This window comes from Pseudomonas sp. GW821-FHT05H12 (assembly GCF_059419385.1).
Genome location: NZ_JBWKRS010000034.1, coordinates 1 through 55,417 on the forward strand (window position 1 = coordinate 1; position 55,417 = coordinate 55,417).

Annotated in this window: 54 protein-coding genes (1 of these 54 cut by a window edge); 34 read left to right on the plus strand and 20 right to left on the minus strand. The window is 60.7% G+C overall.

Annotated features, from left to right (window positions below; translation table 11 throughout):
• The first annotated feature begins 193 nt into the window (after positions 1-193).
• Positions 194-433 carry a DUF1161 domain-containing protein gene (locus AC07SU_RS24460; protein ID WP_176994609.1) on the plus strand — a complete coding sequence of 80 codons (240 nt, stop codon included), beginning with the start codon at positions 194-196 and terminating at the stop codon, positions 431-433.
• Here AC07SU_RS24460 and AC07SU_RS24465 read toward each other — a convergent pair whose 3' ends face one another.
• Positions 434-856: a PA0061/PA0062 family lipoprotein gene (locus tag AC07SU_RS24465; protein ID WP_176994610.1), complete on the minus strand. Its 423-nt coding sequence runs from the start codon at positions 854-856 to the stop codon at positions 434-436. It abuts the gene before it with no gap.
• 142 nt (positions 857-998) lie between these two features.
• On the opposite strand from AC07SU_RS24465, the gene AC07SU_RS24470 reads away from it, so the two are divergent.
• Complete coding sequence (locus AC07SU_RS24470; protein WP_494998478.1) at positions 999-2,042, plus strand: aminopeptidase; 1,044 nt, start codon at positions 999-1,001, stop codon at positions 2,040-2,042.
• A 95-nt stretch (positions 2,043-2,137) separates the two neighbouring features.
• On the opposite strand, the gene AC07SU_RS24475 is transcribed toward AC07SU_RS24470, so the two are convergent.
• Entirely contained in the window at positions 2,138-2,797 is a 660-nt protein-coding gene (locus AC07SU_RS24475) for an HAD family hydrolase (protein WP_494998479.1), read from the minus strand.
• A complete protein-coding gene (locus tag AC07SU_RS24480; protein ID WP_027608127.1) occupies positions 2,794-3,336 on the minus strand; it encodes a gamma carbonic anhydrase family protein in 543 nt (180 codons plus the stop codon). Before AC07SU_RS24480 ends, AC07SU_RS24475 begins: the two co-directional genes overlap by 4 nt.
• A 54-nt stretch (positions 3,337-3,390) precedes the next feature.
• Between AC07SU_RS24480 and prlC the strand changes: the two genes are divergently transcribed.
• The 3 genes from prlC (at position 3,391) to AC07SU_RS24495 (ending at position 7,892) form a co-directional block, all read left to right on the plus strand.
• Positions 3,391-5,490: an oligopeptidase A gene (prlC, locus tag AC07SU_RS24485; RefSeq protein ID WP_494998480.1), complete on the plus strand. Its 2,100-nt coding sequence runs from the start codon at positions 3,391-3,393 to the stop codon at positions 5,488-5,490.
• Positions 5,487-5,762 carry a YheV family putative zinc ribbon protein gene (locus AC07SU_RS24490; protein ID WP_010207776.1) on the plus strand — a complete coding sequence of 92 codons (276 nt, stop codon included), beginning with the start codon at positions 5,487-5,489 and terminating at the stop codon, positions 5,760-5,762. The genes prlC and AC07SU_RS24490 overlap by 4 nt, the downstream gene beginning before the upstream one ends.
• 126 nt (positions 5,763-5,888) lie before the next feature.
• The gene (locus tag AC07SU_RS24495; protein WP_494998481.1) at positions 5,889-7,892 is read left to right on the plus strand and encodes a M3 family metallopeptidase; all 2,004 of its coding nucleotides are present in this window, start codon (positions 5,889-5,891) and stop codon (positions 7,890-7,892) included.
• Positions 7,893-7,894: 2 nt separating this feature from the next.
• On the opposite strand, the gene AC07SU_RS24500 is transcribed toward AC07SU_RS24495, so the two are convergent.
• A complete protein-coding gene (locus tag AC07SU_RS24500; RefSeq protein ID WP_176994616.1) occupies positions 7,895-8,542 on the minus strand; it encodes a dual specificity protein phosphatase family protein in 648 nt (215 codons plus the stop codon).
• 274 nt (positions 8,543-8,816) lie between these two features.
• On the opposite strand from AC07SU_RS24500, the gene AC07SU_RS24505 reads away from it, so the two are divergent.
• The 6 genes from AC07SU_RS24505 (at position 8,817) to AC07SU_RS24530 (ending at position 16,399) form a co-directional block, all read left to right on the plus strand.
• Complete coding sequence (locus AC07SU_RS24505; protein ID WP_494998482.1) at positions 8,817-9,569, plus strand: gluconate 2-dehydrogenase subunit 3 family protein; 753 nt, start codon at positions 8,817-8,819, stop codon at positions 9,567-9,569.
• 2 nt (positions 9,570-9,571) lie between these two features.
• Entirely contained in the window at positions 9,572-11,356 is a 1,785-nt protein-coding gene (locus AC07SU_RS24510; protein WP_494998483.1) for a GMC family oxidoreductase, read from the plus strand.
• Between the two features lie 12 nt (positions 11,357-11,368).
• Positions 11,369-12,667, plus strand: a complete 1,299-nt coding sequence (locus tag AC07SU_RS24515) for a c-type cytochrome (RefSeq protein WP_494998484.1) — start codon at positions 11,369-11,371, stop codon at positions 12,665-12,667.
• An 81-nt stretch (positions 12,668-12,748) separates the two neighbouring features.
• Entirely contained in the window at positions 12,749-13,807 is a 1,059-nt protein-coding gene (locus tag AC07SU_RS24520; RefSeq protein WP_176994620.1) for a PA0069 family radical SAM protein, read from the plus strand.
• Between the two features lie 233 nt (positions 13,808-14,040).
• The gene (locus AC07SU_RS24525; RefSeq protein WP_176994621.1) at positions 14,041-14,772 is read left to right on the plus strand and encodes a carbonic anhydrase; all 732 of its coding nucleotides are present in this window, start codon (positions 14,041-14,043) and stop codon (positions 14,770-14,772) included.
• An 85-nt stretch (positions 14,773-14,857) separates the two neighbouring features.
• The gene (locus tag AC07SU_RS24530) at positions 14,858-16,399 is read left to right on the plus strand and encodes a SulP family inorganic anion transporter (protein WP_494998485.1); all 1,542 of its coding nucleotides are present in this window, start codon (positions 14,858-14,860) and stop codon (positions 16,397-16,399) included.
• 107 nt (positions 16,400-16,506) lie between these two features.
• Here AC07SU_RS24530 and AC07SU_RS24535 read toward each other — a convergent pair whose 3' ends face one another.
• On the minus strand, positions 16,507-17,154 hold the full coding sequence (locus AC07SU_RS24535) for a hypothetical protein (RefSeq protein WP_494998486.1): 648 nt from the start codon (positions 17,152-17,154) through the stop codon (positions 16,507-16,509).
• Positions 17,155-17,523: 369 nt separating this feature from the next.
• On the opposite strand from AC07SU_RS24535, the gene coxB reads away from it, so the two are divergent.
• The 4 genes from coxB (at position 17,524) to AC07SU_RS24555 (ending at position 21,913) form a co-directional block, all read left to right on the plus strand.
• Positions 17,524-18,651: a cytochrome c oxidase subunit II gene (gene coxB, locus AC07SU_RS24540; RefSeq protein ID WP_494998487.1), complete on the plus strand. Its 1,128-nt coding sequence runs from the start codon at positions 17,524-17,526 to the stop codon at positions 18,649-18,651.
• Between the two features lie 58 nt (positions 18,652-18,709).
• Positions 18,710-20,293 carry a cytochrome c oxidase subunit I gene (gene ctaD / locus AC07SU_RS24545; RefSeq protein ID WP_017137901.1) on the plus strand — a complete coding sequence of 528 codons (1,584 nt, stop codon included), beginning with the start codon at positions 18,710-18,712 and terminating at the stop codon, positions 20,291-20,293.
• A gap of 145 nt (positions 20,294-20,438) precedes the next feature.
• The gene (locus AC07SU_RS24550) at positions 20,439-20,990 is read left to right on the plus strand and encodes a cytochrome c oxidase assembly protein (RefSeq protein WP_176994625.1); all 552 of its coding nucleotides are present in this window, start codon (positions 20,439-20,441) and stop codon (positions 20,988-20,990) included.
• A gap of 35 nt (positions 20,991-21,025) precedes the next feature.
• Complete coding sequence (locus AC07SU_RS24555; RefSeq protein ID WP_176994626.1) at positions 21,026-21,913, plus strand: cytochrome c oxidase subunit 3; 888 nt, start codon at positions 21,026-21,028, stop codon at positions 21,911-21,913.
• A 6-nt stretch (positions 21,914-21,919) separates the two neighbouring features.
• Here the strand turns inward: AC07SU_RS24555 and AC07SU_RS24560 are convergent, their stop codons facing one another.
• On the minus strand, positions 21,920-22,123 hold the full coding sequence (locus AC07SU_RS24560; RefSeq protein WP_176994627.1) for a twin transmembrane helix small protein: 204 nt from the start codon (positions 22,121-22,123) through the stop codon (positions 21,920-21,922).
• A 44-nt stretch (positions 22,124-22,167) separates the two neighbouring features.
• On the opposite strand from AC07SU_RS24560, the gene AC07SU_RS24565 reads away from it, so the two are divergent.
• From AC07SU_RS24565 to AC07SU_RS24585, 5 genes are read left to right on the plus strand one after another with little or no spacing between them, the layout of a single operon-like run.
• A complete protein-coding gene (locus tag AC07SU_RS24565; RefSeq protein WP_494998488.1) occupies positions 22,168-22,932 on the plus strand; it encodes an SURF1 family protein in 765 nt (254 codons plus the stop codon).
• Complete coding sequence (locus AC07SU_RS24570; protein ID WP_494998489.1) at positions 22,898-23,491, plus strand: PA_0111/PP_0108 family redox-active disulfide protein; 594 nt, start codon at positions 22,898-22,900, stop codon at positions 23,489-23,491. The genes AC07SU_RS24565 and AC07SU_RS24570 overlap by 35 nt, the downstream gene beginning before the upstream one ends.
• A 10-nt stretch (positions 23,492-23,501) precedes the next feature.
• Complete coding sequence (locus AC07SU_RS24575) at positions 23,502-24,581, plus strand: COX15/CtaA family protein (RefSeq protein WP_176994630.1); 1,080 nt, start codon at positions 23,502-23,504, stop codon at positions 24,579-24,581.
• Positions 24,569-25,468 carry a heme o synthase gene (cyoE, locus tag AC07SU_RS24580; protein WP_494998490.1) on the plus strand — a complete coding sequence of 300 codons (900 nt, stop codon included), beginning with the start codon at positions 24,569-24,571 and terminating at the stop codon, positions 25,466-25,468. Before AC07SU_RS24575 ends, cyoE begins: the two co-directional genes overlap by 13 nt.
• Entirely contained in the window at positions 25,465-26,100 is a 636-nt protein-coding gene (locus AC07SU_RS24585) for an SCO family protein (protein WP_494998491.1), read from the plus strand. The genes cyoE and AC07SU_RS24585 overlap by 4 nt, the downstream gene beginning before the upstream one ends.
• A 288-nt stretch (positions 26,101-26,388) precedes the next feature.
• Here the strand turns inward: AC07SU_RS24585 and AC07SU_RS24590 are convergent, their stop codons facing one another.
• The 3 genes from AC07SU_RS24590 to AC07SU_RS24600 are packed head-to-tail and all read right to left on the minus strand — an operon-like array spanning position 26,389 to position 28,892.
• A complete protein-coding gene (locus AC07SU_RS24590) occupies positions 26,389-27,159 on the minus strand; it encodes a MetQ/NlpA family ABC transporter substrate-binding protein (protein ID WP_494998492.1) in 771 nt (256 codons plus the stop codon).
• Between the two features lie 51 nt (positions 27,160-27,210).
• Positions 27,211-27,885 (minus strand): methionine ABC transporter permease, encoded by a 675-nt coding sequence (locus AC07SU_RS24595; RefSeq protein ID WP_078739990.1) that lies wholly within the window; start codon positions 27,883-27,885, stop codon positions 27,211-27,213.
• Positions 27,885-28,892 carry a methionine ABC transporter ATP-binding protein gene (locus AC07SU_RS24600; RefSeq protein WP_494998493.1) on the minus strand — a complete coding sequence of 336 codons (1,008 nt, stop codon included), beginning with the start codon at positions 28,890-28,892 and terminating at the stop codon, positions 27,885-27,887. The genes AC07SU_RS24595 and AC07SU_RS24600 overlap by 1 nt, the downstream gene beginning before the upstream one ends.
• Before the next feature lie 229 nt (positions 28,893-29,121).
• On the opposite strand from AC07SU_RS24600, the gene katE reads away from it, so the two are divergent.
• Positions 29,122-31,251, plus strand: coding sequence for a catalase HPII (gene katE / locus AC07SU_RS24605; RefSeq protein WP_494998494.1), 2,130 nt, complete (start codon positions 29,122-29,124; stop codon positions 31,249-31,251).
• Positions 31,252-31,357: 106 nt separating this feature from the next.
• Here the strand turns inward: katE and AC07SU_RS24610 are convergent, their stop codons facing one another.
• Genes AC07SU_RS24610 through AC07SU_RS24625 form a run of 4 tightly spaced genes read right to left on the minus strand, consistent with a single transcriptional unit; the run spans position 31,358 to position 34,163 of the window.
• Positions 31,358-32,077 carry a PA5502 family lipoprotein gene (locus AC07SU_RS24610; protein WP_494998495.1) on the minus strand — a complete coding sequence of 240 codons (720 nt, stop codon included), beginning with the start codon at positions 32,075-32,077 and terminating at the stop codon, positions 31,358-31,360.
• Positions 32,078-32,114: 37 nt separating this feature from the next.
• Entirely contained in the window at positions 32,115-32,903 is a 789-nt protein-coding gene (znuB, locus tag AC07SU_RS24615) for a zinc ABC transporter permease subunit ZnuB (protein WP_176994637.1), read from the minus strand.
• Positions 32,896-33,681, minus strand: coding sequence for a zinc ABC transporter ATP-binding protein ZnuC (znuC, locus tag AC07SU_RS24620; RefSeq protein WP_176994638.1), 786 nt, complete (start codon positions 33,679-33,681; stop codon positions 32,896-32,898). The genes znuB and znuC overlap by 8 nt, the downstream gene beginning before the upstream one ends.
• Complete coding sequence (locus tag AC07SU_RS24625) at positions 33,681-34,163, minus strand: Fur family transcriptional regulator (protein ID WP_371319321.1); 483 nt, start codon at positions 34,161-34,163, stop codon at positions 33,681-33,683. Before AC07SU_RS24625 ends, znuC begins: the two co-directional genes overlap by 1 nt.
• 58 nt (positions 34,164-34,221) lie before the next feature.
• On the opposite strand from AC07SU_RS24625, the gene AC07SU_RS24630 reads away from it, so the two are divergent.
• Positions 34,222-35,151, plus strand: coding sequence for a zinc ABC transporter substrate-binding protein (locus tag AC07SU_RS24630; protein WP_494998496.1), 930 nt, complete (start codon positions 34,222-34,224; stop codon positions 35,149-35,151).
• A gap of 127 nt (positions 35,152-35,278) precedes the next feature.
• On the opposite strand, the gene AC07SU_RS24635 is transcribed toward AC07SU_RS24630, so the two are convergent.
• Positions 35,279-36,232 (minus strand): homoserine kinase, encoded by a 954-nt coding sequence (locus tag AC07SU_RS24635; RefSeq protein WP_494998497.1) that lies wholly within the window; start codon positions 36,230-36,232, stop codon positions 35,279-35,281.
• A 56-nt stretch (positions 36,233-36,288) separates the two neighbouring features.
• Positions 36,289-36,579 (minus strand): DUF2782 domain-containing protein, encoded by a 291-nt coding sequence (locus AC07SU_RS24640; protein WP_016969541.1) that lies wholly within the window; start codon positions 36,577-36,579, stop codon positions 36,289-36,291.
• A gap of 74 nt (positions 36,580-36,653) precedes the next feature.
• Here AC07SU_RS24640 and polA point away from each other — a divergent pair, with 74 nt between their 5' ends.
• The gene (gene polA, locus AC07SU_RS24645; protein ID WP_494998498.1) at positions 36,654-39,437 is read left to right on the plus strand and encodes a DNA polymerase I; all 2,784 of its coding nucleotides are present in this window, start codon (positions 36,654-36,656) and stop codon (positions 39,435-39,437) included.
• Positions 39,438-39,706: 269 nt separating this feature from the next.
• On the opposite strand, the gene yihA is transcribed toward polA, so the two are convergent.
• Positions 39,707-40,348 carry a ribosome biogenesis GTP-binding protein YihA/YsxC gene (gene yihA, locus AC07SU_RS24650; RefSeq protein WP_028618652.1) on the minus strand — a complete coding sequence of 214 codons (642 nt, stop codon included), beginning with the start codon at positions 40,346-40,348 and terminating at the stop codon, positions 39,707-39,709.
• Positions 40,349-40,540: 192 nt separating this feature from the next.
• Between yihA and AC07SU_RS24655 the strand changes: the two genes are divergently transcribed.
• The 6 genes from AC07SU_RS24655 to AC07SU_RS24680 all read left to right on the plus strand — a co-directional run bounded on the left by AC07SU_RS24655 (position 40,541) and on the right by AC07SU_RS24680 (position 46,117).
• Positions 40,541-40,843 carry a c-type cytochrome gene (locus AC07SU_RS24655; protein ID WP_176994642.1) on the plus strand — a complete coding sequence of 101 codons (303 nt, stop codon included), beginning with the start codon at positions 40,541-40,543 and terminating at the stop codon, positions 40,841-40,843.
• A gap of 35 nt (positions 40,844-40,878) precedes the next feature.
• Positions 40,879-41,484, plus strand: coding sequence for a c-type cytochrome (locus AC07SU_RS24660; RefSeq protein WP_176994643.1), 606 nt, complete (start codon positions 40,879-40,881; stop codon positions 41,482-41,484).
• A gap of 168 nt (positions 41,485-41,652) precedes the next feature.
• A complete protein-coding gene (gene dsbA, locus AC07SU_RS24665) occupies positions 41,653-42,288 on the plus strand; it encodes a thiol:disulfide interchange protein DsbA (protein ID WP_176994644.1) in 636 nt (211 codons plus the stop codon).
• Positions 42,289-42,295: 7 nt separating this feature from the next.
• A complete protein-coding gene (locus tag AC07SU_RS24670) occupies positions 42,296-43,177 on the plus strand; it encodes an endonuclease/exonuclease/phosphatase family protein (RefSeq protein ID WP_176994677.1) in 882 nt (293 codons plus the stop codon).
• Positions 43,174-45,252 carry a GGDEF domain-containing protein gene (locus AC07SU_RS24675; RefSeq protein WP_494998499.1) on the plus strand — a complete coding sequence of 693 codons (2,079 nt, stop codon included), beginning with the start codon at positions 43,174-43,176 and terminating at the stop codon, positions 45,250-45,252. The genes AC07SU_RS24670 and AC07SU_RS24675 overlap by 4 nt, the downstream gene beginning before the upstream one ends.
• Positions 45,253-45,340: 88 nt before the next feature.
• A complete protein-coding gene (locus AC07SU_RS24680) occupies positions 45,341-46,117 on the plus strand; it encodes an N-acetylmuramoyl-L-alanine amidase (protein ID WP_494998500.1) in 777 nt (258 codons plus the stop codon).
• A gap of 63 nt (positions 46,118-46,180) precedes the next feature.
• Here AC07SU_RS24680 and AC07SU_RS24685 read toward each other — a convergent pair whose 3' ends face one another.
• Together AC07SU_RS24685 and algB are read right to left on the minus strand one after the other, a co-directional pair.
• Positions 46,181-47,968, minus strand: a complete 1,788-nt coding sequence (locus AC07SU_RS24685; RefSeq protein ID WP_494998501.1) for a KinB sensor domain-containing domain — start codon at positions 47,966-47,968, stop codon at positions 46,181-46,183.
• Positions 47,969-47,978: 10 nt separating this feature from the next.
• Complete coding sequence (gene algB / locus AC07SU_RS24690; protein WP_078740007.1) at positions 47,979-49,325, minus strand: sigma-54-dependent response regulator transcription factor AlgB; 1,347 nt, start codon at positions 49,323-49,325, stop codon at positions 47,979-47,981.
• Positions 49,326-49,716: 391 nt separating this feature from the next.
• Between algB and AC07SU_RS24695 the strand changes: the two genes are divergently transcribed.
• The 5 genes from AC07SU_RS24695 to AC07SU_RS24715 all read left to right on the plus strand — a co-directional run bounded on the left by AC07SU_RS24695 (position 49,717) and on the right by AC07SU_RS24715 (position 54,087).
• A complete protein-coding gene (locus tag AC07SU_RS24695) occupies positions 49,717-50,001 on the plus strand; it encodes a hypothetical protein (protein WP_494998502.1) in 285 nt (94 codons plus the stop codon).
• Positions 50,002-50,076: 75 nt separating this feature from the next.
• Positions 50,077-50,241 (plus strand): DUF1328 domain-containing protein, encoded by a 165-nt coding sequence (locus tag AC07SU_RS24700; protein WP_003170804.1) that lies wholly within the window; start codon positions 50,077-50,079, stop codon positions 50,239-50,241.
• 2 nt (positions 50,242-50,243) lie between these two features.
• Positions 50,244-50,711: an inhibitor of vertebrate lysozyme family protein gene (locus tag AC07SU_RS24705; RefSeq protein ID WP_176994649.1), complete on the plus strand. Its 468-nt coding sequence runs from the start codon at positions 50,244-50,246 to the stop codon at positions 50,709-50,711.
• A 716-nt stretch (positions 50,712-51,427) separates the two neighbouring features.
• On the plus strand, positions 51,428-52,759 hold the full coding sequence (gltP, locus tag AC07SU_RS24710) for a glutamate/aspartate:proton symporter GltP (RefSeq protein ID WP_176994650.1): 1,332 nt from the start codon (positions 51,428-51,430) through the stop codon (positions 52,757-52,759).
• Between the two features lie 98 nt (positions 52,760-52,857).
• The gene (locus AC07SU_RS24715) at positions 52,858-54,087 is read left to right on the plus strand and encodes a nucleoside recognition domain-containing protein (RefSeq protein ID WP_178923898.1); all 1,230 of its coding nucleotides are present in this window, start codon (positions 52,858-52,860) and stop codon (positions 54,085-54,087) included.
• A gap of 103 nt (positions 54,088-54,190) precedes the next feature.
• Here the strand turns inward: AC07SU_RS24715 and AC07SU_RS24720 are convergent, their stop codons facing one another.
• Together AC07SU_RS24720 and AC07SU_RS24725 are read right to left on the minus strand one after the other, a co-directional pair.
• Positions 54,191-54,802 (minus strand): ABC-type transport auxiliary lipoprotein family protein, encoded by a 612-nt coding sequence (locus AC07SU_RS24720; protein ID WP_494998503.1) that lies wholly within the window; start codon positions 54,800-54,802, stop codon positions 54,191-54,193.
• Positions 54,799-55,417: the 3' portion of an MlaD family protein gene (locus tag AC07SU_RS24725; protein WP_176994653.1), read on the minus strand. 320 nt of this gene lie beyond the right edge of the window; 619 of the gene's 939 nt are visible here — the last part of the coding sequence; the start codon falls outside the window, past its right edge; its stop codon occupies positions 54,799-54,801. The genes AC07SU_RS24720 and AC07SU_RS24725 overlap by 4 nt, the downstream gene beginning before the upstream one ends.

Consider the following 55,417-nt stretch of genomic DNA (forward strand, 5'->3'; position numbering starts at 1 on the left):
CCCCCCCCCTCCCCCCCCCCCCCCCCCCCCCCCCCCCCCCCCCTCCCCCCCCCCCCCCCCCCCCCCCCCCGGCTCCTACAGTGGGGTTTAAAACATCTGCGTCAAATCAGAACTCGTGTTTCATCGATGTGGTCCTATAGGCTATGCAGCCTAGGCGCACACCCGTGCGCAGTGCATTCAGGGAGCTTCACACATGAAACGTTTTGCCTTGGCGATCATCTGCGGTGTTCTGGCCACCTCGGCCGTGGCCGCTCCAAAAGATTGTGAAGAGCTCAGGAAAGAGATCGAGGTCAAGATCCAGGCCAATGCCGTGCCGTCCTACACCTTGGAGGTTGTCAGCAAGGAAGAAGCTGACAAGCACGACGTGGCCATGGTCGTCGGCAGCTGTGAGAACGGCACTAAGGCAATCATCTACCAGAAAAACAACGACTGATCAGAGGCAGTTCACACTGCGTTCTTCGGCCAGCAACTTGCCAGCAGCGTCATACAGCCGGATGTTGGGCGTGAATGCCAGCGAGCGTCCTTCCAGTTGATAGTGCTGCCCCGCCCGGAAGTTGTCGTATTGCAGGGTCATGAAGCAGGTGCGGTCGCGCGTCTGGTCCAGCCCGCCGATCCCCGTGCCGGTGTTCACCTCGAAATCGAAGCGCACCATCAGTTCATGGCTGCCCGGCGGCACCTGGAAGAAACGCCCATCGTTGAGGTTCTTGCCGTCCAGGCGCTGGGCCATTACCAGCTTGGCACCGGGTGTCGGGGTGATGAAGTCGACCCAGGCCTGGTGCGGGTCCGCCGGGGGTATCGGGGTTGTCGCGCACGCTGTGAGAAGCACGGCGGCGAGGGGAAGCAAGAGCTGGCGCATGGCAGGCACTCAACGGTTGGAAAGAATTGAGCCTGGCGCGGATGGCAGCAGACTCCCTGTGAGTATAAACACGCCACGCCATGGAAAAATTCCGTGCAGGCAGGATAGTCTGGCGAGCCAATAACCCAGGAGTGCTCAGGGCATGGTCAGGCGTTTTCTTCCAGGGTTGCTGGCGGTGCTGCTCAGCGGCTGTTCCAGCGTCAGTTATTACAGCCAGTTGGCCAGCGGCCAATGGCAGTTGCTGCGTGCGCGTGAGCCGGTTGCCGACGTGATCGCCGACCCTTCCCGCCCCCAGGCGTTGCGTGAGCACCTGGTGCAATCGCAGAAAGCGCGCGCCTTTGCCAGCGAACACCTGCATTTGCCCGACAACCAGAGTTACAGGTTGTACGTCGACATTGGCCGGCCTTACGTGGTCTGGAATGTCTTCGCCACGCAGGAGTTTTCCCTTTCACCTGAAACCCATTGCTTCCCCATTGCCGGTTGCGTGGCCTATCGCGGTTATTACAACCAGGGCGCGGCGCGTGGCGAGGCGGCGCTGTTGCAGCAACGGGGCATGGACGTGTCGATTGGCGGGGTGGAGGCTTATTCGACCTTGGGTTGGTTCAACGACCCGATCATGAGTTCGATGATGAACTGGGGTGATGAGCGCCTGGCCACGCTGATATTCCATGAGTTGGCGCACCAGCGTTTTTATGTGAAGGACGACACCGAGTTCAACGAGTCCTACGCCAACTTCGTCGAGCAGGAAGGCACCCGTCAATGGCGTGCGGCACGCGGCCTGGCGCCAGTCAGCGACGCGGCATTGAAGCAGCGCGACCAGTTTATCCGGCTGGTACTCGACACCCGCAAGCGCCTGGAAACGCTGTATGCCCAGCCGTTGGCCACCGATGTGATGCGCCAGGCCAAGGCCGCAGAGTTCGAGCGCTTGCGCCGTGATTACCGGCAGATGCGCGATAGCCAGTGGGCCGGGGATAAACGCTATGACGTGTGGATTAACCAGCCGATGAACAACGCGCGACTGTTGCCGTTCGGGCTGTATGACCAGTGGGTACCGGCGTTTGCGGCGTTGTTTCGGCAGGTGGATGGGGATTGGGTGCGGTTTTTTGCGGCGGTGGAGAAGATGGGTGGGTTGCCGGTGGCGCAGCGTAAGGCGGCGTTGAAACAGTTGGAGGGTGGAGGGCCTTAGGGCCTCATCGCAAGCAAGCCAGCTCCCACAGTTGACTCCATTTCAAATGTGGAACCCGGTCAAATGTGGGAGCTGGCTTGCCTGCGATGGCAATCTCAAGGCTGCTGCAAAAACGCCTGATGCATCTGCGCCAACGTCTCAAAATGCCAAGTCGGCGCCTCGGCATTCAACTCCTCGAAGCTGCCAAACCCATACCCCACCGCCGCCGAATCCAGGCCATTGCTGCGCGCGCCGATCAGGTCGTGCTTGCGATCACCAATCATCAAGGTGGTGGCCGGGTCCAGGCCTTCTTCGCTGATCAAGTGCGCGATCAACTCGACCTTGTTGGTACGCGTGCCGTCCAACTCGCTGCCGTAGATCACCTTGAAATACTTGGCGAAATCGAAATGCCGGGCGATTTCGCGGGCGAACACCCAGGGCTTGGAGGTGGCCACGTAGAGCTGGCGGCCTTGGCTGCTCAGGTCTTCCAGTAACGGCATCACGCCCTCGAACACGCGGTTCTCATACAGGCCGGTGACCTTGAAGCGCTCGCGATAAAAATTCACCGCCTCCCACGCCTTGGCCTCATCGAAGCCGTAGAACTGCATGAAGGCTTGCAGCAGCGGCGGCCCGATGAAGTGTTCCAGCTTCGTCAGGTCCGGCTCGTCGATGCCCAGCTTGCCGAGGGCGTACTGGATCGAACGGGTGATGCCTTCACGCGGGTCAGTGAGGGTGCCGTCGAGGTCGAACAGCACGGTGGGGTAATTCAGGGTCATTGATCGAATCCTTCGGCCAGGTGCAGGTCTTTGAGCTTCACGTAGTTCGCCGCGCTGTAGGTGAAAAAGGCACGCTCCTTGTCAGTCAGCGGGCGGATTTGTTTAACCGGGCTGCCCACGTACAAAAAGCCGCTGTCGAGTTTCTTGCCCGGTGGCACCAGGCTGCCGGCGCCGATGATCACGTCATCCTCGACCACGGCGCCGTCCATCACGATGCTGCCCATGCCGATCAAAATGCGATTGCCGACGGTGCAGCCGTGCAGCATGACCTTGTGGGCGATGGTCACGTCGTCACCGATCAGCAGCGGGAAGCCGTCCGGGTTGAACGGGCCGGCATGGGTGATGTGCAGCACGCAGCCGTCCTGCACGCTGGTGCGGGCACCGATGCGGATGCGGTGCATGTCGCCACGGATCACCGTGAGTGGCCAGACCGAGCTGTCGGTGCCGATTTCGACATCGCCGATCACCACCGCCGAAATATCGACAAAAGCCCCGGCGCCCAGGGTTGGCGTGTGGTTCTGATAGGTGCGAAGGGTCACGATAGCTTCTCTCTCTTCTGCTGATAGCTGCGGTGGGCATTGATTGTAATTAAGATGGCCCCATCTTTGTTCTTACATGTTTCTTCAGCCAAGGTACCCACCGTGAGCGCGAACAACCCACTTTTGCAGTCCTACGACCTGCCGCCGTTCTCGGCGATCCGTGCCGAGCACGTCCAGCCGGCCATCGAACAGATCCTCGCCGACAACCGCGTCGCCATCGAAGGCATCCTGCAAAGCCAGGGCAAAAACCCTACGTGGGCAGGCCTGGTGCTGGCCATGGATGAGCTGAATGATCGCCTGGGCGCTGCCTGGAGCCCGGTCAGCCACCTCAACGCTGTGTGCAACAGCGCCGAATTGCGTGAGGCGTACGAAAGCTGCCTGCCGGCGTTGAGCGCCTACTCCACCGAGATGGGTCAGAACCGTGCGCTGTTCCAGGCCTTCGAAGCCTTGGCCAACAGCCCGGAAGCCGCGGGTTTCGATGTGGCGCAGAAAACCATCCTGGAACACTCCCTGCGCGACTTCCGCTTGTCGGGTATCGATTTGCCTCCCGAGCAGCAAAAACGCTACGCCGAAGTGCAGAGCAAACTGTCTGAGCTGGGCAGCAAGTTCTCCAACCAGTTGCTGGATGCCACCCAGGCCTGGGCCAAGCACATTACCGATGAAGCCACCCTCGCCGGCCTGACCGATTCGGCCAAGGCGCAGATGGCCGCCGCTGCCCAGGCCAAGGGCCTCGACGGCTGGCTGATCACCCTGGAGTTCCCGAGCTATTACGCGGTGATGACCTACGCCCAGGACCGCGCACTGCGTGAGGAAGTTTACGCAGCCTACTGCACCCGTGCGTCGGACCAAGGCCCGAATGCCGGTCAGAACGATAACGGCCCGGTGATGGAGCAGATCCTCGACCTGCGCCAGGAACTGGCTCAGTTGCTGGGCTACGCGTCCTTCTCCGAGCTGAGCCTGGCCACCAAGATGGCCGAGTCCAGCGACCAGGTGCTGAGCTTCCTGCGCGACCTGGCCAAGCGCAGCAAGCCGTTTGCCGCTCAAGACCTGCAACAGCTCAAGGCTTACGCCGCAGAACAAGGCTGCGCCGACCTGCAAAGCTGGGACAGCGGTTTCTACGGCGAAAAACTGCGCGAGCAGCGCTACAGCGTGTCCCAGGAAGCCCTGCGTGCCTACTTCCCCATCGACAAAGTACTGGGCGGCCTGTTTGCCATCGTGCAACGCCTGTACGGCATCGAGATCGCCGAGCAAAAAGGCTTCGACACCTGGCACCCGGACGTCCGCCTGTTTGAAATCAAGGAAAACGGCCAGCACGTGGGCCGCTTCTTCTTCGACCTGTACGCCCGCGCCAACAAGCGTGGCGGCGCGTGGATGGACGGCGCGCGTGACCGCCGCCGCACGATCGATGGCGTATTGCAAAGCCCGGTGGCCAACCTGGTGTGCAACTTCACACCGGCCGACAGCGGCAAGCCTGCCCTGCTGACCCACGATGAAGTGACCACGCTGTTCCATGAGTTCGGTCACGGCCTGCATCACTTGCTGACCCGCGTTGAACACGCCGGCGTATCCGGCATCAACGGCGTGGCTTGGGATGCGGTGGAGCTGCCGAGCCAGTTCATGGAGAACTGGTGCTGGGAGCCTGAAGGCCTGGCGCTGATCTCCGGCCACTACGAAAGTGGCGAACCACTGCCACAAGACCTGCTGGAAAAAATGCTCGCGGCCAAGAATTTCCAATCTGGCCTGATGATGGTGCGCCAGTTGGAGTTCTCGCTGTTCGACTTCGAGCTGCACGCCACTCACGGCGACGGCCGCAGTGTTGCCCAGGTGCTGGAGGGTGTGCGTGATGAGGTGTCGGTAATGCGTCCGCCGGCCTACAACCGCTTCCCCAACAGCTTTGCGCATATCTTCGCGGGTGGTTACGCGGCGGGTTACTACAGCTATAAGTGGGCGGAAGTGCTGTCGGCCGATGCCTTCTCCAAGTTCGAAGAAGATGGCGTGCTCAACCCCGACACCGGCCGTGCCTTCCGCGAAGCGATCCTGGCCCGTGGCGGTTCCCAGGCGCCGATGGTGCTGTTCGTCGATTTCCGCGGACGCGCGCCGTCGATTGACGCACTCTTGCGCCACAGCGGCCTGAGTGAGGACGCGGCAGCATGAGTGAAGGGCCTGTGATTACCAAGAAACAATTTATCGCCGGGGCGGTCTGCCCGGCGTGCAGCGAACCGGACAAGTTGAAAATGTGGACCGAGGACAACGTGCCGCACCGCGAGTGCGTGGCCTGCGGTTATACCGACACGCTGAATGACCAGGGCTTGTCGGTGCCCAAGGAATTGGGCACGCGGGTGAATACGTCGGCGTTGAAAGCGCCGGCGGACCCGAAGGTGCAGGCGGTGCAGTTTTTCCCCAATCCGAAGCTGAAAAAAGACTGACTGATTTGATGTTTTTTTGCCCTGAAACACAGGTTTCAGGGCGAAGAGCATTAAGCATCTACTCCCCTCGATTCTGTCGCGTGTTCCAGGATGGCTGCTCCCGTTTGCGGTTATCAAGGAAGCACCATGCCGGACCCCAACCCCCTGTTACAGGACTATCACCTGCCGCCTTTCTCGGCCATCCGTGCCGAGCACCTTGTGCCTGCCATCGACGCAATTGTGCTGTGCAGTCGCGCCGAAGTAGCCCGCATCATTGCCAGCCAGCAACACCACCCAAACTGGGATGATTTGATGTTGGCGATGGAAGCCGTTACCTCCCGCATTGACGAGGTGTTAACGGTGATTTACATCCTCGACAGCACCCATACCGACCTAAAGTGGTTGGAGGCCAGTGCGCAAGCCACTTTTCGGGCCTCAGCGTTCACCCAAGAGCTAACGGGTAATCAAGGGCTGTACGACTGCTACAAAGCCTTGGCCGCGAGTTCACCTGCGGCGCTGTTTGATGCATCCCGCCAGAGTTTGCTGAAGCGCACGCTGAAAAAATTTCGGCTGGCCGGCATTGAGCTGGAACCGGCTGTGCAGAAAAAACGGGTGACGCTCGACCATGAAATTGCCGGTCTCCAGCAATTGTTCCTGACCCGACTGGAACAGGCTAACAATGCGTGGCGCAAACACATCAGCGATGAATCGCGATTGCAGGGGCTCACTCCTGCCCTCAAAGCACGGATGGCACAGAAGGCGCGAGCGGCTAACTTGCAGGGTTGGCTTATAACCCTGAATGAAGAGATTTACCGGGAATGCATGGCTTATGCGCAGGATCGAACATTGCGAGAGGAGATTTTCGTTGCCTACAACACGCGTGCTTCTGATCTGGGCCCGCACGCTGGGCAGTTCGACAATGGCCCCTTGTGGCAAATGCTGAGGGTCAGCCGTCATCAGAAAGCCACGCTACTGGGTTACGCCAATTTTGTTCAGTTGGCACTCGAGCCTCAAATGTTGGAGACCGGGGATCAAGTCCTGGATTTTATTCGTGACCAAATTACGTCATCACGCGCGGTCTTTGCACATGACAAACAGGTGCTTGAGACGCTGGGTCATGAGCTTGGATTGGAAAGCCTGCAACCCTGGGATTTCGCCTTCCTGGCGCAAATCATTCGGCAACGAACCAGCGGGGTTCGCGAAGACGAACTGCGCGTCTATTTTCCACTCGACAACACCTTGTATCGGTTGTTTGCGCTTATGCAGCAGCTGTTTGGCATCGAAATCAGCGAGCTTTATGGCTTCGACACTTGGGCGCCCGGGGTCCGGCTCTTTCAGGTAACAGAGCATGGTGAAGTGCTGGGGCAGATCTTTTTTGTGCCGTATCGACAAAATGACGGGGATTATCCCTATGCAATATCGTTGAGGAACCGCTGGACCACGGCTGAAAGTCGCAGGGTGCAACCGATGGCTGTGCTGTTCACTCAGTTTGAAGGTACCCCCGATGAGCCGAGTTTGCTCGGGCATCGGCAACTCAAGATCCTTTTTCATGAGTTCGGTCATTGCTTGCAGCAAGTATTGGTGGGCGTCGGTTTCCGCACCAAAATGGGCACCGATGACTCAGGTATGGACAGCGCGGAATTTTTCGGCCAGTTCTTTGAGCGCTGGTGTGATTCGCCGGATTGTCTCGTATGGCTTTCCAGCCATTTCAAAACGGGGGTGTCTTTGCCCATGGCGATGGCTCGGCAACAAGCCCTGTATGCCGATACCCAGTCTTCCTGGGAGCGGGCAGAGTCGTTGACGCTGGCATTGTTTGATATCGAAGTACACGGCTCACAGGGCGATGGACGTACCATTGAACAAGTATTTGCGAGTGCCAATCGTGAAGTCGGTCACCTGCCGGCGCTGGACACTGTGCGTTATGTCAATGGTTTCAGCCATTTAGTATCGGGATATGAAGGTAGGTTTTATGCCTACCAATGGTCTGATGTGCTGGCGCATAAAGCCTTCAAAAGATTTGAGCGCGAAGGTGTTTTCAATGCCGCGACGGGTCGAGCGTTTCGCGAGCAGGTGCTCGCTCCTGGCCACTCTCGTTCGTTACTTGAGTCGGTTCACTTGTTTTCAGGGGAGCCCTCGGCGAGCGCGCCTTGAAATCAGGTGTCGGAATTGGCCGTGTTCATCCAGCTTTTCATTGAACACAGGGCAAAGGCGCTGGTGCTGCACTCCCCGTTCTGCAGTGCCGTGCGTAGCTTGGCGATGTCCGCCTTCATCATGTAGCGAACACCGTCCTTGAAGCCGTTGCTGCTGCCGAAGCCGCCTTGGGTCATCTCGTTCAGCGCATCTTCCTTGCTCCAGCCTTGCACCACCACGCGGTACATCGCGGCCATCAGGCCGGTGCGGTCAGAGCCGTGTTTGCAATGCATCAACACCGGGCCGTTGGCTTCGGCTTCCTGAATCGCCCTGAGCGCCGCGAGCACGTCGGAATCGTCGACATGGTTGGTGCGATAAGACAACTGCACCTGTTTGATATCGGAGGACTTCAGCCAAGGTGCATCAGATTCCGGCAGGAAGTTGATCACTGTGCCGATCTTCATTTGTTCCAGCACAGGCAGCGCGTTGCTGTCTGGCAGGGCACTGCGATACAGCGTTGGCGTCATCTGGTGCAGGTTGAATTGGTTGCCCACGGGCTGGGCCCATTCGGGCGGGCGAATAGACGTGGCATCGTCGGCTTGGGCGCAGGTGCCGATAAACAGTGCGAGGAACGCCAGGCTGAGAGCAGGCAGCAATCGGAGAGTGAACATGCGCGATATGACCAGATAAGGGTGTGTTGATGGCGCCCAGAGTGGTCTTTGCGGGGTGAATGGGGTGTGAGGTGTGCGTCAAAGAATCGTGAACAGGGGTATCTGATCCGTTGTTTTCGCCGCTGAATCGATTCTCTACGATGCTTAGCCTGCTATCATTTGTAACTATTGATTGCCAGTGTGTTCTATCCCCTTGGATCCCATGCCCTGGCAAGCCTTCACGCTGCTCTCAGAAGCGGCTGAAAAACCCGTGACCACATGATGAGGTGCACCCATGTCTGATCAAGATCAAGACAACCCCCGGCGTGACTTTTTGCGCAAATCCTTGACCTTGATCCCGATGGTCACGGTTGCCAGCACCGGCCTCGGTGGCTCGATGCTGATGGCGACACCGGAGCCGGCCCAGGCCGCTCCCGCCAAACCACCCGCCAGCGAAAAGCCCTATGAGCCGACCTACTTCACGGCCGAAGAGTGGGCCTTCATCAACGCTGCCGTCGCGCAGCTGATTCCTGCGGATGACCAGGGCCCGGGTGCACTGGAAGCCGGTGCGCCGGAATACATCGACCGCCAGATGAACACGCCTTACGCCAGTGGCGCACTGTGGTTCATGCAAGGCCCGTTCAACGCCGACGCCGCGCCAGAGATGGGTTGGCAGTCCAAACTGGTGCCCAAGGAAATCTATCGCCTGGGTATCGCTGCCACGAATGCGTGGTCGAAGGCATTCAACGGGAAAGCTTTTGCTGCGCAAGACAGCGCTACCCGAGACGATATGTTGCGTCGCTTGGAGGCTGGCGGCAGTGAAGTGAGCGAGCATTTCGAGGCGGTGCCACCGAAAATGTTCTTTAACCTGCTGCTGCAAAACACCAAGGAAGGGTTCTTTTGCGACCCGATCCACGGCGGCAACAAAGGCATGGTCGGCTGGACCATGATCGGTTTCCCCGGCGCCCGCGCCGACTTCATGGACTGGGTTGAACGCAACGAGCAATACCCCTTCCCGGCAGTTTCCATTCGCGGCGAGAGGGCATAAACGTGGCGACCATCATGAAGAAAGTAGACGCGGTGATCGTAGGCTTTGGCTGGACCGGCGCGATCATGGCCAAGGAGCTGACGGAAGCGGGCCTCAACGTGGTAGCGCTGGAGCGCGGCCCGATGCAGGACACTTACCCGGACGGCAACTATCCCCAGGTCATCGACGAACTGACCTACAGTGTGCGTAAAAAACTCTTCCAGGACATTTCCAAAGAGACGGTGACCATTCGCCATAGCGTGAATGACGTCGCCCTGCCCAACCGTCAGTTGGGCGCGTTCCTGCCGGGCAATGGCGTGGGCGGCGCAGGTTTGCACTGGTCAGGCGTGCACTTTCGTGTCGACCCGATTGAGCTGCGTATGCGCAGCCATTACGAAGAGCGCTATGGCAAAAACTTCATTCCCAAGGACATGACCATCCAGGACTTCGGCGTCAGCTATGAAGAGCTGGAGCCGTTTTTCGACTACGCCGAGAAGGTTTTCGGCACTTCGGGCCAGGCGTGGACGGTCAAGGGGCAGTTGGTGGGTGAAGGCCGTGGCGGTAACCCATATGCGCCAGATCGTTCCAACCCGTTCCCGTTGGAGTCGCAGAAAAACACCGTCTCTGCACAGCTGTTTCAGAAAGCCGCTACCGAGATCGGCTACAAACCCTACAACCTGCCATCCGCCAATACGTCGGGGCCGTACACCAATCCCTACGGCGCGCAGATGGGCCCGTGCAATTTTTGCGGGTTCTGCAGCGGCTACGTTTGCTACATGTATTCCAAGGCCTCGCCGAACGTGAACATCCTGCCAGCGTTGCGCCAGGTGCCGAACTTCGAGCTGCGGCCCAATTCCCATGTGCTCAAGGTCAACCTCGACAGCACCAAGAGCAAGGCCACCGGCGTGACCTACATCGACGGCCAGGGCCGGGAATGCGAGCAGCCGGCCGACCTGGTGATCCTCGGGTCTTTCCAGTTCAACAACGTGCGGTTGATGCTGCTGTCGGGTATCGGCAAACCTTACGACCCCATCACCAATGAAGGCGTGGTAGGCAGGAATTTCGCCTACCAGAACATGGCCACCATCAAGGCGTTCTTCGACAAGGACACCCACACCAACAACTTCATCGGTGCGGGTGGTAATGGCGTGGCCATTGACGACTTCAACGCCGACAACTTCGACCACGGACCGCATGGTTTCGTAGGCGGCTCGCCGATGTGGGTCAACCAGGCGGGCAGCCGTCCGATTGCCGGTACTTCCAACCCCCCGGGCACCCCGGCCTGGGGCAGTGCCTGGAAGCGCGCTACCGCCGATTACTACACCCACCAAGTGTCGATGGACGCCCATGGAGCCCATCAATCCTACCGGGGCAACTACCTGGATCTGGACCCGGTGTATCGCGATGCCTACGGCCTGCCGTTGTTGCGGATGACGTTCGACTGGCAGGAAAACGACATCAAGATGAACCGCTTCATGGTCGAAAAAATGGGCAAGGTCGCGCAAGCGATGAACCCCAAGGCCATTGCGTTGCTGGGCAAGAAAGTCGGGGAACATTTCAACACCGCGTCGTACCAGACCACCCACCTCAACGGTGGCGCGATCATGGGCACCGACCCGAAAACCAGCGCGTTGAACCGCTATCTGCAGTGCTGGGATGTGCACAACGTATTTGTGCCCGGCGCATCTGCTTTCCCACAGGGCCTGGGCTACAACCCGACCGGCCTGGTGGCGGCGCTGGCTTATTGGTCGGCGCGGGCGATCCGCGAGCAGTACCTGAAAAACCCCGGCCCACTGGTTCAGGCATAAGGAGCGATGACCATGAAAGCACTCGTTATCGCCTCCCTGGCGCTGTTCAGCAGCTGTTCTGTGAGCGCGGCTGAAACCGACCTGATCAAGCAGGGCGAATACCTGGCCCGCGCCGGTGACTGCGTGGCCTGCCACACCGCCAAGGGCGGTAAACCCTTCGCCGGTGGCCTGCCGATGGAAACGCCCATCGGCGTGATCTATTCCACCAACATCACCCCGGACAAAACCGGCCTGGGCGGCTATAGCTTCGAAGACTTCGACAAGGCCGTGCGCCATGGCGTCGCCAAGAGCGGTAGTACCCTTTACCCGGCGATGCCCTACCCGTCTTACGCACGCGTCAGCGATAGCGACATGCAGGCGTTGTATGCGTATTTCATGAAGGGGGTGGAACCGGTTGCCCAAGAGAACAAGGACAGCGACATTCCTTGGCCCCTGAGCATGCGCTGGCCGTTGGCGGCATGGCGCTGGATGTTCGCGCCGGCGGTTGCAGAGGCGCAGCCACAGGCGGCTGCCGACCCGGTGATCAGCCGCGGCGCCTACCTGGTGGAAGGCCTGGGCCACTGCGGTGCCTGCCATACGCCGCGTGCCCTGACCATGCAGGAGAAAGCCCTGAGTGCCACTGACGGCAATGCGTTCTTGTCTGGCAGCGCGCCACTGGAAGGCTGGATCGCCAAAAGCCTGCGCGGTGACCACAAGGACGGCCTCGGCAGTTGGAGCGAGGAACAACTGGTGCAATTCCTCAAGACCGGCCGCAGTGAACGCAGCGCGGTGTTTGGCGGTATGAGCGACGTGGTGGTCCACAGCATGCAGTACATGTCGGAAAATGACCTGACCGCTATCGCTCGTTACCTCAAAAGCCTGCCGGCGGTGGACCCGAAAGATCAGCCGCACCTGTACGACAAGCAGGTGGCTGACGCGCTGTGGAAAGGCGATGACAGCAAGCCCGGCGCCTCGGTGTATATCGACAACTGTGCGGCTTGCCACCGCACCGACGGCCACGGCTACACGCGCGTGTTTCCGGCACTGGCGGGTAACCCCGTGTTGCAGACGGCGGATGCCACGTCCTTGATCAACATCGTGTTGAACGGCGGCACCTTGCCGGCCACTCACGCGGCGCCGTCCACCTTCACCATGCCGGCGTTTGCGTGGCGCCTGTCGGACCAGGAAGTGGCAGATGTGGTCAGTTTCGTGCGTGGCAGTTGGGGTAACAAGGGCGAACCTGTGAAGGCCAGCGACGTGGCGGACCTGCGCAAGAACGACATGCGCACCACCTCGGGCGATGACCTGGGCCAAGTGACGCAAAAACACTGACGCGTACCTGACCGCCAAACGGCACTGGTCAGAACCCTTGCGCCTCGATACTGTATATAAAAACAGTATCGAGGCGTTTTCATGTCTACTCCGTTGCCGCCCCGTGGCCGGGGCACTGCCACCAACCTGCACAACCGCTTCGCGCCCACCGTCAGCGTGGTTGAGGACGACGGTTGGTATCAGGAAGTGCCACCCACCCAGGGCACTGAAGTGCGCATCGAAACGGCCAAGACCATCATCACCCGCAACAACTCGCCGGACCTGCCGTTTGATCGCTCGATCAATCCTTACCGGGGTTGCGAGCATGGCTGTATCTACTGCTACGCGCGGCCTAGCCATGCGTATTGGGACATGTCTCCCGGTCTGGATTTCGAGACCAGGTTGATCGCCAAGAGCAACGCTGCTGACGTGCTGGAGCAGCAGCTGTCGAAGCCGGGCTATGTGTGTGCGCCGATCAACCTGGGCTCCAATACCGACCCGTATCAGCCCATCGAACGCGAATACAGGATCACTCGGCAAACCCTTGAAGTGCTGCTGCGCTACCGGCACCCGGTGACGATCATCACCAAGGGCTCGCTGATCCTGCGTGACCTCGACTTGCTCACTGAGTTGGCCAGGCAGCGACTGGTGGCGGTGATGATCAGCCTCACCAGCCTGGACGACGAACTCAAGCGCATCCTGGAGCCCCGCACGGCGGCGCCCAAGGCGCGTTTGCGGGCGATTCGCGTGATGCGCGAGGCGGGTATCCCGGTGGGTGTGCTGTGCTCGCCGATGATCCCCATGATCAACGACAGCGAGCTCGAAAGCCTGCTCACGGAGGCCCACGCAGCCGGTGCACAAAGTGCGGCCTACATGATGCTGCGCCTGCCCCTTGAGGTGGCGCCGCTGTTCGAGGAATGGCTGGCGGCACATTACCCGCAGCGAGCGGCCCATGTGATGAGCCTGGTGCGGCAAGTGCGCGGTGGCGAGGTGTATGACAGCCGCTTTGGGGTGCGCATGCGCGGTGAGGGGCCGTTTGCCGATTTGCTGGCCCAGCGCTTCAGCAAGGCGATCAAACGCCTGGGGCTCAATCGTCGTGAGGGGTTTAATCTGGATTGCACAGCGTTCTGTCCGCCGGGCAGGCAGATGGCATTGTTATAGGTAGACTAGTAGGGATAAGAGCGTTCTTATTGTAGGAATGGTCGCACATTGACATCACTGAAACCCGCGATCTAGAGCGGTTTGTTCAGTTTGAATTAAGTTTCGATGGTTACCTTGTTCAACGAGTGACTGATGGGTCGCGAACCGGCTTTTGTGGCATTTCACAACTATTGCCCTGAGCCGGCGTCGAACTGGCCTGAATATTCCCCCTGCCTTAATCAAGAGGATGAATCATGAGTGACAAGGATAAACAGCCGTTGGCTGCGTCGGCATCAGCCCCTCAGGTGGCGGAAACCGCCGATGCAGCGCTGAAGCATATTGTTGACGGCTTTTTGCATTTCCATCACGACGTCTTCCCCCAACAGGAAGAACTGTTCAAGAAACTCGCCACGGCCCAGAGCCCGAGGGCGATGTTCATCACGTGCGCCGACTCGCGCATCGTCCCCGAGCTGATTACCCAAAGCTCTCCAGGCGACCTGTTTGTAACCCGTAACGTCGGCAACGTGGTGCCGCCCTACGGTCAGATGAACGGCGGTGTTTCCACTGCCATCGAGTACGCGGTGCTCGCCTTGGGCGTGCAGCACATCATCGTGTGTGGGCACTCCGACTGCGGTGCCATGCGCGCGGTACTCAACCCTGCCAGCCTGGAGAAGATGCCGACGGTCAGGGCCTGGCTGCGGCATGCCGAGGTCGCCAGGTCGATGGTTGAGGACAACTGCGACTGCGCCAACGAAGGCGAGAGCATGAAGGTGCTGACTGAAGAAAACGTCATCGCCCAGTTGCAACATTTGCGCACCCACCCTTCCGTGGCTTCGCGCATGGCCAATGGTCAATTGTTTATCCACGGCTGGATCTACAACATCGAGACCAGCGAGATCCGCGCCTACGATGCCGACCAGTCGGCCTTCCGCTCGTTGAGCGGCGACGGGCCGATCCCTTGCGCGACGCCTAAAGCGCGCTTCTAAAACACTTCCCTGCCGGGTAACGCGATGGCTGCCAATAGAGCAGCCAGGCGTTGCCACGCCCGGCGAATGCCTCGGGAGAGTCATCATGCGTGCTGCTCAATTGAAAGCTGTACTGCCGCGGGAGCTGCTCGCCTCTGTGGTTGTGTTTTTGGTCGCCCTGCCCTTGTGCATGGGCATTGCGATTGCGTCCGGCATGCCGCCGGCCAAAGGCCTGATTACTGGGATCATCGGTGGCCTGGTGGTGGGTTGGCTGGCGGGGTCGCCCCTGCAGGTCAGCGGCCCGGCCGCCGGGTTGGCGGTGCTGGTGTTCGAGCTGGTGCGTCAGCACGGCATGCTGATGCTGGGGCCGATCCTGTTGCTGGCGGGCTTCCTGCAATTGGTCGCCGGGCGCCTGCGCCTGGGTTGCTGGTTCCGGGTAACGGCACCCGCCGTGGTGTACGGGATGCTGGCGGGAATTGGTGTGCTGATCGTGCTCTCGCAAATCCACGTGATGCTCGATGGCGCGCCCAAGCCTTCGGGGTTGGATAACCTGACCGGGTTCCCGGCGGCTCTGGCTGAAGCCCTTCCGACGCTGGGTGGCGGCCTTGGCTGGCAAGCGGGGCTGCTGGGGTTGTCGACGATGCTGGTGATGTACCTGTGGGATAAATTACGCCCGCAAAGCCTGCGTTTCGTACCGGGAGCCTTGTTGGGTGTTGGTTTGACCACGGTGGTGAGCCTGGTGCTGGCCTTGCAGGTCAAGCGCGTGGAGGTTCCGGAAAACCTCGCGGACGCCATTGACTGGCTGCGCCCCAGTGACCTCCTGAACCTGGCGGACCCACAACTGCTGATCGCCGCCTTTGCTGTCGCGTTTATCGCCAGTGCTGAAACTCTGCTGTCCGCCGCTGCGGTCGACCGTATGCACAGCGGTCAGCGTTCTGATTTCGACAAGGAATTATCCGCTCAAGGTGTAGGCAACATGCTCTGCGGCCTGGTCGGCGCCTTGCCGATGACGGGTGTGATCGTGCGCAGTTCGGCCAACGTGCAAGCCGGGGCGACGACGCGTCTGTCGGCGATGTTCCACGGTCTTTGGCTGTTGGCGTTTGTGCTGTTGCTGTCGAGCGTGCTGCAGAGCATTCCAGTGGCGAGCCTGGCGGGCGTGCTGGTTTACACCGGGATCAAGCTGGTCGACCTCAAGGCGTTCAAGGCGCTGGGGCGCTATGGGCGGATGCCGATGCTGACCTATTCGGCGACGGCACTGGCGATCGTGTTTACCGACTTGCTGACGGGTGTACTGATCGGCTTCGGGCTGACGCTGGTCACCTTGGCCCTCAAGGCTTCACGGTTGAAAGTCAGCTTGATCGACCTGCCCCAGGACGGCGAGATGGAATTGCGGTTGGTCGGTGCGGCAACCTTTCTGAAAGTGCCGGCGTTGACTCAGGTGCTGGCAACGGTGCCTGCCGGGACGACCGTGCATGTGCCACTGAGCAACCTGAGTTACATCGACCATTCCTGCCTGGAGTTGCTGGAAGAATGGGGGCGTGCGAACGCGGCGAAGGGCTCGACGCTGGTGATCGAGGCGCGCGGCTTGAAGCGACGGCTGGAAGGTCGTGAGCGGACGACGGCAGGCCTGGGCTCAGCGCCTGCCTGACCACCACAAACCCCTTGTAGGAGCTGGCTTGCCAGCGATGAGGCCCGAAAGATCACCGAAATCTCAAGGCCCTTATCGCCGGCAAGCCGGCTCCTACAAAGGATGTGTCAGGCCGGCTGATCCAGCGCCAACTCAACCCCTAGCTGGCGCGACAGGCACGGCCAGCGCTTCCACGCGGCTTCCGTATCCGGGCTCTTGAGGGTCTCGCGGTAGGCCTCGACCGACTCCAGCGCAAAGCTGTCTTCGTTCAACATTTCATCCACGGCCAGGTGCACCGCTTCATCCAGCTGGTTGGCAAACTGCTCGCCAATCAATTGGTGTGCGATCAGGTTGGCAACCGTGGTGTCCGCCGGAATCAACGGCTGGCCGAAATGTTTGATGTACAGGTCGTTGACCTCTTCCACCAAACGATGGGCCAGGTAGGCCTCGTCCAGCAGGCCGTCGAGCCCTTCGTGGCCGGCCAGGATCGCAGGTGGCTGCAGGAAGAAATGCTCGGCGATTTTCAGTACCGGCTTGATCTGGCTTTCAATGCCGGCTTCGCGGGCCACGTCATTGGCGGCGTCCAGCAAGTCAGGGACGAGGTCGATGTAGGCGGTAACAAAACGGGTCATGACAATGTTGCGATCACCGTCAGCCAAAGAGATGGCCGAATGCAGGTGCGGCAATTGGGTTTCCAGTTGCTGGGCAAGCTGGCCAGTGCTGGCTTCGTGTTGATGGGCACGGGAAATCTGCTCGCGCAATGCGGCGGTGTTCATGAAAGCTCCAGTGATGCAGGCGTAGGAAAAGGGAGAGGATAAGGTAGCTCGTTTATACGAGCGCCTCAGACGCATTTGTCATAATTATTTCATGGTTATGCGCCTCCGTTATATCGAATTGCCATCGTTCGTCGGATAAACGATTCCGCCCCCGGTTTTATTGGCTCCGGCCGTCTGTTTTCGCTCATTTGCCCCTACACATTGCGGGGTTGCAGGGCGTGTCTATACTCGGATTTGTACGCAATTAGCTGATGACGCCCAACTGCATGAAGCAGGCAAGGCAAGGCGGTTGTAAGCAGTATGGAAGCCGCTCCCTTCGCCGCAGGTGCAAACCGGCGGGATAACAAGAAACATAAAGGGGAACCCGCAATGACGCGACATCCACACGTTTGGATGGGCCTACTGTTGTGGTCAGTATTCGGCCAGGCGCAAGCCGCCTGGACAACGAATATGGCGCCAGGGGCGACTGAAGTCAGCCACGCCGTGTTTGACCTGCACATGACCATTTTCTGGATCTGTGTGGTGATCGGCATTGTCGTGTTTGGCGCGATGTTCTGGTCGATGATCCTGCACCGACGGTCCACGGGCCAGGTGGCCGCCAAGTTCCACGAGAGCACGACCGTGGAAATCCTCTGGACCGTGGTGCCCCTGCTGATCCTGGTGGCCATGGCTATTCCGGCGACCAAGACCCTGATCAACATCTACGACAGCAGTGAGTCGGATATCGATATCCAGGTCACCGGCTATCAGTGGAAGTGGCACTACAAATACCTGGGCCAGGACGTGGAGTTCTTCAGCAACCTGGCCACGCCCGCCGAACAGATCCACAACCAGGCCACCAAGGGCGAGCACTATTTGCTCGAAGTCGACCAGCCTCTGGTGCTGCCGGTGGGTGCCAAGGTGCGCTTCCTGGTGACGGCGGCCGACGTGATCCATTCCTGGTGGGTGCCGGCCTTTGCGGTCAAGCGCGATGCGATCCCCGGGTTCGTCAACGAGGCCTGGACCCGCATCGAGAAGCCCGGCATCTACCGTGGCCAGTGCGCCGAGCTGTGCGGCAAGGACCACGGCTTCATGCCCATCGTGGTCGAGGTCAAGTCCAAGGCCGACTACGACACCTGGCTCGGCGAGCGTAAGGAAGAAGCCGCCAAGCTCAAGGAACTGACCTCCAAAGAGTGGACGCTGGAAGAGCTGGTGGCCCGCGGCGACAAGGTTTACCACACCACCTGCGTGGCCTGTCACCAGGCTGAAGGTCAGGGCCTGCCGCCGATGTTCCCGGCGCTCAAAGGTTCGCCGATTGCTACCGGCGCCAAGGAAGACCACCTGCACCGCGTGTATTTCGGCAAGCCCGGCACCGCCATGGCGGCGTTTGGCAAGCAGCTCTCGGAAGTGGACATCGCCGCCGTCGTCACCTACGAACGCAACGCGTGGGGCAACAACAAAGGCGACATGGTCACGCCCAAAGACGTGCTGGCTCTGAAACAGGCGCAAAGCAAATGACAGCCCTCACTGCGTATGCCCTGAACCGCCCCGCCCACTCGCTTGCAGGAGAACGGCCATGAGCACTGTGATCGACCATGGTCATGCCGACCATGCCCACGGCCCCGCCAAAGGCTTGATGCGCTGGGTGCTGACCACCAACCATAAAGACATCGGCACGATGTACCTGTGGTTCGCCTTCACCATGTTCCTGCTCGGTGGCTCGTTCGCCATGGTGATCCGTGCCGAACTGTTCCAGCCGGGCCTGCAGATCGTGCAACCGGCGTTTTTCAACCAGATGACCACCATGCACGGCTTGATCATGGTGTTCGGTGCGGTAATGCCGGCGTTTGTCGGCCTGGCCAACTGGATGATCCCGCTGATGATCGGCGCGCCGGACATGGCCCTGCCGCGCATGAACAACTTCAGCTTCTGGCTGTTGCCGGCCGCGTTCCTGCTACTGGTGTCGACCTTGTTCACCCCCGGTGGCGGGCCGAATTTCGGCTGGACCTTCTATGCCCCACTCTCCACCACTTACGCGCCGGAAAGCGTCACGTTCTTCATTTTCGCCATCCACCTGATGGGCATCAGTTCGATCATGGGTGCGATCAACGTGGTCGCCACCATCCTCAACCTGCGCGCGCCAGGCATGACGTTGATGAAAATGCCGCTGTTCGTGTGGACCTGGCTGATCACCGCCTTCCTGCTGATCGCGGTGATGCCGGTGCTGGCGGGTTGCGTGACCATGATGCTGATGGACATCCACTTCGGCACCAGCTTCTTCAGCGCGGCCGGTGGCGGTGACCCGGTGCTGTTCCAGCACGTGTTCTGGTTCTTCGGCCACCCTGAGGTGTACATCATGATCCTGCCGGCGTTCGGTGCCGTCAGCTCGATCATTCCGACCTTCTCGCGCAAGCCGCTGTTCGGCTACACCTCGATGGTCTACGCCACGGCGAGCATCGCGTTCCTGTCGTTCATCGTGTGGGCGCACCATATGTTCGTGGTCGGCATCCCGCTGGTGGGCGAGCTGTTCTTCATGTACGCCACCCTGCTGATCGCGGTGCCCACGGGAGTGAAGGTGTTCAACTGGGTCAGCACCATGTGGCAAGGCTCGCTGACCTTCGAGACGCCGATGCTGTTTGCCGTGGCCTTCGTGATTTTGTTCACCATCGGCGGCTTCTCCGGGCTGATGCTGGCGATTGCGCCTGCCGACTTCCAGTACCACGACACCTACTTTGTGGTGGCGCACTTCCATTACGTACTGGTGCCTGGCGCGATCTTCGGCATCTTCGCCTCGGCGTACTACTGGCTGCCGAAATGGACCGGCCACATGTACGACGAAACCCTGGGCAAGCTGCACTTCTGGCTGTCCTTCGTGGGCATGAACATGGCGTTCTTCCCGATGCACTTTGTGGGGTTGGCCGGTATGCCGCGCCGGGTGCCGGACTACAACCTGCAGTTCGCCGACTTCAACATGGTCTCGTCCATCGGCGCGTTCATGTTCGGCGCCACGCAGATCTTCTTCCTGTTCATCGTGATCAAGTGCATCCGTGGCGGCCCGCCTGCGCCGGCCAAACCGTGGGATGGGGCTGAAGGCCTGGAGTGGAGCATTCCTTCGCCCGCGCCGTACCACACCTTCACCACGCCGCCGGAGGTCAAATGAACACTCTGTCGAGGGTCACCTCGGTCTCCTGTGGGAGCTGGCTTGCCTGCGATGGCGGTGTGTCAGTCGACAATGTTTTCGACTGCAAGGCCGCTATCGCAGGCAAGCCAGCTCCCACAGAAAATCAACAGCGAGGGGGTGTGTGATGGCTGAATCGGTGCCGATCAGGCGGCTGGTCACCCGCCTGCTGATCCTGGTGGTGGCCATGTTCGCCTTCGGCTTTGCCCTGGTGCCGATCTACGACGTGATGTGCAAGGCCTTCGGTATCAACGGCAAGACCGCCGGGCAGTACGAGGGCGAACAGGTGGTGGACCCCACGCGCCAAGTGCGGGTGCAGTTCTTGTCCACCAATGCCATCGACATGGTCTGGGAGTTCCATTCCAAGGCCGATGAGGTGGTGGTCAACCCCGGTGCGGTCACCGAGATGCTGTTCGTGGCCTACAACCCGACGGATAAACCCATGACCGCCCAGGCCGTACCGAGCATTTCCCCGGCCGAGGCGGCGATGTATTTCCACAAGACCGAGTGTTTTTGCTTCACCCAGCAAGTGCTGCAGCCAGGTCAGCGCATCGAAATGCCGGTGCGTTTCATTGTCGATCGTGACATGCCCAAGGATGTGAAGCATTTGACCCTGGCGTACACGCTGTTCGATATCACTGCGCGCCAACCGCCGGTGGCTGTCCACACCGGGGGCTAGCTACTGTTTGCCCCCTCAATCAGGAGAGCGAATACATGTCGTCTCATGATACGTACTACGTACCAGCGCAAAGCAAATGGCCAATAATTGCTACGTTTGGCATGTTGATCACGGTGTACGGCCTGGCCGTGTGGTTCAACGACCTGAAGGCGGCGCGCCCGGAGTCTCATGGCCCGTGGATCTTCTTCGTCGGCGGCCTGTTGCTGGCCTACATGCTGTTCGGCTGGTTTGGCGCGGTGATCAAGGAAAGCCGCGCCGGTTTGTACAGCCCGCAGATGGACCGCTCGTTCCGCTGGGGCATGACGTGGTTCATCTTTTCCGAAGTGATGTTCTTCATCGCGTTCTTCGGTGCGCTGTTCTATGTGCGGCACATGTCCGGCCCGTGGCTGGGCGGCGAAGGCCACAAGGGCATCGCGCACATGCTGTGGCCGAACTTCGAATTTACCTGGCCGCTGCTCAACAACCCTGACCCGAAACTGTACCCGCCGCCCGAAGGCACCATCAGCCCGTGGGGCTTGCCGTTGGTCAACACGATCCTGCTGGTCAGTTCCAGCGTGACCATCACCCTGGCGCACCATGCCTTGCGCAAAGGTCATCGCGGGGCGTTGAAGATCTGGCTGGCGATCACCGTGCTGCTGGGCTGGGCGTTCCTGGGCTTCCAGGCCGAGGAGTACATGCATGCCTATAAAGAGCTGGGCCTGACCCTGGGCTCCGGCGTGTACGGCGCGACCTTCTTCATGCTCACAGGCTTTCATGGCGCCCACGTGACTATCGGCACGATCATTTTGTTCGTGATGCTGATGCGCATCCTCAAGGGGCACTTCAATGCCGAGCACCAGTTCGGTTTCGAGGCGGCCAGTTGGTATTGGCACTTTGTGGATGTGGTGTGGATCGGCCTGTTTTTCTTCGTCTACGTACTGTGACGCGTCTTACCACGGCGCATGGGATACCAGCTGGCCGCTGAAAAAGCCCCAGGCGATCAACGCCACGGTGATCACGGCCAGTACCACACGCACGGTCAGGGCGGTGACGAGGCGGTTGGAGTTGCCCTCGTCCTTGACCAGGAAGAACAAGCCGCTGAACAGGCTCGCGACGGTCGCGATCAGCATCAGGGCAATGGCGGCTTTGAGCATGGTTGGGTTCCTGGCGCGGTGGGCATTGAGGAGATGGGCGGGCAATGAAAACAAGTATAGCCACCGCCATAAAAGACTTTCGCCCAGGGCTCGCACCCACGCTGGTGGTGCTGGTGCTGCTGCCTTTGATGGTGGGCCTGGGTTTCTGGCAACTGTCGCGCGGCCATGAAAAGCAGCTGCTGGTGGACAGCTATGCCGAGCGTCGCGTGGCGGAGCCCGTCAGCAGTGCGCAGCTCAACGATATGGCAGACCCGGCCTTTCGCCGCGTGCGCCTGCGCGGCCAGTTCGATGCCGAACACAGCGTGTTGCTCGACAACCGCATGCGCGACGGCCGGGCGGGTGTGGAACTGCTGCAACCCTTTCACGACCAGGCCAGCGGCGAATGGCTGTTGCTCAACCGTGGCTGGCTGCCTTGGCCAGACCGGCGTGTCCCGCCCGTCTTCACCACCCCTGACCAGCCGGTGAACCTCGATGCCTGGGTCTACGTGGCCCCTGGCGAAACCTTCCAGCTGCATGCCGACCCGGCCACCGCACAGTGGCCGCGCCTGCTCACCGCGCTGCATCCGGCCGCCCTGTGGGCCGAGCTGGGCCGCAGCGGGTTTGCCTACGAGCTGCGCGCAGAAGCCGGCCCCGGTACGTACGACACCACCTGGGCGGTGGTCGCCATGGGCCCGGAAAAACACGTGGGGTACGCCGTGCAGTGGTTCGCCATGGCCTTGGCGCTGTTGGCGCTTTACCTCTACCTCGGATGGCATAACAAAAAGGAGAAGCACCATGGGAGCGGCCATGAATCCACTCAACATGTCTGATGCGCCTGCCACGCCCGACCGGCGCAAAGGCCGCTGGCAGTTGATCCTGATCCTGATGATGGTGATCGGCCCGATGGCGCTGGCCACCTTCATGTACAAGCTGCAGTTCTGGGTGCCCGACAGCCGCAGTTACCACGGCGAGATGATCGGCAACGGCCAGACCCGTGCCGACATCGGCGTGCAGGCCGACGAAGACCGCTGGCAACTGTTGGTGACTGCGCCCACCGCCTGCGCCGCTGATTGCCAGCAACTGGTGTACCTCGCGCGCCAACTGCAGATCAGCCTGGGGCGCGATGCCTCCCGCGCCAGCCATGCCCTGGCGAGTGCGCAGCCGGTCGGCGCCGAATACGAGGCCAAGCTCAAGGCCGAATACCCGCAACTGCAACGCTATCCCCTGGACCTGTCGACCTTCACCAAGGACGCCGCCGCACCCGGCGACGCGCAACTGTGGATCGTCGACCCCCACGGTAACCTCGTGCTGCGCTACGACGCCAAGGTCAAGGGCAAGGACTTGCTCAACGACCTGCGCCTGCTGCTGAAACTGTCGAACATCGGATAAGGGCATCGTCATGGCCAAGCCTGGATTTCGCCTCGCGCTGTTTGCCACCTTGCTGGCGCTGTTCGTCGTGCTGCTGGGTGCCTATACCCGCCTGACCCACGCCGGCCTGGGTTGCCCGGACTGGCCGGGTTGCTACGGCTTTATCAGCGTGCCCAAGACCGAAGCCCAGCTGGCCCATGCCGAGCTGCATTTCCCGGATACACCGGTCGAGGCCGACAAGGGCTGGGCCGAGATGACCCATCGCTACTTTGCCGGCACCTTGGGGTTGTTGATCGGGCTGTTGGCGGCGCGCTCATGGAGCCATCGACGTGATCCGGGCCAACCGGTGAAGTTGCCGCTGTTCCTGCTGGCGGTGGTGTTCGCCCAGGCGGCGTTCGGCATGTGGACGGTGACGCTCAAACTCTGGCCGCAGGTGGTGACCGGTCACCTGCTCGGTGGTTTTGCGACCCTGAGCCTGTTGTTTCTGCTGACCCTGCGCTTGTCCGGCGTGCTGCCCGCTTTGATCGTGCCCAAGCGCCTGCAATATTGGGCGACGGCGGGGTTGGTTCTGGTGATCGGCCAGATCGCGTTGGGAGGCTGGGTCAGTTCCAATTATGCGGCGGTGGCCTGCATTGACCTGCCCACGTGCCACGGCCAGTGGTGGCCAGCCGCGGACTTTGCCAATGGGTTTCACCTCACCCAGCACATCGGCCCCAATTACCTGGGCGGGCAGCTCGACAGCGATGCGCGTACGGCGATTCATCTAACCCACCGTATCGGCGCGGTCATCGTGACTCTGGTGCTGCTGGGCCTGGCCTGGCAACTGCGCGCGGTGGGCATGACGCGGTTGGCGGGCCTGCTGCTGATCGCGCTGGCGGCGCAGATCAGCCTGGGCCTGAGCAACGTGTATTTCCATCTGCCATTGCCCGTGGCGGTGGCGCACAACGCGGGTGGCGCGGCGCTGTTGTTGAGCCTGGTGCTGGTCAATTACCACGCCCGTACCAGCCTGGTCCGGGTGCGCAATCCGTCGCGATTTGGCTGGCGCTTCATTCCGCGCAAGCACGTATCGGGCCTCATCACCCTTAAAGGAGAGATGCCATGGCGACCTTGATCGGCGCACGCCACAGCCAGCCGATCTGGCGTGACTATTTGGAGCTGACCAAGCCGAAAGTGGTGGTGCTGATGCTCATCACCTCCCTGGTGGGCATGTTCCTTGCCACCCGTGCCGGGGTGCCGTGGACGGTGCTGGTGTTTGGCAACCTGGGGATCGCCCTGTGTGCCGGTGGCGCGGCGGCGGTGAACCATGTGGTGGACCGGCGCATTGATGCGGTGATGGCGCGCACGCATAAGCGCCCGCTGGCCGAAGGGCGTGTGTCGCCGCCGGCTGCATTGGCGTTTGCGTTGTTTCTAGCGGTGGCGGGGCTGGCCCTGCTGCTGGCGTTTACCAACCCGTTGGCCGCCTGGCTGACGCTGGCGTCGTTGTTGGGGTACGCGGTGATCTACACCGGTTTTCTCAAGCGCGCGACACCGCAGAACATCGTCATCGGCGGCCTTGCCGGGGCCGCGCCGCCGCTGTTGGGCTGGGTGGCCGTGACCGGGCATGTCAGCGCCGAACCCTTGCTACTGGTGCTGATCATCTTCGCCTGGACCCCGCCGCACTTCTGGGCCCTGGCCATCCATCGCAAGGAGGAATACGCCAAGGCTGACATCCCCATGCTGCCGGTCACCCATGGCGAGCACTACACCAAGGTGCACATCCTGCTCTATACCTTCGCCCTGCTGGCGGTGAGCCTGATGCCGTACGTGATCCACATGAGCGGCCTGTTGTACCTGGCCTGTGCGCTGCTATTGGGCGGGCGCTTTCTGCAATGGGCCCTGGTGTTGTACCGTGGCGCTCAGCCGCACGCGGCGATCAACACCTTCAAGTACTCTATCTGGTACCTGCTGCTGCTGTTCATCGCCCTGCTCGTAGACCACTACTTATTGTTGAACCTATGACTCGAACTCAAAAAACAGTCTTCATCCTGGTGGCCATCGTCGCGTTGATCATGGGCCTGACCGTCAACAAAGTGCTCTCGGGCAAAGGCCAGGGCGACCCTACCGCACTGATCGACGCCGGCATCATCCTGCTGCCGCAAAGCCGCCAGTTGCCGCCTGTCACCATGACGAACCAGGACGGCCAGCCGGTGGTGGTCAATGAGCTGAAGGGCAAGTGGAGCCTGCTTTTCTTCGGCTACACCTTCTGCCCGGATATCTGCCCCACCACCCTCGCCCAGCTGCGCCAGATCAAAAGCGAGCTGCCCAAGGAGGCTGTGGACAAGTTGCAGGTGATCCTGGTCAGCGTCGACCCGAACCGCGACACCCCGGCCCAGCTCAAGCAGTACCTGGGCTACTTCGACCCGCAGTTTGAAGGCCTGACTGGCGCGAACGTGGAGGATGCGCAGAAGGTTTCCAACGCGGTGAGTATTCCGTTCATTCCGGCCGATACCAGCAAGCCCAACTACACCGTCGACCACAGCGGCAACCTGGCCTTGATCGGTCCCGACGGGACTCAGCGTGGATTTATTCGGGCGCCGTTGAATAACCAGAAATTGGTGGCGCAGTTGCCGGTGTTGTTGAAGCGTCCATAAGCCTTGCGCTTATCCCACTGCCAACACAACCCCCTGTAGGAGCCGGCTTGCCGGCGATGGGGCCTTTGAGACCGGAGGTGATCTTGCTGGCCTCATCGCTGGCAAGCCAGCTCCTACAGGGGGGTGCCGGGTTTGAGCACCGGCTTAGCAATGCAAAACAACTGTGGGAGCTGGCTTGCCTGCGATTGCGGTGGGCCAGCTAACCTGTTCGGTGACTGACACTCCGTAATCGCGGGCAAACCCGCTCCCACATTTTTTGATCTCCGGTGTTTGGGAGATAGGGTTACATCAGAACGCTGGCTTGATCGCGCCTTTGTACTTCTCTTCGATAAATTGCTTCACTTCAGGCGTGTGCAGGGCTGCTACCAGCTTCTTCACGGCGTCCGAGTCCTTGTTGTCTTCGCGGGTGACCAGGATGTTCACGTAAGGCGAGTCGCTGCCTTCGATCACCAGGGCGTCCTTGGACGGGTCCAGCTTGGCTTCCAGCGCGTAGTTGGTGTTGATCAGCGCCAGGTCGACCTGGGTCAGCACGCGCGGCAGGGTGGCCGCTTCCAGTTCGCGGAACTTCAGGCCTTTAGGGTTGGCAGTGATGTCCTTGATGGTCGACAGGATGTTGGTCGGGTCCTTCAGGGTGATCAGGCCGTTCTTGGCCAGCAGCAACAGGGCACGGCCGCCGTTGGTGGCGTCGTTCGGGATGACCACGTTGGCACCGTTTGGCAGCTCGTCCAGCTTCTTGTACTTGCTGGAGTAGGCGCCCAGGGGCTCCAGGTGCACCGCGCCAACGCTCACCAGGTGAGTGCCCTTGGCCTTGTTGAATTCATCCAGGTACGGCTGGTGCTGGAAGAAGTTGGCGTCCAGGCGCTTTTCAGCCACCTGTACGTTTGGCTGCACGTAGTCGGTGAAGACCTTGACCTGTAAATCCACGCCTTCTTTGGCGAGTGCAGGTTTCACGAACTCCAGGATTTCCGCGTGGGGCACAGGCGACGCAGCGACCGTGATGGTCTCGGCGTGGGCGGAAAACGCGGCAACGGCGGCGAAAGCAACCAGTAGTTTTTTCATCCAACAAGCTCCTTGTTCGGGCATGTGCCGGCTTGTGGCCGGCAATGGCCGTTATTTTCGAGAAAAATGCACCACCAGCTTGTCGCCGACGGTTTGCAGAATTTGCACCAGGATCAACAGCATCACCACGGTGACCACCATCACATCAGTCTGGAAGCGCTGATAACCAAAGCGGATCGCCAGGTCACCCAAGCCACCGGCTCCGACCACACCGGCCATTGCCGTGTAGGACACCAGTGTAATCGCCGTCACCGTAATCGCCGCGAAAATGCCGGGGCGTGCTTCGGGCAGCAAGGCGTTGGTGATGATCTGGCGCGTGGTAGCGCCCATGGACTGGGTGGCCTCGATGATGCCGCGGTCCACTTCACGCAGGGCAGTTTCCACCAGGCGTGCGAAGAACGGCGTCGCGCCGACCACCAGCGGCGGGATCGCACCGGCCACGCCCAGCGACGTGCCGGTGAGCAGCACGGTGAAGGGGATCATCACGATCAGCAGGATGATGAACGGCAGCGAGCGCAGGATGTTCACGATCAACGACAGAAAGGCGTACAGACCTTTTTGCTCGAACAGCTGGCGCGGGCTGGTCAGGAACAGCAGCACGCCCAGCGGCAGGCCGAGCACCACGGTGAAGAACAGTGAGCCGAACAGCATGGTCATGGTGTCGCCGGTGGCGAGCCAGATTTCCGACCAGTCGATATTGGCGAAGAAACTCAACAAAACGTCCATTAGCGCAGGACCTCCATGTGGACGTCAGCCGCGGTAAAGCGGGCGAAGGCGGCTTCCATGTCCCCACCGGTGACGGCGAGGGTCAGTTGGCCGTAGGGCGTGTCTTTGATGTGGTCGATACGACCGGCGAGGATGCTGTAGTCCACACCTGTTTCACGGGCGACGGTACCCAGCAAAGGCGCGTAGGTCGCTTCGCCCTGGAACGTCAGGCGCACGATGCGACCCGGCACGTGGGCGAACACGTCGCGCTGTTCACCTTCGTCGACCTGCTCGGCTTCTTGCACGAAGCGCTTGGTGGTCGGGTGCTGTGGGTGCAGGAATACTTCAGCCACTGAGCCTTGCTCGACGATCACGCCGGCGTCCATCACGGCCACCTGGTCGCACACGCGGCGGATCACGTCCATTTCATGGGTGATCAGCACGATGGTCAGCTTCAATTCGCGGTTGATCTCGGCCAGCAGTTTGAGCACCGAGGCGGTGGTCTGCGGGTCGAGGGCGCTGGTGGCTTCGTCGCACAGCAAGATCTTTGGCTTGGTCGCCAGGGCGCGGGCAATGCCGACGCGTTGTTTCTGGCCGCCCGACAGCTGAGCCGGGTACTTCCTGGCGTGGTCCGACAGGCCAACGCGGGCGAGCAGTTCAGCCACGCGCAGGTCGATTTCCTTGCGCGACAATTCGCCGGCCAGGGTCAGTGGCAGCGCGACGTTGTCGGCGACGGTCTTGGACGCCAGCAAATTGAAGTGCTGGAAGATCATCCCGACCTGCTGGCGGAAACGGCGCAGGCCGTTGGCATCCAGGGCGGTGACTTCTTCGCCATCCACCGTGATCTGGCCGCCGCTTGGCTCCTCGAGGCGGTTGATCAGGCGCAGCAGGGTGCTTTTACCCGCACCCGAGTGGCCGATAAGGCCAAACACCTGGCCGTTCTCGACGCGCAGGCTGGTGGGGTGCAGCGCGGGGATATCCTTACCGGCGACGCGGTAGGTTTTATGGACGTTATGAAACTCGATCACGTAGCGAACCTTGTGGGGCGCATGGAAAAGGGATCAGCGGTTAGCCGGGCGCGCATTTTAGCCTGTCCGTATAGTCTTTCTTAGCATTTATTTCGCATTCATCCATCGATTTGGCAATAACGCGATCAAAGGTCATAAAAAAGGAACGGGCCAAAACCCCATCAGTCACTACTTAGGCAGCCCGATCACCCAGGTGCCGTGCCTGGGTCCGAATAAGGAGTTTTGACTGATGAGCACGAAAAAGCCAAAGAGCGAACTCGCCGGCACCGATACCCTGGACCGCAAGAACACCAACGCCAAACTTCAGGCCTTGGAAGCATTCCGCTCCGACGCTACCGGCCAGGCCCTGCGTACCAACCAGGGTGTGAAGATTTCCGACAATCAAAACAGCTTGAAGGCCGGCGCACGCGGGCCTTCGCTGCTGGAAGATTTCATCATGCGTGAAAAGATCACGCACTTTGACCACGAGCGCATTCCGGAGCGCATCGTGCATGCGCGGGGTACAGGTGCCCATGGCTACTTCCAGACCTATGAAAACCATTCGGCGCTGACCAAGGCCGGGTTTTTGCGGGATCCCGGCCATAAAACCCCAGTATTTCTGCGCTTTTCCACTGTGCAAGGGCCTCGGGGCTCCGGCGATACCGTGCGCGACGTTCGCGGTTTCGCGGTGAAGTTCTTCACCGACGAAGGCAATTTCGACCTGGTCGGCAACAACATGCCGGTGTTTTTCATTCAGGACGCGATCAAGTTTCCTGACTTTGTTCACGCGGTAAAACCTGAGCCTCACAACGAGATTCCTACAGGTGGCTCGGCCCACGATACGTTCTGGGATTTCGTGTCGCTGCAGCCAGAGTCGGCGCACATGGTGATTTGGGCCATGTCTGACCGGGCCATTCCTAAAAGCCTGCGCAGCATGCAGGGCTTTGGCGTACACACCTTCCGCTTCATCAACGCCGAAGGCCAGTCCAACTTTGTTAAGTTCCACTGGCGTCCTACGGCTGGCACCTGCTCGCTGGTGTGGGACGAAGCGCAAAAGCTCGCCGGTAAAGATACCGACTACCACCGCCGCGACCTATGGGAAGCGATTGAGATGGGCGATTACCCTGAGTGGGAATTGGGCGTGCAGGTAATTGCCGAGGAGGACGAGCATAAGTTCGACTTCGACATTCTCGATCCGACCAAGTTGATCCCTGAAGAGCTGGTGCCCATCACCCCGCTGGGCAAGATGGTGCTGAACCGCAATCCGGATAACTTCTTCGCTGAGGTCGAGCAGGTCGCGTTCTGCCCTGGGCACATCGTGCCGGGTATCGACTTTTCTAACGATCCGTTGCTGCAGGGACGTCTGTTTTCCTACACCGATACGCAGATCAGCCGACTCGGTGGCCCGAATTTCCATGAGTTGCCGATCAATCGCCCGGTGGCGCCGTTCCATAATGGCCAGCGCGATGCCATGCACCGCACCACGATAGACAAGGGGCGTGCGGCGTATGAGCCCAACTCCATCGACGGTGGCTGGCCGAAGGAAACGCCGCCCGCTGCACAGGACGGTGGTTTCGAGTCTTACTACGAGCGCATCGATGCCCATAAGGTGCGCGAGCGCAGTGAATCGTTTGGTGATCACTTCTCCCAGGCGCGCCTGTTTTTCCGCAGCATGAGCAAGCACGAGCAAGAGCACATCATTGCGGCCTACAGCTTTGAACTGGGCAAGGTGGAGCGTGAGTTCATTCGAGCGCGACAGGTGAATGAGATCTTGGCCAACATTGACCTCGAGCTTGCCAAGCGTGTGGCGCAGAACCTCGGGTTGCCGGTGCCGAAAAAAGGCACGGTGCCGGAGCGCAAAACCTCGTTGTCGCGCTCACCAGCCTTGAGCCAAGCCAATCTACTGCCCGGCAACATCAAGACGCGCAAGGTGGCGATCCTGGCGGCCAACGGCGTGGACGGCGCGGCGATCGAGGCGCTGAAGAAAGTGCTCAAGGCCGAAGGTGCCCATGCCAAATTGCTGGGGCCGACGTCGGCGCCGGTGACCACGGCGGATGGCAAGAGCCTGCCGGTGGACGCGTCGATGGAAGGCTTGCCGTCGGTGGCGTTCGACGCGGTGTTTGTGCCGGGTGGGGCGAAATCGGTGAAGGCCTTGAGTGAAGATGGCGTGGCGCTGCATTACCTGCTGGAGGCTTACAAGCATCTGAAGGCGATTGCGGTGGCCGGTGAGGCGAAGCAGTTGGTGGACCTGCTCAAGCTGGAGGCGGATGCGGGGTTGATCGTGGGCGGGGATGCCAAGGCGTTGAAAGCGTTTGTGGCGGCGATTGCGCAGCATCGAGTCTGGGATCGGGAGGCTAAGGCCAAGGCGATTCCGGCTTAAGCGTTTGGTTGACTGCTAGATTGTCATCGCAGGCAAGCCAGCTCCCACATTTGAAGTGTGAATACATTCAAGTGTGGAAGCTGGCTTGCCTGCGATGCTTTTTGCTTTATTGCGCCTTGCGCGGAATCAACACAATCTGCGCCGGGATCTTCTTCAAGATCTGCCGGTGAATCTTCAAGTCATACGCCGAATCAATGCGCTTCACCCGTTTGGTCAGTAGTGTGGCCAACCACGGGTAGTCCTCGGTGCGTGGCGCCTGGATGCTCACGTCGCAGTGGTAGTTCACCACGTCGGTAGCGATGGCATCGAGTTGATGACGCAGTTCTTCGATATCCGTGAGGTTCAGTGCCACTGTCGTGCTTTCAGCGGCCGGGTCGATGACCTTGGCGACGGGTTTGGCTTCGGCGGCCTTCAGGGCGGCTTCGGCTTTATCCAGTTCGGCTTTGCGGGCGTGGCTGATGGCGCTGTTGACGCCACCGGTGAGTGCTGGCGCTTTTGGCATCAGGGCGCGAGCGCGGCTCAAGGCCGTGGCAGCAGCGTTGACGTCACCTTTTTGCAGCACGATCTGGCTGCGCTGCAGGTAGGCTTCGGCCAATTGGCGCTGGTAGGGCTCCAGCGTCGGGTCGTTGGGCGACTGGGCTTGCAGTGCGGCCAACTCGTCTTCGGCGGTGGCCAGCTCGCTGCTGGCGAGGTTTTGCTCCAGCTGCGCGATGGCCGCAGCGCGTGCGTCCGGGACCTCGGGGGCCGCGGGCGGTGTGCTTTGACAGGCGCCCAGCAGCAGGGAAAATGCGGCAAGGAGCAGATAACGGGCGGTGAACGGCTTCATTCCTGCGACTCTCTATTTGCGCAAAAAGCGAGCAAGTCTACACCCCTCGACGGGGCAGGACAAAACTCAGCAGAAACAGGGCGGCGGCCGTGACCACAATCGATGGCCCGGCCGGCGTGTCCTTGAACCAGGACAGCGCCAGGCCCCCGCACACTGCAAGCATCCCCAACAGGCTGGCGCCGATGGCCATCTGCTCCGGTGACCGGGCGTGACGCTGGGCGGCGGCTGCGGGAATGATCAACAGCGACGTGATCAACAATACGCCGACAATCTTCATCGCGACAGCGATCACCACCGCGATCAACAGCATCAGGGCCATGCGCAGGGTCGGCACGGGCAAACCTTCGACCGTGGCCAGTTCTTCGTGCACAGTGATCGCCAGCAGTGGGCGCCACAAGGTGACCAATAACACCAGCACCACGGCACTGCCGCCGAGGATCCAGGCCAGGTCGGTGGGGCTGATTGCCAGCAGGTCGCCAAACAGGTAGGCCATCAGGTCGATGCGCACTTCATGCATGAAGCTCAGCACCACCAGGCCCAGGGACAGTGTGCTGGGTGCCAGGATGCCGAGCAGGGTGTCGGAGGCCAGCGGCTGGCGCTGTTGCAGCGTCACCAGCAGTACCGCCAGCAAGAGGCAGCCTACGGTCACGGCGATGGTCGGGCTGACATCCAGCAGGAAACCCATGGCCACGCCCAACAGCGCGGCATGGGACAACGTGTCGCCAAAATAGGCCATGCGCCGCCAGACCACGAACGAGCCCAACGGGCCCGCCACCAGCGCCAAAGCCAAGCCTGCCAGCAGGGCGTACAGCAGAAAATCAGCCATGCTTGCAGCTATCTCCATGAACGTGGGTGTGGGGTGTTGCGGGATCGTCTACTACGGCGCCGTGCAGGTCATGGGCGTGGTCGTGATGGTGGTGGTAAATCGCCAGGCTTTGGGCGTTCTTGCCGAACAGCTCGACAAAGGCCGGGTCGCCACTGACCTGTTCCGGGTGGCCGGAGCAGCACACGTGGCGGTTGAGGCACACCACCTGGTCGGTGGTACTCATCACCAGGTGCAGGTCGTGGGAGACCATCAGCACGCCGCAGCCATGGCGGTCGCGCAGGCGGGTGATCAGGCTGTACAGCTCGGCCTGGCCGGCGACGTCGACGCCCTGCACGGGCTCATCCAGCACCAGCAATTCGGGTTCGCGCAACAGTGCGCGGGCGAGCAGCACGCGCTGCATTTCGCCGCCGGAAATGCTTTGCACCGGGCTGTCGATCACCTGCTCGGCGCCGACTTCCTTGAGCGCAGCCAGTGCGCGGGTACGGTCCACACCCGGCACAAGGCGCAGGAAGCGCAGCACGGAGAGTGGCAGGGTCGGGTCGACGTGCAATTTTTGGGGCATGTAGCCGACGCGCAGCTTGGGTTTTCGCCATACCGTGCCGCTGTCGGGCTTGAGCAGGCCAAGCACCGCACGCACCAGGGTGGTCTTGCCGGCGCCGTTGGGGCCGATCAGGGTGACGATCTGCCCCGGCTCCACGCTGAGTGCGATGTTATCCAGCACGTTTTGCCCGGCGAACGTGACCCCAACCTGTTCCAGGCGGATTAACGCATTGCTCATCAAGCCCCCTGGCAGCCCGAGCACAGGCCGACCACTTCGACCGTTTGCCCTTCGACCTTGAAGCCGACCTCGGCAGAGCTCTTGATGATGGCGTCGCTGATGCTTTTTTGTTCAAGCTCGATGGCGGCGTGGCACTCGCGGCAGATCAGGAACTGGCCCTGGTGCGCATGTTCCGGGTGGCTGCAACCGACAAAGGCGTTGAGCGAGGCGATGCGGTGAACCAGGCCGTTTTCCAGCAGGAAGTCCAGCGCACGGTATACGGTCGGCGGCGCGGCGCGGCGGCCATCCTGCTCGCTGAGTACGCCGAGGATGTCGTAGGCGCCCAGCGGCTTGTGGCTCTGCCACACCAGTTCCAGCACGCGACGACGCAGGGCGGTCAGGCGCAAACCCTTCTGCGTGCAGAGGGTGTCGGCTTCCGACAGCGCGGTATGCACGCAGTGAGAGTGGTCATGGGGACGGCTGGCAAGCGGTGTTTTAGGCATGAGCGGCGACAGACATTTGATAGAGACGTTATTATGTTACCCGTTCCTACGCCATTGAGTGGTCATCGTGTCCCGACTTTTTCCCGTTTTTGTCGTATTTGTCACCAGTTTGTTCATTGCGGGTGCCGCTCAGGCCGAGGTCAAGGTGCTGACCAGCATCAAGCCGTTGCAGCTGATTGCCGCTGCTGTGCAGGAGGGTGTGGCTATTCCGGAAGTGTTGCTGCCACCGGGTGCCTCGCCGCATAACTATGCGTTGCGCCCATCCGACGTACGGCGTGTGCAGTCGGTGGACCTGCTGTACTGGATCGGGCCGGACATGGAGAGCTTCCTGCCGCGCGTGCTCAAGGGGCGTAGCTTGCCGACCGTGGCCGTGCAGGATCTTCCTGGCATGAAACTGCGTCGTTTTGCCGAAGATAGCCACTCTCATGCCGATGATGCCGACGAACATGATCACGATCACCGACCAGGCAGCCTGGATGCGCATCTGTGGTTGTCGACGGTGAATGCCCGCGTGATCGCAGCGCGCATGGCAACGGACCTTAGCGCTGCCGACCCGGCCAATGCCGCACGGTACCAGAGCAACGTGAAGGCGTTCGATGAGCGTCTGGATGCCCTGGATGCCCGTCTGAAGGCTCGCCTGGCAACCGTGGGTGACAAGCCTTACTTTGTGTTCCACGAAGCCTTCGACTACTTCGAAGACGCTTACGGGCTCAAGCACACCGGCGTGTTCAGTGTGGCCGCCGAAGTGCAGCCGGGCGCCCAGCACGTGGCGGCGATGCGCACGCGATTGCAGGAAGTGGGCAAGACGTGTGTGTTCAGCGAGCCGCCACTGCGCCCGCGCTTGGCTGAGACGCTGGTGGCGGGTCTGCCGGTGAAGCTGGCGGAGTTGGATGCGTTGGGTGGGTACACGCCCGCCACCGCTCAGGGGTATGAGCAGGTGCTGGAGAAGCTGGGCAATGATCTGGCGGGTTGTCTGGAGTCGCTCTAACCGTCACCGCATGATCCTGTGGGAGCTGGCTTGCCTGCGATAGCGTCAGACCAGCCAGCATCTCTGTTGCTGGCCCACCGCTATCGCAGGCAAGCCAGCTCCCACATTTTTGACCGAGTGACCCTTTTTAGAGGGCGAAGGGGAGTTGCAGAGTGACCTGCTGGCGCTGCGCCAAACGGTGCTCGAACTCGGCCGGATCATGGATCAGCACATCCTGCCCGGCAAACGACTCGGCAGCGATCAGGCGTGATAGCCAGAACCGCACGCACGCCACGCGCAACATGGTCGGCCAAAACTCGGCTTCTTTCGCCGTAAACGGTCGCAGGCTCGCGTAGGCGCCCAGCAATGCGCGGGCGCGCGGTCCATCGAGCACGCCGTCCGCGTCCGAACACCAGTCATTCAAGGCGATTGCCACGTCGTACAGCATCGGGCCTGAGCAGGCGTTGTAGAAGTCGATCAGGCCTGTGAGGTGCGTGCCTTCGAACATCGCGTTGTCGCGGAACAGGTCCGCGTGAACGTTGGCGCGTGGCAGGGCGAGGATTTCGGCTTTGTGAGTGTCGATTTCGGTCAACGCGTCTTGCAGCAGGCGCTGCTGGGCGTCGTTGAGGTGCGAAATCAGCTGTGCACCTTCGCTGAGCATCCAGTCCAGACCGCGATCCGTCTTGCGCTCCAGCACTTTCTCGCCTTGCGTGGCCAGGTGCAGGTGGCCGAGCAGGTCGCCGACCTGGGCGCAGTGCTGAGCGTTGGCGTCCTTGATGTGCTTGCCGGCCAGGCGCGGTTGCAGCAGCGCCGGTTTGCCTTTGAGTTCGCGCAGGGCCACGCCGTCGGTGGTACGCAGTGCGTAAGGCACGGGCAGGTCGGCGTCGTGGAGCACGTCGAGCAGTTCGATGAAGAACGGCATTTCCGCGACCGGGCCGCGCTCAACCAGGGTCAGGACGAACTCGCCCTGTTCCAGGCTGATGAAGAAGTTGGTGTTTTCGCTACCGGCGGCAATTCCCTGGAAATCAAGCAGGCGGCCGAGCCCGTAAGGGGCGAGAAAGGTTTCCAGCTCGGGCCGAGCCAGGGGGGTGAACACAGACATGGTTAAAACTGCCAGTACGGGCGCCGCGGTGCGCGGCGCCAATTGAAGTTAAGAAATCATTTCCATTCGAAGATCTTCCATGACGGGATCAGCATATCCGGCTGGTCAGAGCGGATGAAGTTCGCATCCGTTCCGTCCGCGCGTACCAGGAAATACGGAGGCGCACCTTTCGGGGTTACCTTGATCGCATACAGGAAGCCGTTTTGGCGGTATTCCCGGATTTCCTTGTCGCCTTCGGTGCGGATCGTGACATCCGGGTCTCCCGAGGGCGCGCTGTCGGCTGCCGTGGCGGCCAGCGGCAAGAATGCAATCAAGCCGGTCAACAACAAGCGATTCGCTGTACGCATGATAACCTTGTCCCTTTGTCGTCATTGGTCCGGCTATTCTAGCGCCTGACCCGCCGAAAAGGTTGATCCTGCTCATGAGCCAAGCCCCCCTCGTCCTGGTGGACGGTTCTTCATATCTGTACCGCGCCTTCCACGCGCTGCCACCGCTGACCACCTCCAAAGGCCTGCCGACCGGTGCGGTCAAGGGCGTGTTGAACATGCTCAAAAGCCTGCGCAAGCAGTACCCGGACAGCCCGTTCGCGGTGGTGTTCGACGCCAAGGGTGGGACCTTTCGCGACGACATGTACGCCGAGTACAAGGCCAACCGCCCGAGCATGCCCGATGACATGCGGGTGCAGATCGAGCCCCTGCACCAGAGCGTGATCGCACTGGGCTTCCCGTTGCTGTGCGTCGAAGGCGTCGAGGCCGATGATGTGATCGGCACCCTGGCCCGCAGCAGTGCGGCGGCCAACCGACCGGTGGTGATTTCCACCGGCGACAAGGACATGGCGCAGCTGGTCGACGGGCACATTACCTTGGTCAACACCATGACTGGTAGCTCGATGGACATCGAGGGCGTAAAGGAGAAATTTGGCGTCGCTCCGGAGCAGATCATCGACTATCTGGCGCTGATGGGCGACTCCTCCGACAACATCCCGGGTGTTCCGGGCATTGGTCCCAAGACGGCGTCCGGCTTGCTGGTGGGCGTTAACGGCGGGATCAAAGAGCTGTATGAGCAGCTGGATATTGTGCCGACCCTGCCGATCCGGGGCGCCAAGACGTTGCCGGCCAAGCTGGAAGAGCACAAGGAAATGGCGTTTCTTTCCTACCAGTTGGCGACGATCAAGTGTGACGTGGCGCTGGACGTGGGCCTGGATGACTTGCACCTGATTGAGCCGGATCGCGAAAAACTGCTGGAGCTCTATTCGCTGCTTGAGTTCAAGAGCTGGATCGATGAGGTTCAGCGCGATGCCAAGCGTGTGGAGCTCAGCGCGGCACCAGCAGCCGAGGCGGTTGTTGAAGCGGTTGCGGCGACGCCTGTCGAGGCGAGCTACACCACGATCCTCGATCAGGCGACATTCGATCGTTGGCTGAAGAAGCTCAACGACGCCAAATTGTTTGCCTTTGATACCGAAACCACCGGGATCGACGCGCAACAGGCGCAGTTGGTCGGGGTTTCCTTCGCCGTACGGCCCCATGAAGCGGCCTACATTCCGCTGACCCATTCCTACATCGATGCGCCGCCGCAGTTGGATCGCGACACGGTATTACTGGCGCTCAAACCGCTGCTGGAAGACCCGGCCAAGCTCAAGGTCGGCCAGCACGCCAAGTTTGACATGAACATTTTGGCCAACTGCGCCATCGGCGGCGATCCAGCGCAAGGCATAACCGTGCGCGGCGTTGCGTTCGACACCATGCTCGAATCCTACGTGCTGAACTCCACGGCGACCCGGCATGACATGGACAGCCTGGCCAAGAAGTACCTGGACTACGACACTGTTGCCTTCCAGGACATCGCGGGCAAAGGCGCCAAGCAGCTGACGTTCGACCAGATCGCGCTGGAACAGGCTGGTCCGTATGCGGCGGAAGACGCCGATGTCACCTTGCGCCTGCACCAAGAGCTGTTTGCGCAACTGTCAGCCATCCCGAGCCTGGCGAGTGTGCTCACGGATATCGAAATCCCGTTGGTGCCGGTGCTGGCGCGTATCGAGCGCCAGGGGGCGCTGGTCGACAAGGAGCTGCTGGGCATCCAGAGTATCGAGCTGGGTAACAAGATGGTCGAGCTGGAGCGCGAGGCGTTCGAGATTGCCGGTGAGGCGTTCAACCTGGGCTCGCCCAAGCAGCTCGGCGCGATTCTCTACGAGAAGCTGGGTTTGCCCGTCTTGAAGAAGACCGGCAAGGGCCAGGCCTCCACGGCCGAAGAGGTGTTGGCCAAGCTGGCCGAGGACGACTTCCTGCTGCCCAAGGTGCTGATGCAGTACCGCAGCATGAGCAAATTGAAGAGCACCTATACCGACCGTCTGCCGGAGCAGATCAACCCGCGTACCGGGCGTATTCATACGTCTTATCACCAGGCAGTGGCGGCGACCGGGCGTTTGTCTTCCAGTGATCCGAACCTGCAGAACATTCCGGTGCGTACCGCCGAGGGCCGGCGGATTCGCCAGGCGTTCGTTGCGCCCAAGGGTTACAAGTTGCTGGCGGCGGACTATTCGCAGATCGAGCTGCGCATCATGGCGCACTTGTCCAAGGACGAAGGGCTGATGAATGCCTTCCGCAACGACCTGGATGTGCACACGGCGACGGCGGCGGAAGTGTTCAAGGTTGAGCTGGCCGAGGTCACCTCCAATCAGCGTCGCAGCGCCAAGGCGATCAACTTTGGCCTGATCTATGGCATGGGTGCGCAGAAACTGGGCAAGGATATTGGCGTCGACACCAAGACGGCCAAGGCCTACATCGATGTCTACTTCGCCCGCTACCCGGGTGTGCGTGAGTACATGGAGCGCACCCGTGCGCAGGCGGCTGATCAGGGTTATGTCGAGACCTTCTTCGGGCGTCGGCTGTATCTGCCGGATATCAACTCCAACAAACCTCAGGAGCGTGCTGCTGCGGAACGCACGGCGATCAACGCGCCAATGCAGGGTACGGCGGCCGACATCATCAAGAAGGCGATGGTGCAGGTGGATAACTGGCTGACCGAGTCTGGCCTGGATGCCAAGGTGATCCTGCAGGTGCACGATGAACTGGTGCTTGAGGTGCGTGAGGATCTGGTCGAAGAGGTGAGCAAGAAAATTCGCGAGCACATGAGTGCAGCAGCAGCGCTGGACGTGCCCTTGGTGGTGGACGTGGGCGTCGGTGATAACTGGGACGAAGCGCACTGATTCCGGGGATTTGCCACCACCCAGCGTGGTGGCAGAGTGCTTTAGATCAGATATTGCCGTCAGTTATTTCCAATAGTTTTTTGAACCTGCCGGAACTTAACCCGTGAACTGCTACTCAGAGTTACTGAATGGGTGGTGAAGCCCTTCAATGCTCCTATGTTGTGTTAAGTGTTGGCAGATATCTGGACCCCGCCCTAGCGGTCCGGAACTTGAACCCCGAACTTCCCCTCCCCATACGAAGTCCGGGGTTTTTTTTGCCCGCAGAAAAGTTATTCCGCGAGTTCAGCGCCTTTGTCTGCCAATTCCATCCAGCCGGCCAGTACGGTGTAAGCCTCTTCCAGGCCCATGCGTTTGGGGGCCGAGAACAGCTGGATGGTGATCGCATCACCCCAACCTTTACGAATGTCGGACTGCACTTTGAGCAAGGTGTTCTTGGCGGCGCCGTAGGTGAGCTTGTCGGCCTTGGTCAGCAGGATGTGCATCGGCATGCCGCTGGCAACGGCCCAGTCGAGCATCAAAAGGTCGAAGTCGGTCATCGGATGGCGGATGTCCATCATCAGAATCAAGCCCTTCAAACTCTCGCGGCCACCCAGATACGCCTCCAGGTGACGCTGCCAGTGCAGCTTCAGCGGGATAGGTACTTTTGCGTATCCGTAGCCCGGCAGGTCGACCAGACGCCGATCATCGTCTAGCTTGAAGAAATTGAGGAGTTGCGTGCGGCCCGGGGTTTTCGAGGTACGGGCCAGGCTGGCGTGGGTCAGGGTGTTCAGCGCGCTGGATTTGCCAGCGTTGGAACGACCGGCAAAGGCGACTTCAAAGCCTTCGTCATCGGGGCATTGGTCAACTTTGGCGGCGCTGAGCATGAACGTGGACTGTTGGCACAGGCCGAGGATGGGATTCTTGAGTTGCATGAGATTTCCGATGTGGGCGGTGCCGAGAAAGGGTGCGGCAAGCGGTGTCGTTTCCGTTTCAGTAGCGCCAGTATATAATGCCGCAGATTTTGTGTGTGCTTTGTCCCAGCGAAGGATGAAGTTCACGGGAGCGATAGACCTTTATTGCGCATTAGAACGCAAAACGCTCTCAAACCCTGAACTGGTCGACGTATGACCAAGTGGTTGCTGGCTATCGGTGTCCTGATTCCGCTTTACGGAGCTCAGGCTACACAGGATCCCGAAGCGGTGTACAACCGAGTTTGCGTGGCTTGCCATGCCGGCCAGTTGCCCAATGCCCCTAAACGGGGTGACCAGGCAGCGTGGGCGCCACGATTGGCGCAGGGCATGGACACGCTGGTGCAACACGTGACCCAGGGTTTCAAGGCAATGCCGCCGCGTGGTTTGTGCATGGACTGCAGTACTGAGGATTACCAGGCCATCATTGAAATGATGGTGAGTAAACCCGGTAGATAACTCTATAAACCCCTTAGCCGTAGTTGGATTAGCTGATGAACAAACTGATCGTGAGTCTGCTGTTGACCCTGGGCATCACCGGTGTTGCCCATGCTGCAGGCGACGCTACAGCGGGCCAGGCGAAAGCCGCCGTATGTGGTGCTTGCCATGGACCGGATGGCAACAGCCCGGCACCGAACTTTCCCAAACTGGCCGGCCAGGGCGAGCGATACCTGACCAAGCAGATGCACGACATCAAGGACGGCAAGCGCACGGTACTGGAAATGACCGGCTTGCTGACCAACCTCAGCGATCAGGACCTGGCAGATATCGCAGCGTATTTTGCCAGCCAGAAAGGCAGTGTGGGAGCTGCCGATCCAAAAGTCGTGGCCCACGGTGAAGAACTGTTCCGTGGCGGCAACCTGGAAAAAGGCATGCCTTCGTGCATCGGCTGCCACTCGCCTAACGGCGCAGGCCTTGCCGCTGCTGGCTTCCCGCACTTGAGCGGCCAGCATGCGCAGTACATCGCCAAGCAACTGACGGACTTCCGTGAAGGCAATCGCACCAACGACGGCGATGCCAAAATCATGCAAACCATCTCCAATAAAATGAGCAACAAGGACATTGAGGCGGTTTCCCAGTACATCCAGGGCCTGCACTGATACAAATACGACGTTAACGCTCGATTAATCCGTCGATGCAAGCATAAAAAGGGTGGCTTAGGCCGCCCTTTTTTGTGGCCGGTGCCGTTACACTAACGAACTCATGCCCGCGTAGACCTGTCACAACAAAGGTCGCGTGAGGCGACTTTATTTGTCCAGGAGTAAAGCATGCGTAATCTGATCCTCAGCGCCGCTCTCGTCACTGCCAGCCTCTTCGGCATGACCGCACAAGCTGCCGACGTGCCGCTTGAAGCCGGTAAAACCTACGTTGAATTGGCCAACCCGGTGCCGGTCTCGGTGCCTGGCAAGATCGAAGTGGTGGAGCTGTTCTGGTACGGCTGCCCGCATTGCTACGCCTTTGAGCCGACCATCAACCCTTGGGTCGAAAAACTCCCGTCCGACGTTAACTTCAAGCGCATTCCGGCCATGTTCGGCGGCCCATGGGATGCCCACGGCCAACTGTTCCTGACCCTGGAAGCCATGGGTGTTGAGCACAAGGTCCACAACGCCGTATTCGACGCCATCCAGAAACAAGGCAAGCGCCTGACCAAGCCGGAAGAGATGGCTGACTTCGTCGCCACCCAAGGTGTCGACAAGGACAAGTTCCTCGCCACCTTCAACTCCTTCGCTATCCAGGGCCAGATCAAGCAGGCCAAGGAACTGGCGCAGAAGTACGGCGTGCAAGGTGTACCGACCATGATCGTCAACGGCAAATACCGTTTCGACCTGGGCACCACCGGCGGTCCTGAAGCGACCCTGAACGTTGCCGACCAGCTGATCGCCAAAGAGCGCGCAGCCAAGTAAGGGGGCCATCATGCGCCGCTGGGGGACTGAACGCGTCGTCGGCCTGCATGACCCGCAGGTCAACGAGCACCACCTGGAATCCACGGGCCTGCCGGCAGACAGCCGCTTGCGCCTGCTCAGTTTCAACATCCAGGTGGGTATCAGTACCGAGAAGTACCGGCACTACCTCACCCGTGGCTGGCAGCACCTGCTGCCCCACAACGGTCGGGCCGGCAACCTGCAAAAGATCGGCAACCTGCTCAACGACTTCGATCTGGTCGCCTTGCAGGAAGCCGATGGCGGCAGCATCCGTTCGGGCTACATCAACCAGGTGGAACACCTGGCCCAGCTCGGCGCATTCCCTTACTGGTACCAGCAACTCAATCGCAACCTCGGGCGCCTGGCACAGCACAGCAATGGCGTGCTCAGCCGCTTGAAGCCGTGGGCTATCGAAGACCACCCGCTGCCGGGCCCCAAGGGCCGGGGCGCGATCCTCGTGCGCTTTGGCGAGGGCCCGGAAGCCTTGGTCGTGGTGATGATGCATCTGGCGCTCGGGGCGCGCACCCGCACGATGCAACTGGCCTACATCCGAGAGCTGATCGGCAATTACAAACACCAGGTGCTGATGGGGGACATGAACACCCATGCCAGCGACCTGCTACAGAATTCCCCGCTGCGAGACCTCGGGTTGCTGGCGCCGCAAGTCGAAGCCACCTTCCCCAGCTGGCGCCCGCAGCGCTGCCTTGACCATATCCTGCTCAGTCCGACCCTCACGCTTGAGAGCGTACAGGTCCTGGCGCAGCCCATCTCCGATCACCTGCCGGTCGCGGTAGAGATTCGTCTGCCGGGTTCGCTCACGGCTGATGCATTGCCCGCGTTGAGCCCAGGCCCTCGCGGACCTCTTGCATGAGCGACGACGCCCAGCGCTGGAAAGAAAAATACCTCAAGAGCATCGAGCAGCAAGACAAGCTCGAACGTCGCTGGGCTGCCCGCCTCGACCTGCTGCGCCGAGGGCTGGTACGCAGCACCCTCGCTGCTGAAGGCACCGACCGCGCCGTTGATCAGTGCATGAAGGAGATGCGTGATGTTGTCCGCACGGACGACATGGACGCCGCCCTCGCCGCCCTGCTGCCACGCTTGGAAAAAGCCGTGCTCGACTCTGAGCAACGCCGCGAAACCCGGGTTGACCAGATCAGCACTGCACTCACTTCACTGGTTGCACAGTTGCAGAAGCTGCCACTGCCGCGTGAAGTGGCCCGGCCGCTGAAAACCTTCGCCAAACAGTTGGACGACCGCGTTGGCCAGGCGCGGGAGATCCCGCTGCTGCTCAGTGAGCTGAGCAGCCTGCAAGGGCAAGCACTGGATAACCTGGAGCCAGACGGCGAAACCCCACGCCCGGGGCCTGGTTTGTTGCAGCGGTTGTTTGGTGCAAAAGAAGTTGCGAACGAACCCCCTGCGGTCGAGCCAGCACCAGCTTCTGCGCCGAAACCCGCGTCTTCCAGGCAGTCCTCGGAGCCTGAACCTCAAGCACCTGAGCAATCCGAAGAGTTGACCCAAGCGTTGCGCGCCTTTGCGCCCTTGCCGCAGGCAGCCGTCGTCGTGCCGCCTGAGCCGTCTGCGCCTGTCAGTGTGGCTGCGCCCGCCAAGGTGGTAGAGGCTGACACTGAAGCATTGGTCTTCGAGGCCCCCGTGCAAACGGCCCCCAAGGCCGCGCCTATCGAAGCACCTGAGCCCGAGGTGGTTGAACCTGCGCTAGAAGAGCCTGCCTCTGAAAGTGCGCTCGCGGCGTTTATCGAGCCACCGCCGGTTCTGGACGATGCGCCGGATGAAACCTCAATCGGCAGCCTGTCGCTCCCGCCCGTGCTGGAAAGCGCCGAGCCTGACCCTGACGCGTTGCAGTCGGACGGTGTGTACGCCTTGCCCGACTCTCCCGAGCCGTCCTACAGCTCGGTGGCCAAGCATATCGAAGACACCTTGCTCGGCCTGCTGGAAGATCTTTCACTGCCCGAGCGCCACCGGCCCCAGGCCGAAGCCATGCGCGAGCGCCTGGCCCATGGTTTGAACTGGTATGAACTGCTGCCGATCCTCGATGACCTGGCAGTGTTGATGCTGGCAATCACCGACAGTGGCCAGCATGAGTTCGAAGCCTATCTCAAGCAGCTCAACGAACGACTGGAAGCCTTCCAGGGCCATCTGCAGGTCGCCAGCGACGGTCACGCCGACAGCCGCTCGGCTGCGCGCGAGCTGGACACGCAGATTCGTGAACAGGTCGACGGTTTGCAAAGCAGCGTGCAGGACGCGGCCGACCTGGACAGCCTCAAGCAGGTGCTGGAGAGCCACCTTGAAGGCTTGCTCGGCACCATGGACCAACACCAGCAGCAGCGTGACCAGCGTGAGCAGGAAGTGGCGGCGCGCTTGAAAGGCCTGGCTGAGCGGGTGGCGAATATGGAGCAGGAGGCCCAGGGCTATCGCGAGCACCTGGAGGTGCAGCGCCAGAAGGCCTTGATCGACCCGCTGACTGGCCTGCCCAACCGTGCGGCCTGGAGCGAGCGCCTCGATCACGAGGTCAATGCCTGGCACCAGCGTGGCAACAGCCTGTCGCTGGCCATGCTTGACCTGGACCACTTCAAGCGTATCAACGATGGCTACGGCCACCTGGCGGGCGACAAAGTGCTCAAGATCATTGCCAGTGTGCTGCGCAAACGCCTGCGCCCCACCGATTTTATTGCGCGCTTCGGCGGTGAAGAGTTCGTGTTGCTGATGCCCAACTCATCCCTGGCCGATGCGCTGGCGGCCGGCGAGATGTTGCGCCAGGCCATCGAAGCGTGCCCTTTCCACTTCAAGGGTGAGCCGGTGACGATCACGGTATCCATGGGCGTGGCGCAGTTCCAGCCGGGTGAGCGCAGCGACCTGGCGCTCAAGCGTGCCGATGAGGCGTTGTACCGGGCCAAGGCGGCAGGGCGCAATCAGGTGCAGGCGGCCTAAAAGATGTTCCATTTTGTAATTTGACCGCCCGGCCACAAACGGTACGTTACACTGTTGCATTATCGCCTTCAGTGTAATGTCTTCTGCCATGAAATCCTTTTGCTTTGCCTTAGTGTTCCTACTGCTCGCCGGCTGCGCCAGCGGCCCGCGCCTGGATACCAGCCACCCCTCGATGAACCACGACAATCGCGTGCAGTTCGTCGTTGTTCACTACACCTCGACCAATCTTGAGCGTTCCCTGGCCCTGCTGACGCACGGCCAGGTCAGCAGCCATTACCTGATCGGCGACGATGCGTCGGGCACCATCTACAAGCTGGTGGATGAGAGCCAGCGCGCCTGGCACGCCGGAGAAAGCGAGTGGATGGGCCGCACCTGGCTAAACTCCAGCTCCATCGGCATCGAGATCGTCAATCCCGGGTATCAGGACACCCCGAGCGGCCGCGTGTGGTTCCCCTACTCCGAGGCGCAGTACAAGTCCCTGGTGGTGTTGCTCAAGGACATCAGCAAGCGCAACGGCATCGACCCCAAGAACATCATCGGCCATAGCGACATCGCGCCACTTCGCAAGCTTGACCCCGGCCCGCTGTTTCCCTGGAAGCGCCTGGCGGCTGAAGGCCTGGGGGTTTGGCCCGACGCTCAGGCAGTCGCCCGTTTCCAGGTGCAATACGCCGCTGACCTGCCGAGCATCACGTGGTTCCAGGAAGAGCTGGCGCGATTGGGCTACCAGACGCCGCAGACGGGGGAACTGGATGTGGCCACGCGTCATGTGATCGCGGCCTTTCAGATGCACTTCCGCCCTTCGTTGTTTGACGGCACCCCCGATGCGGAAAGCGCCGCGATCCTGCGAGCGCTCAACCGCAACTGACCGTAGGAGCCCGGCTTGCCGGCGATAGCGATCTTGAGGTCCCATCACCCGCTAGCCTGGCCCCTACAACGGCAATGCCATATAAAACTGCGTACCCTGCCCCGGCCGTGAATACACACCCATGCGGCCACCGTGCAACTGCACGATTTCCTTGCACAGCGCCAACCCCAGGCCTGCGCCGCCTTTCTTGCGGCCCACCTGCACGAAGGGTTCGAAGATCCGCCCTTGCTGGCCGTAGGCGATGCCCTCGCCGTTGTCCTCGACACTGATGATTACCCGTTCGCCATGGCGGCGCGCCTGCAGGCGAATCTGGCCGCCTTCGGCGGTGTGGCGCAGGGCGTTGCCCAGCAGATTGTCCAGTACCCGTTCCAATTGGGCGCGGTCGGCATATAGGCGGGGTAAGTCGGACTGGGCTTCCACCAGTAGCTCGATGCGCTGGGCATTGGCCGGTTCGGTAAAGCGAGCGCGAGCGTGATCCAGCAGGTCGGTCACGTCGCACGGCCCCAGGGTGAGTTTTTGCAGGCCGTTCTGGTAGCGCGAGAAGTTGAGCAGGTCGTTGATCAGCTGCATCAGGCGCTGCATTTCTTCATTGACCGTATCCAGCAAGTCCGCTTCGCGCGACTCCGCAGGAAACTTCGCCCGCTCACGAAACAACCCGAACGCCATGTGCATGCCGGTCACGGGCGTGCGCAGTTCATGGGAGGCGCGTAGCACGAACTCGCTGCGTACCCGTTCAAAGGCACGCTGTTCGGTAACGTCATGCAGCACCATCACGGCCCCGAGAATGTGCCCTTGGGTGTGGCTGACGGGGGTGAGGCTGTAGGTCAGCAGGCGCAGTTCGCCCTCGACCTCCACTTCCAGATCCTCCGGTGCCCGTTCCAGGTTGCCGCCGCGCAGCACCAGTTGAAGTTGTTCGTCCAGTTCCGGTCGCACCAGGGCTTCGCCCAGCCCTTGGCCAAGACGGTCCTCGTCCCAGCCTAATTGGCGCTGCGCGACCGGGTTGAGGTGCTCCAGGCGGCCTTGGCGGTCGATCATCAGCAGGCCATCGTCGATGCTGTCGAGCACCGCCTGCAGGCGTTGCTGGCCGGCCAGCAGTTCATCAACGTTGGTTGCCTGATGTTGGCGCAGCGCTTCGGCCATGATGCCGAAGCGTCGGGTCAGCTGGTTCATTTCGGCTGCCGAAGAAATAGGCAGCGTGACTTCAAAATCCCCCTGCCCGATCTTGTCGGCCGCCTTGGCCAGGGCTTCGATCGGCCCGCCAAAACGCCGGGCGATGCCGTGTGCGGTCACAAACCCGATGATCAGCACCGCAAGCCCGACCAGCCCCAGCAATCCGGCAATCAGCAAGGCGCGTTCGCGAGACTTGTGCTCGCTGGTACTGATGTTTTCCAGTGCGCGCTTGTGTTCGGCGATCAGGCCGTTACGCAGCACATTGAAGGTCTCGGTCAGTTTTTCCTTGCTGCCGGGGGGCGGTGAGGCTTGCTGGGACTCGTCAAACGCCTCCAGCAAATTCTGGTAGTCGGTGCGGGCCTGGCTGAAGCCGCTGCCACTGGCATCTCGCTGCTCGTGGGCGATGCCTTGGTCCAGCAGCTCGAAGTAACGCTGCTTGGAGCCTTGCAGCGCCTCGGGGTCGGGGCGCTTTTCCAGCATCATGATCAGCTGGTCGCCCAGGCTCTGGCGCAGCTTGAGCCCCAGGTCCAGGGTCACGAAGTTGCTGCGTATCAACGATTCCTGGGTCTTGGCCATCTGCATCACGCTAACCAGGCCCAGGATCAATCCCAGCAGGGCGACGGTGATCAGCGCGGAGATACTCAGGAACAGCCGAGTGCGCAGTTTCATCGCAAGCTTCATAGGGTGTTGCTCACAGGTTGTACTGTTTGCGTTTGCGGTACAGGGTCGACGCGTCGATGCCCAGGGTGCGAGCTGCCTGGTCCAGGGTGTCGCTGGTGGCGAGCACGGCGCCGATATGGGCCTTCTCCAACTCATCCAGGCTCAACGCGGCGCCAATCCTGGGCGCATTGTTGGTAGGTTGCTCGGCCATGCCGAGGTGGCTGATCTCCACCTTTTCCTGTGGGCAGATGATGCTGGCGCGCTCCACCACGTTACGCAGTTCGCGGATATTGCCCGGCCAGCGATAGTTGAGCAGCGCCTCGCGTGCTTCATCGCTGAAGCCACGCGCCGGCCGTGCATATTCCTTGACGAAGCGTGCCAGGAAGCGGTCGGCGAGGGTCAGGATGTCTTCACTGCGTTCGCGCAGCGGGGGCAGGTGCAAGGTGATGACGTTGAGGCGGTAGAGCAAATCCTCACGGAAGCGGCCATCGCGGACCATGTCTTCCAGGTTCAGGTTGGTGGCGGCGAGAATGCGCACGTCGGCGCGACGGGTGACCGGGTCGCCCACACGCTCATATTCCTTGTCCTGAATGAAACGCAGCAGTTTTGGCTGCAAAGTGAGCGGAAAGTCGCCGATCTCGTCAAGAAACAGCGTGCCGCCGTCCGCCTGGTTGACCCGGCCCAGGGTGCTCTCGCTGGCCCCGGTAAAGGCGCCGCGGCTATGGCCGAACAGCTCGCTTTCCATCAATTCCGCGGTCAGCGACGGGCAGTTGATGGTCACGCAGGACTTTTTCGAGCGCTTGCTCCAGCCGTGAATCGCTCGGGCCAGCTCACCTTTACCTGTGCCGGACTCGCCGAGGATCAAGATGTTGGCGTCAGTGCCCGCCACTTGGCGTGCGGTCTCCAGCACCACCATCATGGCCGGGCTGTGGGAGTCGAGGCCGTCCTTGGGCTGGCGCACTTCGCCTTCCAGCGCTTCAAGGCGTGCAGACAGTTGGCGCACTTCCAGTTGCTTGGCGGTGGCCAGGCGCAATTGGTCGGGGCTGCAAGGTTTTACCAGGTAGTCGGCGGCGCCCGCCTGGATGGCGTCCACTGCCGTATCGACCGCCGAATGAGCGGTGACGATCACCACGCGCATCCACGGTGCCTGGATGCGCATCTGGGCCAATACATCCAGGCCATTGTCTTCGCCCAGGCGCAGGTCGAGGAAGCACAGGTCGAACACTTGGCGTTGCATCAGTGCGTCCGCCTGGGCGGCACTGTTGGCAGTGGCTACGGTGTAGCCTTCATCTTCCAGGCAGTAACGGAAGGTGCGAAGGATCGCGGATTCGTCATCCACTAAAAGAATGCGGCCTTGAAGTTCCTTGGCTGATTCCATCTGTCCCGCGCTCCTTAAACTATGAATGATGGTGTTTAGTCCCGGAATAATCGGGCAAGTTGCATGGTTTATTCTGATTGATAAATGGCATCTTCGCGCAGCTATCTGCTCCGTCTCCTACAAACACGCCGATTGATGGCGTTTTCATGCCTTCTTGCCACTTCGGCAACTCGCCGAGCGCTTTCGATCCCTCGACCCGACCACTGACCATCGTGCATTTCGCACGGCTTGCACAGGGCTATCGTGCAGGATGCTGGCCTTCATCCTTCGCCAGTATTTATAAGATATTGATTTTATTAAGTTTTATTTTGTAAAAAACCTGGCATGCGCTCTGCAATATCTCTCCCAACAGTGTCATGAACCAATAATCAGAATGCGGGAGAAACACAGCATGACTCGCCAAAGCCTCAGCCCATTGTCTGTATCGCCGCTGCGCTTGCAGCAAGGCCTGTTCGCCAGCCTGGCCCTGATGGTCACCCTGGTCATTGGACAACAGATGCAGCACGGGCAGCAGAGTCAGCCACACGCCCCGCAATTTGAACGCCCGGTGATGACACAAACCCATTTCCGTTCCGTTGGCAGCGTTACTGCCGATGTAGCCGCCCCGCAACTGAGAGTGGCAGACCAGGATTCCACCCCTGGCGATCTGCCAACCCAAGAGCGCTGGGTTTTCTAGGCAAGACAAAGTCGCTGTTGAGCGGCTGCACGGCAACACCGCTGTTACCCCTATAAAAGCGTAAGGAGAATCACCATGTTGAGCTGGGCTATCACATTTCTGATCATCGCCATTGTGGCCGCTGTCCTGGGCTTCGGTGGCATCGCGGGCACCGCCACGGGTATCGCCAAGATCCTGTTTGTCGTCTTCCTGGTGATGTTCATCGCTTCGTTCTTCTTTGGTCGTCGCGGCCGAGGCTGAATATGACCACTCTGCCCTTTAAAGCCATGGCTGCCGCCCTGCTCCTGGGCGGCAGCGGCCTGGTGATGGCCGCCAACGACGGCCAAAGCCGAGCCAACGAATTGCTGACCTCGGACCCTCAGTTCCGTGAGACTTGGCAAGGCGTGGTGAAGAAAGAAGAGCGCCTGCCGGAATGGGTGATGAACCTGTCCGGTACGGCCGAACAAATGAATGCCGTGGAAGAAGACGGTGACAAGTACTTGGTGGGGCCGCTTTGCGAAACTGCAGACACATGCCTGAACAAGCGCCTGATTGTTGCCTTCAGCTACGACAAGAAAGATGCCTACGCCATGTTGGTGGAAGTCCCGGCCGGCCTGCCGGCGGACAAATCCCCGACGCGTCACGCCGATTACCGGTTCCTCGGTAAGCCGGACGAAGGCATGCAGAAGCTGCTGATGGAGCAGCTCAAGAAAGACCCCAATTGGTACTAGGTTCCCCTTGGCGCAATGCGTTTGTGGAGCCAGCGTCCATAGAAAGAAGCCCAACGCTTCTTTCTGTTTGCATCGTCCGTCAAGGGCGGTGCATGACCAGGGGGCCGGGTTGCTCTGATCAATCGGGATCGGCGTGACCTACGGGTACAGGGAGTGCCTGCGAAAGGGCCGGGTCAGGTGAAAAGCTGCGACGCAGGTTCACAAGCCGATGGCTTGCTGAACTTGCGGCGGGCTTATACCTCTCTCTTATGTCAGCCATAGTCGCTAATTCCGTTTTTGCTCGTTCCTAACCATTACTTGGTGTGTCTGGCTGACCATCTATCGATAAAATTTGGCTGCGCTCATAGGACATTTCCGACACTAAACGGCGGAATTCCCAGGCGTTTCTGCCAGTGCTCCGTAGACGTCCTGATTCTCTGAGCGAGCCGGGTTTGGCCGGTTCACGGCATGTTTGTCGGACAAAATGTCACATTTGAACTGACCGTTCGGACAGTTATTATTAAAAAAAGCCATGCCGATTCGGCATAGGGTAGGCGTTTACGGCATTAGACGTCGCTCCCTTGCATGGGAATAGTTGCGCCTTTTTTCGCCTGCCAGTAAGCCATTTCGGCCATGCGGCGGTGACCTTCCATGGAGGCAGATGCTCACACTTTTTCGCTCTCGAGCGTTCCAGATGGCGCATTTGCCTTAAGTCCACTTGAAGTAAGGGTAATGACATGAAGAAGGCAAAGCTAAGCCTCGCCTGGCAGATCCTCATCGGTTTGGTGTTGGGGATCGCAATCGGTGCAGTGCTCAACCATTTCAGTGCTGAAAAGGCCTGGTGGATCAGCAATGTGTTGCAGCCAGCGGGCGATATCTTTATCCGCCTGATCAAGATGATCGTGATCCCGATTGTGATTTCCTCGCTGATCGTCGGCATTGCCGGTGTCGGTGACGCGAAAAAGCTCGGTCGCATCGGCGTCAAAACCATCGTTTACTTTGAAGTGGTCACCACTATCGCCATCGTGGTCGGCCTGCTGTTGGCCAACCTGTTCCACCCGGGCGCTGGCATCGACATGAGTACCCTGGGTACTGTCGATATTTCCAAATACACCGCCACCGCCGCTGAAGTGCAGCACGAGCATGCGTTCATCGAGACCATCCTCAACCTGATCCCTTCGAACATCTTCGCCGCCGTGGCCCGTGGCGAAATGCTGCCGATCATCTTCTTCTCGGTGCTGTTCGGCCTGGGCTTGTCGAGCCTCAAGCCGGAACTGCGCGAGCCGCTGGTGACCATGTTCCAGGGCGTGTCCGAGAGCATGTTCAAAGTCACCCACATGATCATGAAGTACGCCCCGATCGGCGTATTTGCCCTGATCGCCGTGACGGTCGCCAACTTCGGCTTCGCCTCCTTGCTGCCGCTGGCCAAGCTGGTGATCCTGGTTTACGTGGCCATCCTGTTCTTCGCCTTTGTGGTACTGGGCCTGATTGCCCGCCTGTTCGGCTTCTCGGTGATCAAGCTGATGCGCATCTTCAAGGATGAGCTGGTCCTGGCCTACTCCACCGCCAGCTCCGAAACTGTGTTGCCGCGTGTGATCGAGAAGATGGAAGCCTATGGCGCACCCAAGGCGATCTGCAGCTTCGTGGTACCCACCGGCTACTCCTTCAACCTCGACGGTTCGACCCTGTACCAGAGCATCGCGGCGATCTTTATCGCCCAGCTGTACGGCATCGACCTGTCGATCGGCCAACAACTGATGCTGGTATTGACCCTGATGGTCACCTCCAAAGGCATCGCCGGCGTGCCGGGTGTGTCCTTCGTGGTACTGCTGGCCACCCTGGGCAGCGTGGGCATCCCGCTGGAAGGCCTGGCCTTCATTGCCGGTGTCGACCGCATCATGGACATGGCGCGTACCGCCCTGAACGTGATTGGCAACGCCCTGGCCGTATTGGTCATCGCACGTTGGGAAGGCATGTACGACGACGCCAAGGGCGAGCGCTACTGGAACTCCCTGCCGCACTGGCGCAGCAAGGCCGCCGCGCCGACCGCTCAAGCGACCCGCAGCTGATAGGCTGACGGCTTGAAGACAAACCCCGGACAATTCCGGGGTTTGTCGTTTCTGCCAGCCCCGCTATCATTCGCCCCATCTTTCGGGGGATTCAACTGATGCTCAATGGCCTGTGGCTTGGCTTCTTTGTCGTGGCAATGGTGTCAGCACTGGTGCAATGGCTGGTGGGTGGCAACGCCGGTATTTTCGCGGCGATGGTCGAAAGCATTTTCGCCATGGCCAAACTGTCGGTGGAAGTGATGGTGCTGTTGTTCGGCACCCTTACCTTGTGGTTGGGGTTCCTGCGCATCGCTGAGAAAGCCGGCATCGTCGACTGGCTGGCCAAGGCCCTCGGCCCGCTGTTCCGCCGCCTGATGCCGGAAGTGCCTGCCGGGCACCCGGCGATCGGCCTGATCACCCTCAACTTCGCCGCCAATGGCCTGGGGCTGGACAACGCGGCCACGCCCATCGGCCTGAAGGCCATGAAGGCGCTGCAGGAGCTCAACCCCATCCCCAACACCGCCAGCAACGCGCAGATCCTGTTCCTGGTGCTCAACGCGTCCTCGCTGACGCTCTTGCCGGTGACCATCTTCATGTACCGCGCCCAGCAAGGCGCTGCGGACCCTACCCTGGTGTTCCTGCCGATCCTGTTGGCGACCAGCGCGTCCACCCTGGTGGGCCTGTTGTCGGTGGCGATCATGCAGCGCCTGCGCCTGTGGGACCCGGTGGTGCTGGCTTACCTGATTCCCGGCGCGCTGGTGCTCGGTGGGTTCATGGCCTTCCTGGCGACACTGTCGGCCACGGCGCTGGCGGGTTTGTCCTCGATACTCGGCAACCTGACGCTGTTCGGCTTGATCATGCTGTTTTTGGTGATTGGTGCGCTGCGCAAGGTGAAGGTCTACGAGGCGTTTGTCGAAGGCGCCAAAGAAGGTTTTGACGTTGCCAAGAACCTGCTGCCGTACCTGGTGGCGATGTTGTGCGCAGTGGGTGTATTGCGTGCTTCGGGTGCATTGGATTTTGGTCTTGAAGGGATTCGCCATGTGGTCGCCTGGACCGGCATGGACACGCGCTTTGTCGATGCGTTGCCCACGGCCATGGTCAAGCCGTTCTCCGGCAGTGCGGCCCGGGCGCTATTGATCGAAACCATGCAGACCCAGGGTGTGGACAGCTTCCCGGCGCTGGTGGCGGCGACGATCCAGGGCAGTACTGAGACCACCTTCTATGTGTTGGCGGTGTACTTCGGGTCGGTGGGCATCCAGCGGGCCCGGCATGCGGTGGGGTGTGCGCTGCTGGCGGAGTTGGCGGGTGTCGTTGCGGCTATTGCGGTGTGCTACTGGTTCTTTGCTTGAGGCTTAAGTGGCTATCGCCGGCAAGCCAGCTCCTACAGGTGACCGCGTTTATCCTGCCGAAATGCGATCAACTGTAGGAGCCGGCTTGCCGGCGATAGGGCCCTCAGCGTTTCGCAGCACTATTGCCTTGCTGCACCACCCAATCCACCACCTGCCTGTTCAACTGATCCCCCGCCAGCCCAAACCCGGCCACCACCGCCGGCACCTTGGTATCCGTCACCGGCTGGTGAATTTCAAACCGCCGGCTGGCAATAATCCGCTGATCGCTCCCACGCACCAATCGCGCGTCGAGGCGGATCACCACTTCCACCGCGCCTCCTCGGTATTCACTCTGGAACGCCTGCAACTGCCCACCCAGCTCGTAATCGGCCTGCAGGTTGGTCTCATCGGTGCTCAACAACGTTACGCGGCCATCACGCTGGAAGCCGTCCATAAAGCGGTTGCGCAGCAGCACCGGCGACGGGTCGCTCCAGCGCGAGTTCGCATAGCTGCTGATCAGGTTGCCGTCCGGCACCACGGCAATGCGCGGGCTGTCGAGAAACTCGCTGGTCTGCGGCTTGGACACGCGCAGCGACCAGCTCACCGGGGCGCCCTGGCTTGCGGTCTGGGCTGGCACCAGGCGGTACACGTCCGAAGGGTCGGCCTTGGGCAGGATCGAGCACGCGCTCACGAGCGCCAATGCCACGGGGGCGATCATCTGGTAAGCACGCTTCATGGCGTGAACTCCTTGTTCTTGTCGCTGCCCAGCAGGTAGCCACTGGGGTTGGCTTCCAGGCGGCGGGAGATGGCGCGCAGCGACCCGAGGGTTTCACGCAGTTCGCGCACTGCCGGCGCCAGTTCATTGAGGCCCTGCATGCCGCTGTTCACCGAGTCCTTGTTGTTGGTCAGCAAGGTGTTGATGGTGGCGGTGCTTTGCTCCAGGGATTTCATGGCCTGCTCGGCACTGCCGAAGGCCTGCTTGCCTTGATCGTTGAGCAAGCCATTGGCGTTGCGCATCAAGGTGGTGGTCTGCTCCAGGGCGGCGCTGGCCTGCTTGCTCACTTGCATCAGTTGCTGCATCACCACCTTGATATCGCCGCGCTGGTCGGCGATGGCGCCGGTGGTTTGTTGCAGGTTGTCCAGGGTGTTGCTCAAGCGCTCGACGTTCTCACGGGAGAACATGTGGTTGGCGTTGTGCAGCAGCAGGTTGATGCTGGTCATCAGGTCGTTGCTGTTATTGAGCAGGCGCGCAATGGGCGATGGCGAGGCGATGATTTCCGGCAGGTTGCCGTCCTTGCCCTTGAGCTCCGGGCTTTGTGGTGTGCCGCCGCTGAGCTGGATGATCGAGGTG

Excerpts from the sequence above, each read along its gene's own strand:
- coxB (WP_494998487.1), top strand. The coding sequence starts at position 17,524 with ATGACGCGACATCCACACGTTTGGATGGGCCTACTGTTGTGGTCAGTA.
- znuB (WP_176994637.1), bottom strand. The coding sequence starts at position 32,903 with ATGGCTGATTTTCTGCTGTACGCCCTGCTGGCAGGCTTGGCTTTGGCG.
- prlC (WP_494998480.1), top strand. The coding sequence starts at position 3,391 with ATGGCCCCATCTTTGTTCTTACATGTTTCTTCAGCCAAGGTACCCACC.
- AC07SU_RS24525 (WP_176994621.1), top strand. The coding sequence starts at position 14,041 with ATGAGTGACAAGGATAAACAGCCGTTGGCTGCGTCGGCATCAGCCCCT.
- AC07SU_RS24625 (WP_371319321.1), bottom strand. The coding sequence starts at position 34,163 with ATGCCTAAAACACCGCTTGCCAGCCGTCCCCATGACCACTCTCACTGC.
- AC07SU_RS24535 (WP_494998486.1), bottom strand. The coding sequence starts at position 17,154 with ATGAACACCGCCGCATTGCGCGAGCAGATTTCCCGTGCCCATCAACAC.
- znuC (WP_176994638.1), bottom strand. The coding sequence starts at position 33,681 with ATGAGCAATGCGTTAATCCGCCTGGAACAGGTTGGGGTCACGTTCGCC.
- AC07SU_RS24560 (WP_176994627.1), bottom strand. The coding sequence starts at position 22,123 with ATGCTCAAAGCCGCCATTGCCCTGATGCTGATCGCGACCGTCGCGAGC.
- AC07SU_RS24635 (WP_494998497.1), bottom strand. The coding sequence starts at position 36,232 with ATGTCTGTGTTCACCCCCCTGGCTCGGCCCGAGCTGGAAACCTTTCTC.
- AC07SU_RS24705 (WP_176994649.1), top strand. The coding sequence starts at position 50,244 with ATGACCACTCTGCCCTTTAAAGCCATGGCTGCCGCCCTGCTCCTGGGC.
- algB (WP_078740007.1), bottom strand. The coding sequence starts at position 49,325 with ATGGAATCAGCCAAGGAACTTCAAGGCCGCATTCTTTTAGTGGATGAC.
- katE (WP_494998494.1), top strand. The coding sequence starts at position 29,122 with ATGAGCACGAAAAAGCCAAAGAGCGAACTCGCCGGCACCGATACCCTG.
- AC07SU_RS24655 (WP_176994642.1), top strand. The coding sequence starts at position 40,541 with ATGACCAAGTGGTTGCTGGCTATCGGTGTCCTGATTCCGCTTTACGGA.
- AC07SU_RS24520 (WP_176994620.1), top strand. The coding sequence starts at position 12,749 with ATGTCTACTCCGTTGCCGCCCCGTGGCCGGGGCACTGCCACCAACCTG.
- AC07SU_RS24460 (WP_176994609.1), top strand. The coding sequence starts at position 194 with ATGAAACGTTTTGCCTTGGCGATCATCTGCGGTGTTCTGGCCACCTCG.
- AC07SU_RS24640 (WP_016969541.1), bottom strand. The coding sequence starts at position 36,579 with ATGCGTACAGCGAATCGCTTGTTGTTGACCGGCTTGATTGCATTCTTG.
- ctaD (WP_017137901.1), top strand. The coding sequence starts at position 18,710 with ATGAGCACTGTGATCGACCATGGTCATGCCGACCATGCCCACGGCCCC.
- AC07SU_RS24585 (WP_494998491.1), top strand. The coding sequence starts at position 25,465 with ATGACTCGAACTCAAAAAACAGTCTTCATCCTGGTGGCCATCGTCGCG.
- AC07SU_RS24660 (WP_176994643.1), top strand. The coding sequence starts at position 40,879 with ATGAACAAACTGATCGTGAGTCTGCTGTTGACCCTGGGCATCACCGGT.
- AC07SU_RS24575 (WP_176994630.1), top strand. The coding sequence starts at position 23,502 with ATGGCCAAGCCTGGATTTCGCCTCGCGCTGTTTGCCACCTTGCTGGCG.
- AC07SU_RS24680 (WP_494998500.1), top strand. The coding sequence starts at position 45,341 with ATGAAATCCTTTTGCTTTGCCTTAGTGTTCCTACTGCTCGCCGGCTGC.
- AC07SU_RS24700 (WP_003170804.1), top strand. The coding sequence starts at position 50,077 with ATGTTGAGCTGGGCTATCACATTTCTGATCATCGCCATTGTGGCCGCT.
- AC07SU_RS24500 (WP_176994616.1), bottom strand. The coding sequence starts at position 8,542 with ATGTTCACTCTCCGATTGCTGCCTGCTCTCAGCCTGGCGTTCCTCGCA.
- AC07SU_RS24470 (WP_494998478.1), top strand. The coding sequence starts at position 999 with ATGGTCAGGCGTTTTCTTCCAGGGTTGCTGGCGGTGCTGCTCAGCGGC.
- AC07SU_RS24715 (WP_178923898.1), top strand. The coding sequence starts at position 52,858 with ATGCTCAATGGCCTGTGGCTTGGCTTCTTTGTCGTGGCAATGGTGTCA.
- AC07SU_RS24490 (WP_010207776.1), top strand. The coding sequence starts at position 5,487 with ATGAGTGAAGGGCCTGTGATTACCAAGAAACAATTTATCGCCGGGGCG.
- polA (WP_494998498.1), top strand. The coding sequence starts at position 36,654 with ATGAGCCAAGCCCCCCTCGTCCTGGTGGACGGTTCTTCATATCTGTAC.
- AC07SU_RS24595 (WP_078739990.1), bottom strand. The coding sequence starts at position 27,885 with ATGGACGTTTTGTTGAGTTTCTTCGCCAATATCGACTGGTCGGAAATC.
- AC07SU_RS24530 (WP_494998485.1), top strand. The coding sequence starts at position 14,858 with ATGCGTGCTGCTCAATTGAAAGCTGTACTGCCGCGGGAGCTGCTCGCC.
- AC07SU_RS24570 (WP_494998489.1), top strand. The coding sequence starts at position 22,898 with ATGGGAGCGGCCATGAATCCACTCAACATGTCTGATGCGCCTGCCACG.
- gltP (WP_176994650.1), top strand. The coding sequence starts at position 51,428 with ATGAAGAAGGCAAAGCTAAGCCTCGCCTGGCAGATCCTCATCGGTTTG.
- AC07SU_RS24465 (WP_176994610.1), bottom strand. The coding sequence starts at position 856 with ATGCGCCAGCTCTTGCTTCCCCTCGCCGCCGTGCTTCTCACAGCGTGC.
- AC07SU_RS24505 (WP_494998482.1), top strand. The coding sequence starts at position 8,817 with ATGTCTGATCAAGATCAAGACAACCCCCGGCGTGACTTTTTGCGCAAA.
- AC07SU_RS24610 (WP_494998495.1), bottom strand. The coding sequence starts at position 32,077 with ATGAAGCCGTTCACCGCCCGTTATCTGCTCCTTGCCGCATTTTCCCTG.
- AC07SU_RS24675 (WP_494998499.1), top strand. The coding sequence starts at position 43,174 with ATGAGCGACGACGCCCAGCGCTGGAAAGAAAAATACCTCAAGAGCATC.
- AC07SU_RS24720 (WP_494998503.1), bottom strand. The coding sequence starts at position 54,802 with ATGAAGCGTGCTTACCAGATGATCGCCCCCGTGGCATTGGCGCTCGTG.
- AC07SU_RS24565 (WP_494998488.1), top strand. The coding sequence starts at position 22,168 with ATGAAAACAAGTATAGCCACCGCCATAAAAGACTTTCGCCCAGGGCTC.
- yihA (WP_028618652.1), bottom strand. The coding sequence starts at position 40,348 with ATGCAACTCAAGAATCCCATCCTCGGCCTGTGCCAACAGTCCACGTTC.
- cyoE (WP_494998490.1), top strand. The coding sequence starts at position 24,569 with ATGGCGACCTTGATCGGCGCACGCCACAGCCAGCCGATCTGGCGTGAC.
- AC07SU_RS24495 (WP_494998481.1), top strand. The coding sequence starts at position 5,889 with ATGCCGGACCCCAACCCCCTGTTACAGGACTATCACCTGCCGCCTTTC.
- AC07SU_RS24590 (WP_494998492.1), bottom strand. The coding sequence starts at position 27,159 with ATGAAAAAACTACTGGTTGCTTTCGCCGCCGTTGCCGCGTTTTCCGCC.
- AC07SU_RS24695 (WP_494998502.1), top strand. The coding sequence starts at position 49,717 with ATGACTCGCCAAAGCCTCAGCCCATTGTCTGTATCGCCGCTGCGCTTG.
- AC07SU_RS24475 (WP_494998479.1), bottom strand. The coding sequence starts at position 2,797 with ATGACCCTGAATTACCCCACCGTGCTGTTCGACCTCGACGGCACCCTC.
- AC07SU_RS24515 (WP_494998484.1), top strand. The coding sequence starts at position 11,369 with ATGAAAGCACTCGTTATCGCCTCCCTGGCGCTGTTCAGCAGCTGTTCT.
- AC07SU_RS24685 (WP_494998501.1), bottom strand. The coding sequence starts at position 47,968 with ATGAAGCTTGCGATGAAACTGCGCACTCGGCTGTTCCTGAGTATCTCC.
- AC07SU_RS24555 (WP_176994626.1), top strand. The coding sequence starts at position 21,026 with ATGTCGTCTCATGATACGTACTACGTACCAGCGCAAAGCAAATGGCCA.
- dsbA (WP_176994644.1), top strand. The coding sequence starts at position 41,653 with ATGCGTAATCTGATCCTCAGCGCCGCTCTCGTCACTGCCAGCCTCTTC.
- AC07SU_RS24550 (WP_176994625.1), top strand. The coding sequence starts at position 20,439 with ATGGCTGAATCGGTGCCGATCAGGCGGCTGGTCACCCGCCTGCTGATC.